The following is a 54,102-nucleotide window of genomic DNA, read 5'->3' on the forward strand; positions in this document are numbered from 1 at the left end:
GATGGCACGGGCTTCGCCCGTGTTCGCGGGACAAGCCCGCTCCCACAGGGATCGCGCAGCTTTCTAAGTTTTGTGGAAGACAGTTGCTCCCACACTGTTCACTGCCGACAACAACGGACCAGGCATCGCAGTCCGGTCATGCGGCGCCTTTTGCCTGCTGTTCCAATTGCACCTGCAAGGCTGGATCAAGTTGCAGCGCGCCGGCCAGTTCGTCAAGGTAGGCCCGCTCAGCGTGATGCTGATCATCCACCAGCATCACGCTGGCCAGGTACATTTCCGCAGCCATGGCCGGGTCCCGAGCGGACAGAGCCACTTCTGCAGCATCGAGTGGCTTGCTGACTTCTTCATCCAGCCATTGCTGCAATTGCGGGTCGCTGGTTTGGCGTTTGATTTCGGCGTAGATCAACTGCTCTTCCTGCTCGTCGATGCGACCGTCAGCCTTGGCGGCGGCAATCAGCGCGCGCAGAATGGCATGGCTGTGGTCCTCGGCCTCGGGGCCGGACAATTGATCGACGGTACGCACCGCCTGCTGCGGGGCTGCGGCCTGGCTGCGCTGCCAGCTTTGATAGGCCTGGAAGGCCATCATGCCCAGCGATGCCAGTGCCGCGTAGTTGGTGCCACCCGTGGAGCGCCCTTGGCCGTAGCCGCCCGCGCTGCCACCACCAGCGCCGCCCAACAGGCCGCCCAATAAACCACCCAGCCCTCCAGCGCCAGCCGCTGAACTGCCGCCACCCAGCAGCCCACCAAGCAAGCCACCCAAACCGCCCATGCTGTCTTGCGCTGACAGGCCGCCACGTCCTTGTTGTGCTCGCGAGCCTTGCCCGGCTCGCAGTAACTGTTCGAGCAGATCACTGGTGTTCATTGGCGCCGCCCTCGATTGGTAGTCGTTGCCCAGACAAGCAACGATAGCCCTGTCACGATGATTCGACACGACCGTCTGGCCGACGGAAGCCAGCCGGCGTGTTCACGAAAATTAGCGGCGATTCGTCCTTTTTTCTGCTGCCGAACGCTATATGGCTTATCCTTGCCCACGCGAACAACTTCAAAGCAGTGAAATGAACGATGGGTTTTGAACAACTAGCTGAACTACGCGACCGCCTGCGGGCTGAAAAAGAGCAGACCAAGGCCGAGAGCGCACCGCCCCGCAAGCGCAAGCCCTCTGCGCCTGCGAAGCCTCGCGAGGTCGATCCAGCAGTGGCAGCGATCTGGCCATTGCAGAAGCATTTTCCGTTGGCCTTCCCGGTCAACCCGGCGCCCAAGGTGCCGCTCAAAGAGGGCATTTTCAAGGATGCCGAGCAACACCTCGAACTGCTCGGCATCACTCGCGAACAGCTCAAGCTCGGCATCTCTACCTGGTGTCGCGGAAACCGCTACTGGGCAAGCATGGTGGAAGATGCGCCACGGCTGGACCTGACCGGTCAACCAGCGGGCATGGTGACCGCCGCCCAGGCACTGCACGCCAAGCAGCAGGCTTCGCGGCAACGTAGCCAGGACCGACGCAATCGTGCGAAGTCTAAACCGCCTGTAACGGCCCCCGCCGCCGATACAGCCGTTGAGCAGGCTACGGACTGATTCGAGTCACGCTCTGCAAAGGTTGATACCCGCGAGAAAATCGCGGGTATCCCGATCAGAGCGCAGGCAGACCACCCGACAGCTTGCTGGGGCTGTTGCCACGAACTGTTTCATCTTCGCGCGTGTGGTCTTTTTAGTCCGCCACATGAACCTGAAAAACTCAGGCAGATTGCTCAACAGTTCTGGGCAGTCCTCTGGCAAGTCTGGCCGGGTGCGGCCTCGGTTGAGCAGCGTTCTGAGGAACACACGCCAGAAGCGAAGCGTTGCCGACCGATCGATCCATATCAGCAGGTCAGCGCGGGCAATCCGGTTGTCCCAGGTGGCTGAATGCCCTCCTTCGAAAATCCAGCGATCACCGGCCTCGACCTGGCTACACAAGCGGGTTTTCTCGTCCCAGCTCCGCTCGACCCAACCCGGCTGCCAATGAATCGTATCGATATGAACGACCGGCAAGCCCGTGCACTTGCCAAGCTTGCGCGCCAGGGTGCTCTTGCCAGAACCAGGCTGGCCAACAATCATCACCCGTTGCATTGAGACTCCTTCTCGCTGTGCATGCTGATGTGGGCGCGCGATTCTACGGCAACGCCCAGCTCAGTCAACACCCTTACATCTCCACTTGCGTGCCCAGTTCGATTACCCGGTTGAGCGGAAGTTTGAAGTACTTCAGGTTGCTGTTGGCATTCTTGAGCAAGAATGCGAACAGGTGCTCGCGCCACTTCGCCATGCCGATGCGCGTGGTGGGTACCACGGTTTCCCGGCTGAGGAAATAGGTGGTGCGCATCGGGCTGAAGTCCAGGTCGGTGCGCTGACACAGGGCCAGGGCTAACGGTACGTCCGGCTCTTCGATAAAGCCAAAATGCAGGCTGACGCGGAAGAACCCGTGGCCAAACGCTTCGACCTCGATACGTTGCCCGGCACTGACGCGCGGCGCATCCTCGGATACCACGGTCAGCAGCACCACCTGCTCGTGCAGGACCTGATTGTGCAGCAGGTTGTGCAGCAACGCATGGGGCACGGCATCGCTGCGCGCGGTGAGGAACACTGCCGTGCCTTGCACCCGGTGCGGCGGTTGTGCCTGAACACTGCTGATGAACAAAGGTAACGGCAACGCGGTTTCATCCAGACGCTCGACGATGATTTTCCGCCCGCGCTTCCAGGTGGTCATGGTGATGAACAGCAACACCCCGGCAATTACCGGGAACGCGCCACCGTCGATGATCTTCGGCGCGTTAGCCGCGAAGTACAGGCTGTCCACCAGCAGGAAGCCCAGCAGCATGGGAATGGCCAGCCAGCGCGGGGTTTTCCACGCCAACAGCACCACCGCCGAAGACAGCAAGGTGGTGATCAGCATCGTGCCGGTGACCGCCACGCCATAGGCGGCGGCCAGCGCGCTGGAAGACTCGAAACCGATCACCAGCAACACCACGCCGACCATCAGCGCCCAATTCACCGTCCCGACATAGATCTGCCCCTGCTCCTCGCTGGAGGTGTGCTGGATGAACATGCGCGGCACGTAGCCCAGCTGGATGGCCTGGCGGGTCAAGGAAAAGGCGCCGGAAATCACCGCCTGCGAGGCGATGATGGTGGCCAGGGTCGACAATGCGACCATCGGCAGCAAGGCCCAGCTCGGCGCCAGCAGGTAAAACGGGTTGCGTACCGCCTCGGGGTTGCCGAGGATCAATGCACCTTGGCCGAAGTAGTTCAGCACCAGCCCAGGCAAAACCAGCATGAACCAGGCGCGGGCAATCGGTTTGCGGCCAAAATGGCCCATGTCGGCGTACAGCGCTTCCGCACCGGTCAGGGCCAACACCACAGCCCCGAGGATCGCCACGCCGATGCCTGGGTGGACGATGAAGAACTGCACCGCCCAGGCTGGGTTGAGTGCCTGCAGCACCTCCGGGCGCTGCACGATGCCATGGCCCCCCAGTGCCCCGAGGACCACGAACCACACCACCATCACCGGCCCGAACAAAATGCCGATGCGCGCGGTGCCGTGCTTCTGGATCAGGAACAGCCCGACCAGTACGACCACCGCCACGGGCACTACCCAGTGGTCGATCCCGTTGAACGCCAGTTGCAGGCCTTCTACGGCCGACAGCACCGAAATCGCCGGGGTAATCATGCTGTCGCCGTAAAACAGCGCAGCGCCGAACAGCCCAAGCAGCACCAGCACACGGCTCATGCGCGGAAACGGTGCCGCCGCGCGGCGCGCCAGCGCGGTCAACGCCATGATCCCGCCCTCGCCCTGGTTGTCGGCCCGTAGCACGAACAGCACGTACTTGATGGACACCACCCAGATCAGCGACCAGAAGATCAGCGACAGGATACCCAACACACCATCATGACTGGGCTGCACACCGTAGTGGCCGGAAAACACTTCCTTCAATGTGTAAAGGGGGCTGGTGCCGATGTCCCCGTAGACCACGCCCACGGCGGCGATCAGCAGGCCGATACCTGAGCGGGTGGCGGGGTTGGATTGATTAGCGGCGGTTGCTGTTGCACTCACGGATAATTTCTCTGCACGGTTGACGCTGCCCGGCGGCGGGAAAAAGTGCCGCCAGTATCGTTTCGAGCAACGCAGTGCGCCGTAAAAAGTCCGTAAAAAATCCAATAGAAAAGGCGCCTGAGCGCCTTTCCATTTAGCTATTAAGGCTCAATGAGCAAGCGACGTGCGCACCGCCCGGACCTGCTGGGCAGTTACCGCACCGGCATGGTTCGACCAGCCTTGGCGCAAGAAGGTGGCCAGCTCGGCAACCTCGGCGTCATCCATGCGCTCGGCAAAGCCAGGCATCGGCAACACCGACGGCGCACGCTCGGTCGAAGGCGTCTGCGCGCCGGCCAGGATCACATGGATCAACGCCGTCGCATTGTCCGCATTGACCACCGAGGCACCATCCAGCCGTGGGAACACCTGTGCCGCACCTTCGCCAGAGACGAAGTGGCAGGCTCCGCAGTTGTCCACGTACAGCCGCTCACCCAAGGTAAGGTTTTTCGCTGAGGTCAACTTGGCGGTAGTACCTTCGCTGGGCTGCGGCTGCTGCGAATCGACAGCTGCCTTGGCCCCGTCCAGTGACTTGAGGTAAGCCGCCATGGCCAACAGGTCGGCGTCGCTCATGTGCGACGTGCTGTTGGCAATCACGTCCTTCATCTCGCCGGCCACCGAGGCTACGCTGTTGCGCCCGCTGCCCAGGTAATCGACGATCTGCGCCTCGGTCCAGTGCGGCATGCCACGTAGCGCCGGCACCGCCCAGCCATTGAGGTCGGTGCCGGTCAGGTAACCTGCGGCACGTTCGTCCAGGCCCTGTTCCTGCAAGGTCAGCGCCCGCGGGGTGTGGCACGAGCCACAGTGGCCCAGGCCCTGCACCAGGTAGGCACCGCGCTGTAGCGCAGTTGGCGAGGCTGCAGCCACTGCAGCATCATCTGGCAGCGGCGAGAACAGGGCTCGCCAGTAAGCCAGCGGCATGCGGATCGACAGCGGCCAGGGGATGTCGTTGGCCTTGTTCGCTTGCTCGACCGGCGCCACGCCCTGCATGAAATACGCGTACAGCGCCTGCGTATCTTCATCGCTGACCTTGGCATAGGACGGGAACGGCATCGCCGGGTACAACGCGCTGCCGTCGTGGCCGATGCCACGGCGCACGGCACGTTCGAACTCGCCGTACGTCCAGTTGCCGATACCCGTCTTTTTGTCCGGGGTGATATTGGTCGAATAGATGGTGCCGATCGGCGAGGCGATACCCAAGCCGCCGGCAAACGGCTTACCGCCATCATGGCTGGTGTGGCAGGCCACGCAGTCACCGGCGCGCGCAAGGTAGGCGCCCTTCTCGATCAGCGCCGGGGTCACGGCTTGGGTCAGCTTGGCCTCCGGGTCGCCCGAGCGGTTCAGCATGCCGGCGACGATCCACGCTAAAGCGGCAGCGACTACGGCCACCGCGACCAGGATCAGTGCGACGGAACGGGACTTGGCTTTCATCTTCTCGCTCCTCATGCCTGCACCAGCGGGCCAGGGTTCTTCAGGTACTGATCCTTGATGGCCTGGGCCGAGAACAGGGTCAATGCGCCGATCAACGCTGTCGGGTTGGCCTGGAAATTCTGCGGGAAGGCATTACCGCCCGGGACGAACACGTTGTGCACGTCCCAGCTCTGCAGGTAGCGGTTGAGCGCGCTGGTTTCCGGCGAGTCGCCCATGATTGCGCCGCCAACGTTGTGGGTGGAGACGTACTTGGTGATGTCCCAGTGCGAATCCATGCCCAGGAAGCTTTCGCTGTAGCTGTCCGGGCCGAGCTCCTTGGTGATGTCCAGCACGATCTTGCGCAGGTGCTGCTGCAGGCGCAGTTCGTTCTGCTTCCAGTCGAAGGTGATGCGCAGCAGCGGCTGGCCCCATGGGTCTTTGTAGGTGGGGTCGAGGTCGACGTAGTGGTCGCGATACGACATGCAGCCGGTGGAAATGCTGATCTTCATCGAATGGCCGTACCAGTCCTGCATCCCCTCCTTCCAGCCCTGCCCCCATTCCGGCGTGCCGCCCGGCAGCGCGGTGCCAATCGGCGTACCGGTGGCCTGCGAGCTGTGGATCTTGGCGCCACCGATGAAGCCAAGCGCCGGGCCGTCGACGTTGCCGGGCGACACGTCGTTGAACATCTGCCCGGTTGCGCCGGCGGTAGCGAACGGATTGAAGTGCTTGTCCTTGAAGAACAGCGTGGCGCCGCCGTTGCTGAGGAACGCATAGTTGCGCCCGACGGTACCCTTGCCGCTGACCGGATCATAGGGCTTGCCGATGCCCGACAGCAGCATCAGCCGCACGTTGACGAACTGGAACGCGGCGAGCACGACGATCTTGGCCGGCTGGAACACTTCGTTGCCTTGGGCGTCGGCATAGGTGATGCCCTTGGCGGTCTTGCCGTCGGGGTGCAACTCGACGCGCAGCACGTTGGCATTGACCCGATAATCGAAGTTGTCCATGCGCTTGAGCGCGTCCATCACCGCGGTCTGCGGCGAGGCCTTGGAGTAGTTCAGGCACGGGTATTTGCTGCAGTAGCCGCAGTAGTTGCACGGCGCGATCTGGTTACCGTAGGGGTTCTTCCAGGCCCGCGAGACATTGGCCGACGGGTTGGGGAATGGGTGGTAGCCGAGCTTGCGCGCGGCGTCGGCGAACATCTTGTTGTTCAGCGTGTCTTCCAGCGCCGGCAGCGGGAACGGGTTGGAGCGCGGGCCTTCGAACGGGTCGCCGCCGACCAGGATCTGGCCATTGAGGTTGCCGGTGTTGCCCGACAAGCCGCAAATCTTGTCGAACTTGTCCAGGTACGGCTCGATTTCATTCCAGGTGAACGGGTAATCCTGGATCTGCATGTCGCTTTGTAAAATGCCCGGCGCGTAGGCCTGGTCGGCATAGGTCTTGAGCTTGATGTCGGTGGGCGTCGGGCGAATCAGTACGCCTGTCCAGTGCAAGCCCGAGCCGCCGACACCGGTGCCCGGCACGAACGCGCCCCACTGCCGGGTCGGCAAGGCAGTGCTGTTGAGGTTGTGCCGCACGCTGAGCGCGCCGTCCTTGGGCGTGACCATGATCTTGTTGCGCACCCCGTAGGCGTACTGGTCAGCGGGCTTGGGGTAGGCGAAATCGGCGTTGTTGCGGTCTTCACCGCGCTCGAAGGCGCGCACCTTGAGGCCCGCCTGGGCCAGTTCGATGCTCATCAGCGAGCCGGCCCAACCCAGGCCGACGACGGCGACGTCGACTTCGTCATTGGTAATCTGTGCCATATAAAACCTTGAATGCTGTATCGCGAAGCGAAGGGATCAACCGCGCTGGCCGGTCAGGCTGACCGGGCCGAGGGGGTAAGGGACGTTGTGCTGGGCTACCCATTCCAGGTAACTGGCGCGGGCGCCGGGGAAGCCGATGGCAATCCACGCCTTCATGCCCTTGTTGCCGCCGTAGATGGGGTCGGCCAGCCAGCCCTGGCGTGTGTGGTTGAGCAATTCGCCAAAGAACAGCTTGGCCTTGAGCGCGCTTTCGCCATGGGCGGCGAAGTCCACTTGGCCGGCTTGCAGCTTCTTCAATACGTCGTCGCGCTTGCCCAGTTCGAGCAGCGCGAAGTGCTGGCCGTGGGTGGCCAGGCACCAGCTTTCCAGCGCGGCGATGCTTTTGCGGTAGATCTGCTGCGGGGTATAGGGCAACTGGTAGCCCATGGTCGCCGGTGCTTCGAGGTCGAACGGCCCTTCCAGATAAATCTCGTTGCCCAGGTCACCGGCCAGTTGCTGGTCGATGAAGATCGGCACATTGGTTTCCAACGCGCCAGGGCCACGGCCGTCGGCGGGGATCAGGCGATCGCAGGCGGCCAGGATGAAGGTCCATTCGGCGGGGGTGAAAAAGCTCGGGGTATAGCTTTCAAGGCTGGGCGCCGCCATCTCGGCGGCCATCGCGGCGCTGAGGCCATTGACGGCGATGCCCATGGCGGGCAAGGCGATCAGCGAAGAAAGCAGGAACTTCCTTCGCGACGTTTGCTTGGCTAACAACATTCAGGTCCACCTATGACTAATCACTAAGACCCGTGAGTGGGCGCCTTCCGCACGCATTGCTTGCGCGCGTCGAAGGTGCCGGATCGTTGATTTTCTGGTATCGCGTCAAGCTCGACGGGAATCAACTGATCATTTACATGAATGACATCGTACATCACGGGCGAAAAATGATAGCAGGCTACCTAATGCGTTACAAAATATTATTACGCGGTTTGTCAATGTCACGATTGTCGCAGCGTGTATCTGCCTAGGTGTTTCCTCAAACGTCCGTAATAGACAATGCGCGTGTCGCATTTTGTTACTTCCGGCATGATGATTTTACATAGACATCACCCCCACCTCTCTCTAGCCTACGGCCTCCGCTGAAATGGAGGACCCTTTGTGAGGCAGCAACCCGGTAAACGAAAACTCGCCCTGTCGGGGCTCTTGCTGCTGGCTGCAAGCGCCTTTGTGCACGCCGATACTGCCCCAACGCTGGTGTACTCCTGGCCAGTCAATGCCGGCCCACTCGACCCTCGCGGCTACGCACCTAACCAGATGTACGCCCAGGCGATGGTGTATGAGCCGCTGGTGCGCTACAGCGCATCCGGCACTGTCGAGCCCTGGCTGGCCACGGCCTGGCAGGTGTCCGACGATGGCAAGACTTACACCTTCACCCTGCGCGACGGGGTACGTTTCAGTGACGGCACGCCGTTCGACGCTGCGTCGGCCAAAGCCAACCTGGATGCGGTCCTGGCCAACAGCCAACGCCACCGCTGGATGGAACTGGTCACCACCCTCGACCATGTTGAAGCCCCGGATCGACGGACCCTGCGCCTGGTGCTCAAACATCCCTACTACCCGACCCTGATGGAGCTGGCCCAGGTGCGCCCGCTACGCTTCGCCTCGCCGCAGGCCAAGCCGGGTGAGCCTGCCGGTACCGGGCCGTGGATGCGCGTCGACTCACGCCTGGGCGAATACGACCGCTTTGCCCGCAACCCTTTGTATTGGGGCCCCAAGCCTGCGTATGGCGAAGTGCTGGTCAAGGTCATCCCGGACCCCAACAGCCGCGCCTTGGCCCTGCAGGCCGGTGAACTGGAGCTGATCCAGGGCGCGGCGGGCGAGATTACCGCCGGCACCTTCGTGCGCCTGCGCGACCAAGGCTTCGCCACCGCCCTGTCGGCGCCGCTGGCCACGCGTACCCTGGCCATGAACACCGGGCGCGGCGCCACCCGCGACCTCGCGGTGCGCCAGGCGATCAACCAGGCGGTGAACAAGCAGGCGATCATCGACAAGATCCTCTACGGCCTCGAGCCCCGTGCCGACACGCTGTTCGCCCCCAACATGCCCTATGCCGACCTGGGCTTGAAGCCCTACGCCTATGATCCTGCCCTCGCCGCCCGCGAACTGGACGCCGCCGGCTGGCGCCTGGCACCGGGCGCGACGGTGCGCAGCAAAGGCGACGAGCGACTGGCGATCGAGCTGGTGTTCCTTGGCACCAGTGCGCTGCAGAAGAGCCTGGCCGAAGTCCTCCAAGGCGAGCTGGCCAAAGTCGGCATGCACATCGAACTGCGCGCCGTGGAAGAAGGTGCGCTGGTGCGCCGCCAGCGCGAAGGCGACTTCGGCATGATCTTCGCCGACACCTGGGGCGCACCTTACGACCCGCATTCCTTCGTCAGCTCCATGCGCTACGCCGGGCATGCCGACTACATGGCCCAGCGTGGCCTGGCGATCAAGGATGAACTCGACCAGCGCATCGGCCAGGTGCTGGCCAGCACCGACGCGGGACAACGTGCAGAGCAGTACCGTTTCATCCTCACCACGTTGCATGAGCAGGCGGTCTACTTGCCCATTTCCTACCTCACCGCCATCAGCGTGCGCCGTGATTCGGTGGCCCACGTGCAGTTCGGCAGCACGCTGTTCGACGTGCCATTCGAACGCATGACGCCGAAACAGGAGCGCTGACATGCTGCGCTACATCCTCTTGCGGCTGGTGCTGCTGGTGCCGGTGATGCTCGGCGTGTCGCTGCTGGTATTCGTGCTGCTGCACCTGGGCAGCACCGACCCGGCGCTGGACTACCTGCGCCTGTCGCACATTCCCCCGACCGACGCGGCCATCGCCGAAGTGCGCCATGCCCTGGGCCTTGACCGCCCGCTGTACGCGCAGTACCTGAGCTGGCTGTGGAAGGCGCTGCAACTGGACTTCGGCACGTCTTACCTGACCGGCCGCCCGGTACTCGACGACCTGCTCTACTACCTCCCCGCCACCTTGCAACTGGGCGGGCTGGCCCTGGCTTGCACGCTGCTGCTGTCGATCCCGCTGGGGCTGGTGGCGGCGCGCTGGCAAGGGCGCTGGCCTGATCACGCGGTGCGCGCAGTGACCTTCCTCGGTGTGTCCATGCCCAACTTCTGGCTGGCGTTTCTGCTGATCGCACTGTTCTCGCTGTGGCTCGGCTGGCTGCCACCGCTGGGGCGTGGAGGGGCCGCGCACCTGGTGATGCCGGTGCTGGCGATTGCGCTGATGTCGATGTCGATCAATGCCCGCCTGTTGCGGGCCAGCTTGCTGGAAGCCAGCGGCCAGCGCCATGTCACCTATGCCCGCGCGCGCGGCCTGCCGGAGCGCCGGGTCTGGAGTAGCCATGTGCTGCGCAATGCCTGGCTGCCCTTCGTCACCGCCACCGGCATGCACATCGGCGAACTGATTGGTGGCGCTCTGGTGATCGAAACCATCTTCGCCTGGCCCGGTGTCGGGCGCTTTGCCGTCTCGGCGGTGCTCAACCGCGACTTCCCGGTGATGCAGTGCTTCACCCTGCTGCTGACCGGCTTGCTGATGGTCTGCAACCTGGTGGTGGACGTGTGCTATGCCTGGCTCGACCCGCGCAGCCGGCTTGAGGGGGCCAGCGCATGAGTGTCCTGACCCTGCTGCGCCGCCCTGCCCTGGCCGGCCGCACCAACCTGATGGTCGGCCTGGTGCTGGTGAGCCTGCTGGCCGTGCTGGCCCTGTTCGGCCAATGGCTCGCCCCGCATGACCCAGACCTTGTAGACCTTGGCCAGCGCCTGCTACCACCCGACAGCAGCCACTGGCTGGGCACCGACCACCTCGGCCGCGACCTGCTGTCTCGGTTGATGGTCGGCACAAGGCTGTCGCTGGGTAGCGTGATGCTGACCTTGGCCCTGGTGCTGTGCCTCGGCCTGCTGGTGGGCGGGGTGTCCGGTTTCGTCGGCGGCAAGGTCGATATGCTGCTGATGCGCCTGTGCGACATGTTCATGACCTTCCCCACCCTGGTGCTGGCATTCTTCTTCGTCACCCTGCTGGGCACGGGCCTGAGCAATGTGATCATCGCCATCGCCCTGTCGCACTGGGCCTGGTACGCGCGCATGGTGCGCGGCATGGTCATCGCCCAGCGCGGTCGTGAGTACGTGCTGGCGTCGCGCCTGGCCGGGGCCTCGCGCTGGGCGCGCCTGCGCCAGCACGTGCTGCCGAACATCGCCGGCCCGTTGCTGGTGCTGGCGACCATGGACATCGGGCACATGATGCTGCATGTCTCCGGCCTGTCCTTTCTCGGCCTCGGCGTTACCCCGCCCACCGCCGAATGGGGGGTGATGATCAACGATGCCAAGGAATTCATCTGGACCCACCCGCAACTGCTGCTGTTGCCCGGGTTGATGATCTTTTTCTCGGTGATGGCCTTCAACCTGCTGGGCGATGCGTTGCGCGACCGCCTGGACCCTTCCCAGGAGGTACGCTGAGTGAAGCATTCGACGCTGGAGCTTCAGGGTTTGCGGATCGAAGGGCGGGCTGGAGTACTGGTCGATGAAGTCGATCTGCAACTGCGCCGCGGTGAAGTCTGTGCCCTCGTCGGCAGCAGCGGCTCGGGCAAATCGCTCAGTTGCCTGGGCCTGCTCGACCTGCTGCCAGCAGGGCTGGCCCGCACGCAGGGCCAGTTGCTGCTGGACGGCCAGCCGCTACCCGCCGCCGACGTTCGAGGCCGCGTGGCCAGCCTGGTGCTGCAAAACCCGCGCAGCGCATTCAACCCAGTGCGCGACATGGCCAGCCACGCCCAGGAAACCCTGAAACTGCGCGGCATCGTCGGCGCCGCTGCCCGCGCGCGCATGGCGCAATGCCTGGAGGCCGTGGGCCTGGATGACCGCGAGCGAGTGCTGCAGGCCTTCGCGTTCCAGCTGAGCGGCGGCATGCTACAGCGCATGATGATCGCCTTGGCGCTGATGGCCGAGACCCCATTCCTGCTGGCAGACGAGCCCACCAGCGACCTCGACGCCTTGAGCCAGGCGCGCTTTCTCGACCTGCTGATGGACCTGGTTCAGCAGCATGGGCTCGGCGTGTTGCTGGTCACCCACGATATGGGCGTGGTGGCCCGCTGCGCGGACCACGTGGTGGTGATGGACGCAGGCCGCATCGTCGAGCGGCAGACGGTTCATGGGCTGTTCGCCCGGCCGGCCAGCGTTACCGCCCGCACCTTGCTTGAAGCCCATCAGATCCTCACCGGGAGCCAACCATGAGCCTGCTGCACGTCGATCAACTTGGCCACGGATACCGCACGGGAGGATTGCTGAGCAGACGCGGCTGGTTGCAGGTGCTCGATGGCATCCAACTTGAGCTGCAGGCCGGTGAATCCGTCGGGCTGCTGGGCAGCAGCGGCAGCGGCAAAAGCACGCTTGCTCGATTGCTGCTGGGGCTGGAAAAGCCCACACACGGCCAGGTGACCTTTGCCGGCCAGGATGTCAGCCGCCTGCGCGGCGCCCAGACTCAGGACTTTCAGCGCACCGTGCAGCTGGTGTTTCAGGATGCGCCTGGTGCGTTCAATCCGCAGCGCAGCATTGGCTGGAGCATTGCCGAGCCGCTGCGCCATCTGAGTGACCTCGACAGCACCACCCGTCAGCAACGGGTACTGACACTGCTGCAACAGCTGGGCCTACGTGAAGAGCATGCCCAGCGCCTGCCTCACCAGCTCAGTGGCGGGCAGTTGCAACGCGCCAACATCGCCCGCGCGCTGGCGATTTCGCCCAAGCTTGTTGTGCTCGATGAAGCGTTGTCGAACCTCGACCGGGTGCTGCAGTTGCAGCTGTTGCAGTTGTTGCAAGCGCTTCGCCAGCAACACGGCACCGCCTTCGTACTGATCACCCACGACCTGAGCCTGGTGCGCTATTTCTGCCAGCGAGTGGTGTTGCTGGACGCTGGGCGGATTGTCGAGGATCGCCCGGTGGACGGTAGCCTGTTGTTCGATCAGGGCGTTGGGAGGCAGATGCAATCAGCGGTTCTGCCTCGCACACCTCGGGCCGCTGAAGCGTCTATTTATTAATCGCACACGCTAAGCGTACCGGTTTCCTCAAATAAAAAAGCAGCCCACCGCCCACCACGCTGACACCAATGAATAGCGATGCCAAGACCATTGGCAATCCATTTTCAATCGACGCAATCAACGTGCTGACTATGCCTCCCAAAGTAAAAAGCAGAGTATTGTTGACTGACACCGCTGCACCTGCACGCTCAGCATGATTACTCAATGCACAGGTGGTAGCAGAGGGACGGATTATCGTTACTCCGATTGTACTGAGCTTCACCGGCACCATCAGACTGAAGATAGACAAGTCCTCAATGGAAGACCACAGAAGCATTGTAAGTCCCGCAAGGCCAACCAAAGCCAGCCCGTAGCCAATCTGAGAGCAGGGATGCAGCATGGTGTTCAACTTTCCCGCGATCAGCCCACCGACTACATACGCCACCCCATAGCCGACAAATACAACTGCAAAAAGGTATTCACTCAAGCCCAGCCTGCCGATCAACAGCAGAGGTGATACGACCACAAATGCGAAGTGGCAAGTAAAAGCCAACACTGAAAGTGTGCAACACGCCAGGAGCTCTGATCAACTGCCAGTGCCTTGAAGTTTTTAGCTATGGCGCCCCGCTTATAGTGCCAGCGGCCTGGTCGCGCTTGGACGCCCAAGACCCTACTGGATCACTTGACGCGCTGCCACTCTCCCTCTAGAAACTCGGAAAGCACCAATCTCAGAACTGCGCATGAAAATTCAACCCCGAGAGACTAGCGCACACAAAACACCCAATACAAATAAATATTAAGTCACACTTTCGCTCTCGACCAAACACCCCTCTGCCGCGCATGGTTTTTAGAGAAAACAGACATCCACAACATACGCAAGGCAATGTAGGAACCTTCTTACAGAAATAACGAATCATTCATCAACTGGCGGGAAATATCCTACCAGCTAATAAAGCAAATATTTTCCCCAGGGAAATTTCCTACAAAAAATAAACCATCGAATGTTAGGCCCAACCTTTTTGTTCGAGCACAACACTTCCGAGAGCCTAGATGCATAACCAATTTGACCTGTACACCTTTCAACCCCTGGTCGGTGGGACCGAGTTCGAGGCGGTGTCGTTCACGCTCACGGAAGAGCTCTGTAAAGGATTCGCACCGAATTTGGAACCGCCGATGCATCCCACCATCCTGCGCGACGTGGCAGACGCGGCCGCAGGCAAACAGCGCCTGGCCGCCAGGTTCGCCACCTACAACGACGCTGCATGGCAGCAAATCGTCGCCGCCCTGCCACCCGCAAGGAGCTACTGATGAGCATCAGCCAAACCATCAGCATCGTCACCCAGGAAGAGGTCCCCAACCCCTACGGCACCTGCAATGCCTGCGAGCGCTCCTGCCTGCCCATCCTGTTGTTGCGCGAGGCTTACGCGCCGCATCCGCAGGAAACCAAGTCCTACCGTGTCTCGCACGACAGCGAGATCACCTATGTACAGATGCGCACCAATCAGCTGCGAATTCTGCGACAGGGCTATGTCTATGTGCTGTTAGACAAAGAGATCTGGAACGCCTATCAAGTGACCCCCGAGGGCGCCCTGCGCCGGTTCCCGGTTTCACAGATGCCATTGGCAGCGGGCAGACCATTGGCGGAAGCCTGCCGAACCCAGCATCACGATGTTGTCGCGTCCTTCATCAACATCAATACCCAACTGTTCAGCAAAGCCTGGCTCGCCTTCGCCAACGACCCCTGGTCACGCGATGTGCTTGACCGCTACCAGCAGGGCATCATCAACGGCGAGGCCAACAGCACCGAACGCTTCATCGAGCTCGATCTTGGCACAGCACGCAACGACCCCGGCAGCGTTGGCATTGCCATGACGGAGACCGAGTTGGGGTTGGGCGATGTGCTGGAATATGCAACGGTCCACACCGGCAAATTTACCAGCGCCCACGGTTTCTACCCGCGCATGAGTCGCTTGTTGGCCACCCGCAACCATGTGCGCACCGTCATTCAGCAGGAAGCCTTGGACAACGGGGTACTGGCGCTGACCCTGCCCGACCCCGTCGGCTTGGTCACGGAAGCCAACGCACAGCGCACGGGCTTGGTCCGGGCCATGCAGGAGTGGCGCGCAGAACCGCAGCGCCATTTCGAATACTTCACGTCCAAGGCGTTACTGGGCATTCGCGAACTGAACCAGGCCAGGGCCGCTGCCCAGGCCCTGGAAGATACCGAGCAACATGCCAAGGACATCGAGCGCTGGAACGACAGCCCGATCAGCGCCAAGGTCTACATGCCTCCTGTAGATATAGAAGTGCAAGGCCAACGCGCCATCGAGCGCAAGCGCATCGAAGCGCGGGAACGCCTGGAGGAACGGTACGACGAAGCTGCACGCGCTGCCTTCCAGCACGCCTACGACAGCGAGCTTGACCACTGGCAATCGATGATTGATCAGGTTGGCGCCCACTACACCCATTTCTACGCACAGCGCGCCTTTCAACGCATCGGCTATTTCGACTACAGCGCCACCCATCGGCTGTCGGCTGAATACTTCATCAGCATGATATCTGCCTGCCTCGCCGGCGGCCCTACCGAAGCGCCTCCTGCAGAAGATTCGCCACTCGGTGCCACGCAAGAGCTGTGGCAGCAACTGCTTGAAGACCCAAAGAGTCTCTTGTATCAGGCGTTGGTCGCAAAGCATCAGGATCTATTGTCGCAACTTGGAAAGGCCTTCATTGGCGACGACGCCTCCAAACTGCATGACACGATCAAAGGGATCCTGACCAGTCAGGAAGGTGAAAGGTTGATGATCAAGCCGATGCAGGATGCGATCGGCCAGCTCCTTGCCGCCACCGCCAGCGCGGGTAATGCTTTAGGACTGCATATCTCCGGTGAAACCAAGAAGCTGATTGGGCACGTCCACAGTTCTGCGTTTCTGTTATTCGCCGGCCAATCGGTCACCCAGATCAAGGTCACGTTGACCCTCGGCGAATACCTGAGCGTGCTCAACGAGGCTTTGCAGGAGCGTACCGACGCGTACTTGAGCCAGCTGGATGAACAGTTCCGCAAGCCCGCGGGGCGGAAGATACGGGCGATGGTCCTCAGTGGCGCCATTCATATCGCCTCCGCTGGCAACCGGAAGCAGCTGGTAGAGGTGATGGTCTGGACGCTGGAGAGTGCGGAAAACCTGCAGGTGCGTTTGAAGAATTTGCGCGAAAGTGCTGCAGGTGGTGTGGGCGAGCTGCTGCGTGAAGTTTCGATCGGCGAAGGGGCATTTCGAAACAGCGCAGTGCGCGCGATGGAGAGCGTCAAGCTGACCGCCGATGCGGCTCAGCAGTTGGCAAGTGACGCGTTTCGTGGGTTGCGGGGTGCCGCTTCCAACACAAGTGGGCCCGGTTTGTTATTGGCCCTGGGGAGCATCTGGCTTCACCAGGACAGCTTGCGAACAAATTATGAAACGCTAGCGGACAACCCGCATATCCGTGCGGAACTTCTCGCAGCAATCGGATCATCATCATTGGGAGCGCTGGGGGCAGGTATTGAATCGGCAGGATTTGCAATTGAAATTCTAGCACCCAAGGCGGCCGCATCTGGAGTAGGCACCACCGTCACATTAGCCACAAGGATCGTTAGATATGGCGGGGCAGTTGCAGCGCTTGCCAACATTGCAGACGCCAAACTATTCATCCACGCAGCCATTAGAACGAATAAACAAGGTGATGACTCTTCTGGCCAACTCTATGCGTTCGCAAGCCTCACTGCTGTGGCAGCTGGCTATGTTGGGTTCAAGGCTGCAATAGCAGGCAGCTTTCTTTTGGGACCTCTTGGGTTCGCGATACTCCTTGGATTGGGCGCATACGCTTTCGCCATCGCTGCAAAACGTCAAGAGTCAGACCATCTAGAGATTTGGGCTAGAAAAAGCCGGTGGGGCAAATCGCTTGAGCAGCAATACTGGAATAAAGCGAAGGACTTGGATGCTGCAATAGGCGCCCTAAATGCGGCAACCATTGGAATCCATGCCGAAATTTCGATCCAGATTGAATTTGACCGCTTAACCAATCCGGCTCCCATTCCTATGCAGGAGCCAGTAATGACCGATGGTTTCTCCATACCTGCCACCTCTAAACTGACATATTCATTCCATCTGCCTCGATTCAGCGAAAAGCACTCCTATTATCAATGGCAAATCACCATCTATCAAGGTGGGGAAAACGGATCAATTACCCTATCAGCAGATAGCAATTCAAATCAATTTGAGCCACTTACAAGCACCACAGAAGCCTTCATCAACCTAGAAACATCTGAGCTGGCACGTAAATTCAACACAGAGACTGAATCCCTTAACGTCAGTGGATCTCTTAAACTACCAAACAACCATAAAATTCTGACCACCGAGCTATCAGTAAGTTACTGGCCAGACAAAAGCGACGCATCCGGCTGCGCGAAACTCAAAATAAAAGAAGATAAACTTTTCCAATAAACGAGCCGACTATGACACGACCTTTACTTTGCCCCCCATGCCCCGGATGGAAGGAAGATCTAGCTTCACCACACGAAAAACAATATATTGAAAAAACGCTTGGAAACATAACACCTAACCAACTAGATCAAACCTACCTAGAAATACCGAGGAAGACTATAAGTGCACGAAATTTTTTCTTCGCGATGACCATCGGAATGTCAGCACTTCTACTCATTATTCCTAATATGATTATATCAAGCATCTTGAGACAGGACTACGGAATTGCATTATCAGGATTTCCTGTATTTATCTGCTATATATGGTGCACCAGCTTTGGCTTTAAAATTAGCATTCGACCACCGCGAGATGAACCCATCCGTCTCAACAGGGCCAGACAAAAAATCTACGCCTACAACTTTTCCCATCGTTGGTGGAATCCATTTGAAAAATGGAGAACAGTTCCGGTTGCCTACGACTGGTCCCAAGTAAGAGCCGAGCGTTGGTCACAGGGGGGAGCGCTGCCTAACGGCGGAATGATATTCAAAAGTGGAGTAGTGCTTTCAATTATCCGACCTGGCACTAATGAGGTAATTGATCGCTTCCAACTTACAACCATGGGGGCGAATGAGTATGCCTGGGCTTACATCTGCACGTACATGCAAGAAGGCCCCTCTGCACTCCCACCTCCCGGTGAGCCCAAGGATCACAACGATCTACTTTGGTGCCAGTTCGCCTCACGCTTGGCGCCTAAAGTAGTGTGGCCTACCGAAATGGACATTGAATCAAGGTCTGCCCCCGCATCGAAACAACCTCATTCGTCTTCCGACTGCAGATAAACAATGCCTAACCGCCACATTCACCAGATATAAAGACGCTGCATGGCAGCATGTCGTTGCCGCACTGCCATCAGCAAGAAGCTATTGCCCCCCCCTGCTGATCATGCCCTCACTCGCCCACCTGTGAACACTCATCACACCCGCTATGCCGCCCCAACGGCTAATCCCCCGCCACCACGCCCCGTAAGCTACCCCAGCAAGGCCGCACAACAAGCGGCCCATGACAACAACAAGCGTGCAACCGAGGTGCAAGCCGATGCGTGGCGATCAAGACAAGACAAACAACAAGCTGGGGACTGGCTTGAAAGGCAGGCAGGTCACGATGATCTCGATCGGCGGCGTCATTGGCGCCGGGCTGTTCGTTGGGTCCAGCAATGCCATTGCTGCGGCAGGGCCGGCGGTACTGGTGGCCTATGTGATCGCGGCGGTGATCGTGGTGCTGGTGATGCAGATGCTCGGCGAAATGGCCACGGCGCGGCCGGACACGGGCTCGTTCTCTTCGTACGCCGACCAGGCCATCGGGCGCTGGGCAGGGTTTTCCATCGGCTGGCTGTACTGGTGGTTCTATGTGCTGGTGATAGCCATCGAGGCCATCGTCGCCGGCAACATCCTCGGGGACTGGCTGGGCTTGCCGCATTGGCTCACCGCCTTCGCCATGACGCTAGTGCTGATCGCCTGCAACAGCCTCAGTGTCGGCTCGTTCGGCACGCTGGAGTACTGGCTGTCGTTGTTCAAGGTGGTGTCGATCGTCAGCTTCATCGGGCTCGGGGTGCTGGCGATCTGTGGGCTGATGCCCGGCTCGTCCACCAGCGGAATTGCCAACCTGTACGCCAACGGCGGTTTCGCGCCCAACGGCAACGTGGCCATCGTCGCCGCGCTGCTGACAGCAATGTTCAGCTTCCAGGGCAGCGAGGTGGTGACCATCGCTGCCGCCGAATCGCGTGATCCCAAAGCCAATATCAAGAAGGCCATCCGCGCCGTGGTGTGGCGCCTGGGCCTGTTCTACCTCGGCTCGATGTTCGTGGTGGTGTGCTTGATCCCGTGGAATGCACCGGGGCTGGCGCAGGGCTCCTATCAGGCGGTACTTAGCGCGATGAACATCCCCTGGGCGCCGGGCATCATGAGCATCGTGGTGCTGGTGGCGGTCACCAGCTGCCTGAATTCGGCCATCTACACCGCTTCGCGCATGGCCTATTCACTGGCACGTCGGGGCGATGCGCCCGAAGCGGTGTCACGCACGACTGCTCAAGGTGTGCCGTTGCTGGCCGTCGCCCTCACTTCGGCCGCTGCGCTCGCGGCACTGGCCGCCAACTACCTGCTGCCGGCCCAGGTGTTCCAGTTCCTGCTGGCCACCAGCGGCGCGCTGGCCCTGCTGATGTACCTGGTGATCGCCATTACCCAGCTGTGCATGCGCCGCAAGCTGGTGGCGCTGGGCAAGCAGCTGGAAGTGCGCATGTGGCTGTTCCCGTGGCTGACGCTGTTCACCATCGCCCTGATCGTCAGCGTGTTCGCGATCATGGCGGCGTTCCCCGGGCAACGGGCCGAGCTGCTCAGCACCCTGGGGCTGACAGCGGTGCTGGTAGCCATCGGTACTTACCTGCAGAAGAGCCAACCCGCGCTGTCGGCCCAGCGCAGCGCGCTGCAGTTCGAAGCTAGCACACCGTGACCAGCCGTCACAGCGACTGTGCCGAGCACCCCCTTTTTCACCCTGCTGCTCAGCCCTAACCTGGCTGCAACCCCGGCCTAGAGCAGGCCGGGCACTCCAAGAAAACAACTGTGGAAGCCCTCATGAGCATTGCCCCCAAACCTGACGAACTGGCCATCCCCTACCAACTGCCGCAAGTGCCGTTCATGTCCCCCGACATGGTCCACCCCGGCGTCCTCGGCAAGTGGCTCGAAGACGACCAGCTGTGGGTGCCGGTCACCGCTTCGGTGTCGTTCAAACCGCTGCTGCTGAGCGTGTCCGGTGGTTACTACATCAACCTGCTGCGGGTGCGCCAGAGCGGTGTGCTGTCGCGCCATCGCCATACCGGCGGCGTGCATGCGCTGGTGCTCAAGGGCCGCTGGTATTACCTGGAACATGACTGGATCGCCGAGGAAGGATCGTTCGCCTTCGAGCCGCCAGGCGAAACCCACACCCTGTTCGTACCCGAAGACGTCGAAGAGATGATCACCTGGTTTCACGTGCAGGGCGGCTATACCTATGTCGATCCGCAAGGAGTGGCCGTGGGTTACGAGGATGTGTTCACCAAACTGGAGACCGCCCGCGCCCACTACAAATCGCTGGGTTTGCCCGACGACTACATCGAGCAGTTCATTCGCTGATCTACCGATCTAAACCCATCCCGGGTTGCCACCCCCACGCGGCGCTGCCAGCATTCTGCTGATTACCGGAGGCAGAACATGGACAACTACTCACAACTGCTGGCCTTCCTGGGCGCCGCCGAACACGGCAACTTTTCCGCGGCGGCGCGTGCCTGCGGCATGACCCCGTCGGCCATCAGCAAGCTGATTTCGCGCCTGGAGGACCGCCTGCAGGTGCGTCTGTTTCAGCGCGGCACACGCAGCCTGACGCTGACCGAGGAAGGCGCCGCTTACCTGGTCAGCGCCCGCGCGGTGAGCAACGCCATGGCCGAAGCCGACTCGCTGGCCGAGGCCTTCCCCACCCGCGTCAGCGGCACCCTGCGGGTGCACACCATGACCACCTTCGCCAAGCACCAGATTATCCCCTGGCTGCCGGAATTCCTCAGCGCCTACCCGGCCCTAACCGTGGATATCCAGGTCGGCGCGCAATTCAGCGACCAGTTCGACCAGGGCCTGGATGTGGCCATCCACAGCGGCGTGCTGCCCGACTCCTCGCGCATAGCCCGCAAGATCGGACAGAGCCGCTGGGTCATCTGCGCGTCGCCCGCCTATCTGGCCGCGCACGGCACGCCTGAACACCCTGGGCAGCTATTGCAGCACAGCTGCTTTTCCTTCGGCTTCAGCAGCGCGTGGAACACCTGGGCCTTCGTGGTCGATGGCCAGGTGGTGACCGTGCCGGTGATGCCCAAGGCCACCTTCGCCCAGGGCGACTTGCTGCGCGACCTGGCGCTGGGCGGCGCCGGCATCGTTCGCCTGGCCGAGTTCCATATCGGCCAGGACATCCAGGAAGGCCGCCTGGTGCCCCTGCTGCAAACCTATGCGCAGGACAGCGTCGAACCGATCTACATGATCTACACCAACCGCAAACACCTCAGCCCACGCATCCGTGTGTTCCGCGACTTCCTCGAACAGAAGCTCGCCAGCAGCCCATGGAACACCCGCTGAGGCCTGCACCGCATAACAAGACAGAGGTACACATGCGCAATCTAATAGGCGATGTTTCCAGCGCCGCCCGCATCCTCCCGGCACTCGACGGCCAGGCCCTGTTCATCCGCAACGGCAAGGGCCCCTACCTGTGGGACGACCAAGGCCGCTGCTACATCGACACCGCGCTAGGCTTCGGCGCTGTACTGCTCGGCCATGCCAATGCCGACGTCAATGCCCAGGTGGCTGAGGCCCTGGCCGACTCCGCCTCGCCGTCCTGGGCCCACGTGCGCGAGCACGCCGCCGCCAGTGCGCTGGCGGCGCATACCGGCGCGCTCAGCCGGGTGATCTTCACCAACTCCGGCAGCGAGGCCGTGCACCTGGCCTGCCGCGCCGCGCGCGCGTATACCGGACGCGGGCGCATCGCCAAGATGGCGGCCGGTTTCGATGGCTGGTTCGACGATGTCAGCTTCGGCAACGTGGGCTCGCCCGAAGCCGCGTTCGCCAATGGCGAGCGCCCCACCACCGCGCGCACCACGTTGCTGCGCTTCAACGACTTTGACGACGTCGAGCGCCTGTTCGGTGAAGACCCAGACATCGCCGCCGTGATCCTCGAACCGATGCTCGCCAATGCCGGCTGCATCATGCCCGCGCCGGGCTACCTGCAGCACGTGCAGGCCGTGGCCCATCGTCATGGCGCCTTGGTCATAAGCGACGAGGTGCTGATGGGCTTTCGCCTGCATGCCGGGCTGGCCAGCCTAGAGGCCGGCCTTGACCCGGACATCGCCAGCGTCGGCAAGGCTATCGGCAACGGCGTACCGGTGTCGGCCATCGTCGGCAAGCCGCACATCCTGGAAGGTTTCGAGCAAGGCAAGGTATTGCGCGGTGGCACCTTCAGTGGCAACCCACTGGCCTGCGCAGCGGTGCTCGGTACGCTGGAGCAACTGGACCAGGCCGATTACCGCCAATTGATCGAACGCGGCGAGCACCTGCGCCAGGCCGTGCAGGAAATTTTCCAGGCGCAAGGCATCACCGTCAGTACCAGCGGCTACGGCAACGTATTCGCTATCTGGCCCTCCGAGCGTGCGCCGTCCACTTATGAAGAAGCCGCGGCCTTCGGCGATGCCGCCTTCAGCCAGGCGCTGCATCTGGCACTGCGTGCCGAAGGGCTGCTGGTGATGCCGTCGCCGTACGGGCGGATCTATCTGTCGTTGGAGCACAGCGATGATATCGTCGAACAGATGAAGCAGGCGTTCGAAGCGGCGGCGGTTCGGCTGGCTGCGCGTTTTGCCTTACCCGGGTATCAGCCCCAAAAAAGCATATAGATCTTGCCCATGACAAGAAGCGCGGCCAGTACCAGCATCGACGTGCTGACCAGGCTTTTTTGGGCGGGGGGCCGTCTGGGAATTCGTCCATACGCGTCGGCGGGAGTAGGCCGGCGCGTTGCAAGCGCAGCTCGATCAGGCGCTGCCGCATGGCGCGGTGACGTTTGCTGTTCAGCACCAGCAAGCCCAGCAAGGACAGGGTGAGGATCGCCATCTGCATTGCGCCGGCATGGCGGGTGCCGAACAAGCTGATCGCCGTGAGTGCGGGGAGTACCAGACTCGGTAACAGTAGCCATAGCCCCCAGCGAAAGCCTCGAATCATCGCAAGCTGGCCAGCGGAGAACAGCAATATCAATGCGACTGCGCCAGCTGCCATGTAAGCCAAACCATCCGGCACAGTACGCAGGTACGTACCGCCCCACAAAGCGACCCCGCTCCCCGCTGCCACCATGCACAGCAAGGTACTCGCAGCGAATGCGGGGCCATAACGGGTCATGAATGCTTCATGCTGATCGGGTGAAAGTCGTCCGGGGTGTTGCATTTCAACGTTCCTTGTCAGTTGTTCATTTACAAAGGCGCAAGTCATTCCGGCAGGTGACGATCGGAGTGGTACCACAATCGCCAACCCAGGAACAGGCAAACCCAGGCCCAGGGGTTGAGGATCGACACAACGCCGACCCACCAGCACAAGATCCCCAGCCAATGGCGCAAGCGTTCAGGCCTGACGGCCCAGTCGAGTAGCAGAAATACGGCAAGGCTGGTCCCGAATTCAGCCCAGAAGGGTAATTCTTCCATGAGTTATCCTGTGGTGAGCGTGTCCAAGCGCAAGGCAGGAGTCAAAGCAATGCGGATGACGACTGGTAGGTGCTAATCGCCTCCAGTTTTGACATTCTGTGTCCTTCGGCTGCCGCGACGGTTCATGATTGTGCCAGGCAATCAATACCAACGTCATCCGCAAAGGGCTGCCGCTCTGTCGGTTGCCAAATCGAAGAGCGCTAAACCAGGCGCGTCTTGCGCGAATTTAAGCGCCCCCAAAAATGGCTTTTGTGCGCCTCATTCGGCATTCCTCGCGTGCTGGCCGAGGTACTCGGCGGTGGAGATGACCGGCGCATACCCAAACTTCAGCGCCGCCATAAAGGCTGCATGCACATGGGCCGCCGGCACCTTCACGCCCTCGAATTCCAGGTCGAGGGTGGCGCAGGCATCATGCAGCACGGTGGTCTGGTAGCCGAAATCGACCGAGGCGCGGGTGATGCCGTCCACGCACATGTGGCTCATGTTGCCGACCACCACCACCTCGCTCACGCCGGCATTGTCGAGGATTGGCTTCAACTCGGTCTCGCGGAAGGAGTTGATGTAGTGCTTGAGTACCACCGGCTCGCCCGGTTGGTTGATCACGCTCTGGTGCAGTTGCGCGCCCCCGCTGTTGGGCCGAAAGAACGGGGCGTCCTGGCTGGGGAACTCGTGGCGGATATGCACCACCAGGTCGCCGCTGTTGCGAAACGCCGCGATCACTTGGGCCGCCTTGGCCGCCGCCGCCTCGACCTTGCTCAAGGTCCACAGGCCGCCGGGAAAGTAGTCATTCTGGATATCTACCACAATCAATGCTTTCTTGCCGCTCATCTCGTCTCTCCTTTCGCTAGGGCCCGCAGGAAATCCAGGTACCTCCCCGTCACGCCATCCAGCGCCTTTTCGAATTCGCCGAAATCAGGGCACATGAGTCCGCTCATAGAGACGCCAAGAGGGCTGATCAGGTAAAACGCTACTGGTAAAGAATTTGAGTGTAGAAAGCCTTTGCCCGCTCGCCATACGACTTTGGTAGTCCACGCCCCTTAGCCGCGCTCACCGCTATAAGTAGCTGCACTTACCTTGCAGACGCGGTCCCCACTCTTCAACCTCATCCTTCTCCAGGCGCCGCACCAGTGTACGTTGCCACGAGGGCGTCAACGGCAACGTCAGGCACTCGCGCAGCAACCCCCGCTCCACCTGCTTGTCGAACAATACGCTGGCCAAGCGTGCCAATGACCAATCGGCGTGGTGCCGCTCGACCAGCTGCAGGTTGTCGCCAGCGCAGATCACCCCCTCCTCCAACACCCGGTAGTACCAGCCGGTACGCCCGGACTGCTGCACGCGCAGGGCAAGATCCTTGATGCCGAAGCGGTCGCTGAGTTTCCAGCAGGGCATGCGCCCCTGGGAAATCTCAAGCAGTGCCGTGCCGGCACGGACCCTGCTCGCCCCCGAGGTCAAGGTCGAGGTCGTGCACCTCGGCGATCAGGCCCAGCGCGTCGCCGAGGCCGAGCAGGCCGGCGTCAAGTCGGTGCCTGCGCTGGTGGTCGAAGGTCAGGTCCTGCACCTGAACTTCGGCGCCTCCATCGACGATCTGAAATAAGGAGCCCGCGGTGAACGTCCAGGTCTTCGATACCCTCGTACGCACGTCCGAAGGTGGCTACCTGCACTTCGACGTGCTCATCGAAGGCAACGACCAGGCGCTCGCCGCCCGTCATGCCCGCGACTGGCTCGCCAGCCGCGGCGTGACGCAAGCGCAGGTGGCGCAGAGCCGTTGCCAGTTCTGCCACAGCGAGCCGGCCCAACCTGAGGTGGCAGCCACCATCGCCAGGCAGGGCTACTTCATCATTCCACTGCAAGGTTTCCAGGAGAGATCCCGATGAAACCGTATCAGCCCCTGAACTGCGATCTGCATGATTTCCTCGAGATCGCGTGCATGCACGGCTACCGCCTAAAGGTCGAGTTGCTCGATGGTCCGAGTTTCGCGGCCAGGGCGCTGGATCTGTACACGGCACCGAGCAAGGAGGAGTTTCTTCTGCTGGAAACTGAAAGCGGTAGGCAGGAGGAACGCCTCGACCGCCTCCTAGCCATTACCCCTTTGGACGCTGGCGCGAGCTTTGGCCGCATCGAACTGGCCGGCAGCTACTGCTCGGCCAGTGGCTGATATCGACCCATAGCCGTCGTTCGAGATCATTCGCGCCATAGTTCGAGGAGAGGCTTGCTCTAGACCTGATGAGATGCTTTTCATTGAAGTGTTTGGCTTTGGGCGCCCTGCGAATGCTCAATTGATGCGCGCGTCAAAATGCTCCATCCACTGCTGCTCCCGCGCCTGGTCCACCAACATGTCGACAAACACACGCGTCTTGGCCGGCAGCAGTTTCTGCCCGCCGAAGTAGAGCGATATGGGGCCCGCATCCACATACCAGTCCGGCAACAAGCGCTCCAACGCACCACTGCGCAGATGCTGCAACACATCCGGCACCGCCAGAAGCGCAACCCCCATGCCCAGTACAGCTGACTGGCAGAGCGCCTGAGGATCGTTGAACAGCATCCGTGCCTTGAGGTCCAGCCGGTGCTGCTGCCCTTTGCGCCCCTGCAGCACCCAACTGCGTACCTTGCCCGTGCGCGGCGAGCGCATCGCCAGGCAGTCCACCGTGTTCAGTTGTTCCGGTTTACGGAGCGCACGCCCGGCGGTCACGAAACCAGGCGCGGCCACCAGCACCAGGTGCGCAGGCGCCAACTCCCGCGCCACCACGCCGGGCGAAAGCTCGATCCCCCCACCAATCGCCGCGTCGAAACCTTCGGCCACCAGGTCGACCTGGCGGTTGTCGAGCTGCCATTCGGGGGTGATTGCCGGGTACTGCTGCAAGAACGCCCGCATCATCGGTAGGAGATAGCTCAGGCCAAACGACGGCGCAGCTGACACCCGCAACACACCCGCCGGCGCGCCCGCATTGCTGGTGAGGTCGGCAATCGCCGCCTGCACCTCCTGCAGGCTGGTACCCAAGCTGGCGAGAAAACGCTCGCCAGCTTCGGTCAACGCCAGTTGCCGGGTGCTCCGCTGGAACAGGCGCACCCCAAGGTTGGCTTCGAGTTGCGCAACGTTGCGGCTGACGGCCGCCGGGGTCAGCCCGAGCTGGCGCGCCGCCGCAGAGAAGGTTCCGGCCTCCGCGCTACGCACGAAGGCATTCAGGTTGGCCAGAGTTTCCATGGTTCAATTCAAGCATTCGTTGAAAATGATTCCACTCAATACCTACTAATCGATTTAAGCGCAAGGGTGTTTCATAGCCTCACCAACCACATACTTGAGGCACTCACCATGAACACCACTCAATCCCTTCTCGGCCAAGTGGCCATCGTTACCGGCGGCTCGCGCAGCATCGGCGCGGCCATCGCCCAACGCCTGGCCGCTGACGGCGCCACGGTCGCCATTACCTACAACGCGTCGCCCGAGCGTGCTGCCACCGTCGTGCAGGACATCAACAGCGCAGGTGGCAAGGCCGTGGCCGTGGCGGCGGATGCCGGCAACCCCGACGCCGTCCGCCAGGCCATCCAGCAAGTGGCCGCGCAGTTCGGCAAGGTCGACATCCTGGTCAACAACGCCGGCATCAGCGTGCTGGGCGCACCGGAGGCGATCGCCTTCGAAGACTTCGAGCGCATCTTGGCGGTCAACGTCACGGGCGTATTCGTCGCCACTCAGGAAGCCCTCAAATACATGGGCAGTGGCGGTCGCATCATCCATATCGGCAGCTCCATGGTGCAATACGCAGGCTTCGGTACCGCCTCGGCCTACACCCTGACCAAAGGCGCGGTCAGCGGTTTCACCCGCGGCCTGGTACGTGACCTCGGCCCGCGCGGCATCACCGTGAACACCGTGCACCCTGGCCCGACGGCGAGCGATATGAACCCGGCCGATGGCCCGGTGGCGGACTTCGTGCGCCCCAACATCGCCGTGGGGCGCTATGGCGAAGGCCAGGACATCGCCGCCGCCGTGGCTTACCTGGCCAGCCCGGCCGCCGCTTTCGTCAGTGGCGCGGAGTTGCTGGTTGACGGCGGCTTTACAGCCTGAGGAGTGCACCCCATGAGCATTGGCATCATTGGTAGTGGGGCGATTGGCAGCGCCATTGCCCGCTTGCTGGTCCAGGCCGGGTTGCAGGTGGCGGTCGCCAACCGCCGTGGCCCGCAGAGTCTGAGCGAACTCGTGTCCGGTTTAGGACCCAATGTCCGCGCCGTGACAGTGGCCGAAGCGGCACAGGCCGAGCTGGTGTTCCTCGCCGTGAACTGGTCGAAGATTCCGGACGCCGTGCGCGACCTGCCGCACTGGGACGGCCGGGTAGTGGTGGACACCAACAACCCCATCGAGGCGCCGCTTTTCCAGCCGGTAGACCTGCAGGGGGTGCCTTCTACGCAGGTGGTCGAGGCGCTGTTGCCGGGCGCCCGGGTGGTAAAGGCCTTCAACCATCTGCGACCGGCCTTGCTGGCCGCCCCTGATACCGAAGGCGGCAAGCGCGTGCTGTTCTACTCCGGCTTGCACCCAGAGGCCAAACAGCAGGTGGCCGGGCTGATCGGCAAGCTGGGCTTTGCCGGCATCGATCTGGGTGACCACGTACAGGGCCTTCTGGCCCAGTTCCCTGGCGGCCCGCTGCCTGGGCTAAACCTGGTCCGACATGGCTGACATCCCGGGGCCGGCCGCAGCCGGCTCCGCCTCAGGAGAATCTTGTGAAAAAAGACACTTCCCCCACCGCGGCCTGGGGCGCCGTGGCGGCGATCGGCCTGGGCGCCTTTGCCCTGGTGACCTCCGAATTCCTGCCGGTCGGCTTGCTGCCGTCTATCGCCAAGGACCTGGCGATCAGCGAAGGCCAGGCCGGCCTGATGGTCTCGCTACCCGGTATCCTAGCGGCCCTCGCCGCACCGATGACCTTGCACTGGGCGCGTCGAGTCGATCGCAAGACGGTGCTCTGCGCCTTGCTCTTGCTGTTGGCGGCTTCCAACCTGCTAGTGGCGCTGGCCGACGGGCTCGGGACGCTGCTGCTGGGGCGCATCTTGCTGGGTATCGCCGTGGGCGGTTTCTGGACCACCGGCGGCACCCTCGGACCGCGACTGAAGCCGCTGCAGGCCGCCAAGGCCACATCACTGATTTTCTCGGGCGTATCGATGGGGACCGTGGCCGGCGTGCCTGCCGGTACCCTGGCCGGCGAATGGCTAGGCTGGCGCGCGGTGTTCGGGATGGCGGCGCTGTTTTCCGTCGCCGTGGCACTGCTGTTGATGCGACTGTTGCCGAAATTGCCGGCACAGAACAGTTTCGGGCTGGGCAGCCTGGGTGGCGTATTGCGCCTGCCTAGGGCGCAATGGGGGCTGTTTGCCGTGCTGCTGATTTTCGTCGGGCAGTTCAGCGCCTACACCTACGTCACGCCTTACCTGATCAATGTGGCCAGCATGAGCACCGAGGCCGTGAGTAGCATTCTGCTGGGCTTTGGCGCCGCCGGTTTTGTCGGAAACCTGGTGGGCAGTTGGGCGCTGTCCCGCAGCGTCGACGGCACCCTGGGTATTACCGCGCTGTTGATGGGCCTGTCGATGCTGGCGCTGGCGGTACTTGCATCCAGTACACCGGTAGTGGTGGGCTTCACCATGCTCTGGGGGGTGGGTTTCGGCCTGCTGCCGGCCGCCATGCAGACATGGTTGTTCAGCATGGCGCCAGGGCGGCTGGAGCAGATGGGGGCACTGTTTGTCAGCAGTGCTCAGGTGGCCATTGGTATCGGCGCCTTGCTCGGCGGCTTGCTGGTCGACCGCTTGGGCGTGGTCAGCGCCATGGCCATGGGCGGAGCATTCGCCGTTACGACGACGCTTGTTGTGGCGGTTACAGGCTTGAACGCCCTGCGGCAAGCGCGCTGCGCATAAGCCATTTGAGCGGACCAGAAGCGTGGGCGTGCTGGTATGTCGCTAGGCGCTGTTGCTTGCCGCTTCAGCCACCACCTGATCCCAAGGGGTGGGTGAGGGAAACAGCTCGCCGAGGAACTGGATAAAGGCCTTCACATTGGGGCTGCCACGCCGGCTTTCCGGCCAGAGCGCGGTAATCGGAAAACGCTCCACGGTGAACTGCGGCAACACCGGCACCAACTCGCCGCGCCTGACGTAGGGCGCGGCCACATAGCAAGGCGAAATACCAATCCCTCCACCGGCGGCCAACACCGCCGCCACGGCATCACTGAGGTCGATGGTGATGCCTGCCTGCGGCGCAACCTCCAGCGTTCGTTCGCCTTCCTGATACGGCCAGCGCAAGGCCTGCCCCGAACTCTGATAGCGGAAGTTCACGCACTCATGCCCCGGCAGCTCTTGCGGGTGCGTTGGCGTACCCCGCTTTGCCAAGTAGCCTGGCGAGGCAAATGCCGCCGTTCGGTGTGGCCCCAGGGTGCGGGAGATCAGGCGCGAATCAGCCAGATTGCCGACCCGAATGGCCACATCGATACCCTGCTCGATGATGTCCGCATGCTGATCGCCCAGGCGCAGGTCCACTGCCAGCTTGGGGTAGCGCTGGCGAAACAGCGGTAATGCCGGGGCGAGGATATTCAGGCCGATGGGCAAGGGTGCCGTCACCTTTAACGTGCCCGCCGGCTCTGCCCGTGACGCCAGCGCCGCCTGGTCGATCCCCTCCACTTCTTCAAGAATGCGCAAGGCACGCTCGTACAGATCGCGCCCTTCTGGGGTCAGCGTCAGCGAGCGCGTGGTGCGGGTGAACAGCTTGAGCGCAAAATGCTCTTCCAGCCGCTGCACACTCTTGCTCACAGCCGACGGCGAAACGGACAACGCCCTGGCCGCCGCCGTGTAGCTGCCCAAGGATGCCGCGCGGGCAAATGCGATCAGACCGGTAAGGCGGTCTAGGCCTATTTGTTCCCTCATGGCATGAGTAAAGCGAATTACGCCCCAATTATCAATCCTTCCTCCACGCCGTAGTCTCTCCTCCACTGAATGCCAACCGGGCATTCCAAAAGGAGACATCGCCATGAATACCGCTCAATTCAACGCTGCATTGCCCAATAACCTGCGTGGTCAGACCGTCGTGATTTTCGGCGGTACCTCTGGCATCGGCCTGGCGGCGGCTATCCAGACCAAAGCCGCCGGGGCCGAGGTGATCGTGATCGGCTCCAATGCCGAACGCGCTCAACACGCCGCAGCCACCCACGGCCTGGCCGGGTGGCGTGCCGCCGACGTAACCCGCAGCGAAACCATCTATGCCGCCCTGGCGGATATCCCCCACGTCGATCACCTAGTGTTGCTGGCTGGCAGTTTTGTTGCCGGCCGCGTGCTGGACGCCCAGGTGGACTACCTGCGCCGTGCCTTTGAAGAGCGCATGTGGGCCTCGATACACGCCATCCGTGCTCTCGGTGACAAGCTGTCGAAAAGCGGCTCCATCACCTTCATCTCCGGCAACCTGGCCGATCGTCCCAACGCCTATGGCACCGCTGTACTCGCCGCCGCCTCGGCCGCAATGGAAGCCCTGGCCCGCGGCCTGACACTGGAGCTGGCACCGGTACGGGTCAACACCCTGTCGCCCGGCCCGATCGATACGCCGATTCTCGGCAAAGCCCTGGATGAAGGCCGTGACGCCTTTGTCGCCTCCTTGGAACAAGCCCTGCCCCTGCATCGCCTCGGCTCCGCCGAAGAGGCCGGCAACGCTGTGGTGTTCCTGATGAACAACACCTACATGAACGGCGCCGTGCTCAACATCGATGGCGGTGCACGGCTGGCCTGAATCCCTTCACCCCTTTAGCCCGGAGAGACTTAATGACTACGCTCTTTTCACCCCTGCGCCTTGGCGCACTGGAACTGCCGAACCGAATTCTGATGGCACCGATGACCCGTGGCCGCGGCACCCGCGAACACGTACCGACCGCGATCATGGCCGACTACTACGCCCAGCGCGCTGGCGCCGGCCTGATCATTTCCGAGGCTATCGGCATCAGCCAGCAGGGCTTGGGCTGGGCCTACGCCACCGGCATCTGGTCGCAGGCTCAGGTTCGCGGCTGGCGCCGGGTTACCAATGCGGTACACGCTGCTGGTGGGCGGATCATTGCCCAGTTGTGGCATATGGGCCGCTCGGTGCACCCGAGTTTTCTCGAAAGCGGCCAACCGGTCTCGGCGTCGGTAACCACCGCCCCCGGCCTGGCTCATACCTACGCCGGCAAACAGCCGTATGCGCCGGCACGGGCGTTGACCGTCGAGGACATTGCAGAGCTGCTCGAAACTTTCCGCGCCGCGACCCGCAATGCCATCGCCGCCGGTTTCGATGGCGTGCAGATACATGCGGCCAACGGCTACCTGATCGACCAGTTTCTGCGTGACGGCAGCAACTTCCGCCAGGACGCTTACGGCGGCCCGATTGCCAACCGGATTCGTCTTTTGCGCGAGGTCACCGAGGCTGTGGTCGAGGTCATTGGCCCACAACGCACCGGCGTACGTCTGTCGCCCAGCAGTTATGATCTGGGCGTGCGCGACAGCCATCCCGAAGCGCTGTTTGTCCATGCTGCGCAGGTGTTATCAGAGATTGGCGTGGCCCATCTGGAATTGCGGGAGCCACCGCAGGACGGCACCTTCGGCAAATCGGAAACCGCACCCGTCGCTGCGGCTATCCGGCAGGCGTTCAACGGCGTACTGATCCTGAATTCCGACTACGACAGCCGACGGGCCCAAGCCACGCTCGACACCGGGGCAGCGGATGCAGTTGCCTTCGGACGTCCCTTTATCGCCAACCCGGATTACCCGGCCCGCCTGCAAAACCGCTGGCCGTTGGCGCAGGACGATACCGCCACCTGGTTTACTCAAGGAGCGGATGGATACACCAGCTATTTGCCGGCCAACGACGTGAAGTAACGCAGGTAAAATTGAAAGGGCTGCTATGGGTCGAAAGCAGCCGGTCGTGAGTGACTGCTTTCAACCCACTGCGGCGCGTCGAGAGGCATTCAGTTGCCCATCACCTCGTCCAGTGCGTGCTCCAGGGTGCTGACCGTACGCTCAATATTCTGCAGCTTCTCCAGTCCGAACAGGCCGATGCGGAAGGTCTGGAAGTCTGCCGGTTCGTCGCACTGCAACGGCACGCCAGCGGCGATCTGCAGGCCGTGGTTGGCAAACTTCCTACCGCTCTTGATATCGGCATCATCGGTGTAGCTCACCACTACGCCAGGCGCCTGATAGCCGGCCGCGGCCACGCTTTTGATGCCTTTGCCTGTCAACATTGCGCGTACCCGATCGCCCAGCGCCTGCTGCTCGTCACGCACCTTGTCGAAACCGTAGGCTTGCGTCTCTTTCATCACTTCGTTGAATCGCGCCAGGGCATCGCTTGGCATGGTCGCGTGGTAGGCATGGCCGCCCTGTTCGTAGGCCTGCATGATCTGCAGCCACTTTTTCAAGTCGCAGGCGAAACTGCTGCTGTGCGTCTGCTCGATGCGCTCAAGGGCCAAAGCACTGAACATCACCAAGGCGCAGCAAGGGGACGCGCTCCAGCCTTTCTGCGGTGCACTGATCAGCAAGTCGACTGCGCATTTGTGCATATCAACCCAAAGCGTGCCTGAGGCAATGCAGTCCAGCACGAACAGGCCACCCACCGCATGCACGGCGTCACCGACAGCACGCAGGTAGTCGTCGGGCAGGATAATCCCTGACGAAGTTTCAACATGGGGGGCGAAGACAATCTGCGGCTTCTGCACCTCAATGGCTGCCAGCACTTCGTTCAGAGGAGGTGGGGCGTAGGCAGCCTGGCGCCCGGTGTCGACCGGTCGCGCCTTCAGCACCGTGGTGGCCGCTGGAATATTGCCCATCTCAAGGATCTGGCTCCAGCGATAACTGAACCAGCCGTTGCGTATCACCAGGCATCGCTGGTCGGTGGCGAACTGTCGCGCTACCGCCTCCATGCCGAATGTGCCGCTGCCTGGGACCACCGCAACAGCCTGGGCGCTATAGACCTGTTTCAGGGTGCTGGAAATGTTCTTCATCACGCCCTGAAACGCCTGCGACATATGGTTGAGCGAGCGGTCGGTGTAGACCACCGAGTACTCGACCAGCCCCTCGGGGTCGATGCTGGGATAGAGCTTTGACATGGGGTGACTCCTTTCGCAGAGATCTCAGTATGATTGACCTTGTGCAAAGCCTTGGCAAATGACAGATGGCGCGCGATGCCGGCAACCTTTGATCATTGAGCAAGGCCTAGAACTTGGACAAGATCCAATCCCGCAGGCGGCAACAGGCATCGTCGTCTTTTTTCTGCTCATTGAATGTCAAAAAGTGCTGGCTATCCTTATGCACCAGTTCGTGCGCCACTGGACGTACGAGCCTGCCCTCCTCTATCAACGGGTTCACCAGGTAATGCCAGCCCAAGGCAACGCCCTGCCCCTGGACCGCCAACTGCACCAGCGAGCCATAATCGTTGGAATGCAACAGCTGAGCGCCGGCAGCCACCCGCGTGCCCAGGTCGACATTGTGGTATTCGAACCAGACGTGCCAATCCACGTGTTCGGCGATCTGTGAGCGGCCGTAAGGGCTGAGGTTCAGCAACGCGCTTTGGCTGATGCCATCGAGCGTGGCGACGTGCGGATACTGCTCCAGATAGCCCGGGCTGCAAACCGGGTAGATCACGTCATACGCCAGCGGATGGCTGCTGTACCCTTCGCGGATTTTCGACAGCTTGTTGATGAAGATGTCCGGTTGCACGCCGGGTTCCAGGGTTACGAAATTCTGCGTGACCACCAGGTTCAGGTCGATGTCAGGATTGCCGGCCAGAAACTCCGACAAGCGTGGCGTCAGCCAAAGCCCGGAAAATGCAGGTGTGCAGCACAGCGTCACGACCCGTTTGCCCTTGTTTTGCCTGCGGATGCGCGCCGACACCTGGGAAATGTTGCTGAGGGACAGCTGCACGGCATCGAAGAAGATCGCACCGTCGGGCGTCAGTTGCACGGTACGCCCGTTGCGGATGAACAGTTCGGCGCCCATAAAGCCTTCCAGCTCGCGAATCTGCTTGCTGATCGCCGCCTGGGTCACGCACAACGCTTCCGCCGCGCGGGTGAAATTGAGGTACTTCGCGGCCGCGACGAACGCCTTGACCGCACGCAGCGAAGGCATCTGGATCAGCGACTGATCGGGCTCTGTGTGCTTCACCATCGGCCTTCGACTCAAGTTCACGATTGGCAGGCCATCATACAAAAAAAGGGCCTCGATGGAGGCCCATTTCCATTTCAAGCGCCAGCTAAGCTTCTTCGTTCAGTGGTGCCAGTGCTTCGCGCAAGGCCGCCAGTTTTCCATCCGCCAGGCGCGCCAGTGGCCGGCGTGGGTTACCCGCTCCATAACCCATGAGTTCGGCGCCAGCATACACCGACTGCACATAGTCGCCTTGCCAGATCAGCGACATGACCGGCGCCAGGGATTTCCAGATCTGCTGCACGTCCTCCCACTTGCCTCGCTGGGCGGCATTGACCAGCGCCACGCAGGTTTTCGGTGCCAGGTTCGCGCCGCCCCAAATCAGCCCTGCAGCACCCGCAAACAATGCGTACGGCACGAGTGGATCGGCGCCATTGAGGGTCGGCAAACCGGTGCGAACCAGGGAGGCCTGGGCGGCCAGGTCACCGCTGCTGTCCTTGACCGAGACGAAGTTGGGGATCTCGCTCAGTCGCCTGAACAGCGCCGGCGTCACTTCAACGCCCACCGCCTGGGGCACGTTGTAGCCAATGATCGGCAGGCCTGCTTCAGACACCGCCGAATAGAAATCGATGATGCCCTGATCGTCGGTGGGGCCTTCGAAAAAAGGCGGCAACACCATCACCCCGTCGGCGCCGCAGTCCTTGGCGTGGCGGGTGCGTTCAAGGACGTCCTCGACAAGCAATGCGGACGTCTGGGCGATGACTCGGGCTCGGCCGTTGATCACCCTGGCGCCGAACGCCACGAGTTCCTTCGATTCGTCTTTGCTCAGGTACACGTGCATCCCGGTTCCAGAGCTGAGCACAAAGCCGTGCACACCTGCAGCCAGATAGCGCTCGATCAGACCTTCGAAGCGCGAGAAATCGATGTTGCCCTGCGCGTCGAACGGGGTGGTAATGGCCAGGTTCACCCCGGAAAAAGTGAATGCAGACATTGAACGGTTCCTTGTTGTTCTTGGCGGGAAACCAAAAGGTTAAAGTGCCGTTCAGCCTGTATACAGCGACATTTCCAATGACGATCTGATGAATAAAAGTTATGGCGCTCAAGCGGCAGCAGGCAAAAGCTATACAAAATAAGTGCTCTGTATAGCTTTCTACCCAGAGCTGAACTATACCTGTACAAGAAAACATCTTTGTACAGGATCGCGCATGTCCAGCTACCTGCAAACCTTCGCCGAACGCTTTGCCCAGCTCGATGTGCACACCCTCGACCAGCTAGGTGACCTGTACAGCGACGACATCACGTTCCGCGATCCGCTGCACCACATCACCGGCATAACTGCTTTGCGCGCTTATTTTGCCGAGCTGTACGGCAATATCCAGGAAGTGCGCTACGCCTTCGAGGGCACCGACGAAGTGCAACCGGGCCACGGCTACATCCGCTGGACCTTGCATTTTCGCCATCCGCGTCTCAATAGCGGGCAGCGGGTCAGCCTGCAAGGCTGCAGTCACCTGCGCTGGCAGGAGCGGGTGTACTTTCATCAGGACTACTTCGACGCCGGGGCATTGCTTTATGAACATGTGCCGGTGCTGGGCGGCGCCGTCCGTTGGCTCAAGGGCAGGCTGGCATGAGCCGCTGCTGGCTGACCGGTGCCAGCAGCGGCATTGGCGCAGCGCTGGCGGCACGGCTGCTGGAACAGGGTCATCAGCTTGCGCTGGGCGCGCGGCGGGCCGAAAGCCTGGCACCGTTGGCCGGACAATTTGGCCAGCAGGCTTTGCTGGCCATCGGGGACATCGATGACCCTCGGCAAGTCGCAGCAATCGCCGAACAGATCGAGCAACACTGGGGTGCACTGGACCTGGTGATTCTCAACGCCGGCACCTGCGAATACCTGGAACCGGGCCAGTTCGACCCCCACCTGGTCGAGCGCGTGCTACGCACCAACCTGCTCGGCCTCAGCCACTGCCTGCACGCTGCCCTACCCTTGCTGCGCCGCGGCCAGCGCCCGCACCTGGTAGTGATGGGCAGCTCGGTGTCCTGGTTGGCACTGCCGCGCGCCGGAGCCTACGGTGCGTCCAAAGCGGCCGTGCGCTACCTGATCGAGTCGCTGCGCATCGACCTGATCAACGAGGGTATCGACGTCACCCTGATTAGTCCGGGCTTCGTCGACACCCCCTTGACCCGTCGCAATGACTTCCCCATGCCCCAGATGTGGACCGCCGAGCGCGCCGCCCAGCACATCGCCGCGCGGCTGCCGCGACGCCCACTGGAAATCAACTTCCCCGGTGTTTTCACCCAGGTGCTGCGCCTGCTCGGCGCACTGCCGGTGCGCTGGCGACTGAAGCTAGGCCAACGCCTGGCACGCAAGCAACAGGATTAGGCCAGCATGCGTATCGCAATCATCGGCAGCGGCATCGCCGGCCTCACCTGTGCCTACTTGCTGTCGCGCCGGCACGAAGTCACCGTGTTCGAGGCCGCTGCCTGGATCGGTGGCCACACGCACACCGTCGACGTGCACTGGGGGGGCCGGCAGTATGCGGTAGACACGGGTTTCATCGTCTTCAACGACTGGACCTACCCGCATTTCATCCGCTTGCTCGATCAGCTGAAGGTTGCCTCCAGGCCCACGGAGATGAGCTTCTCGGTGCACGACCCACGCAGTGGTTTCGAGTACAACGGCCATGACCTGAACACGCTGTTCGCCCAGCGCAGCAACCTGTTATCCGTTGGTTTTTGGGGCATGCTGCGCGACATTCTGCGCTTCAATCGCAACGCGATCGCCGACCTTGACAGCAAACGTATCGACGAAGCCACCACCTTGGGTGGTTATCTGCAGATGCAGGGCTACGGACAGCGCTTCATCGACCATTACATCGTGCCGATGGGCTCGGCGATCTGGTCGATGTCGCGCGCCGACATGCTCGGTTTCCCCTTGCAGTTCTTCGTGCGCTTCTGCCGCAACCACGGCCTGCTGTCGGTGAGTAATCGCCCGCAATGGCGGGTGATCGAGGGCGGCTCGCGCAGCTACCTGGCGCCGTTGTGTCAACCCTTCGCCGAGCGCATCCGGCGCAATTGCCCGGTCAGTCGGGTCAGCCGTGACGAGGGTGGCGTAACCGTGCTTAGCGCAGCGGGCAGCGAACGTTTCGACAGCGTGGTGTTCGCCTGCCACAGCGACCAGGCCCTGGCCCTGCTGGAAGCCCCCAGCGCAGACGAACGCGCCGTACTGGGGGCAATCACCTACGCCAGTAACGACGTGGTGCTGCACACCGACACCCGGCTACTGCCGCGCCGACGCAAAGCCTGGGCCAGCTGGAACTATCGCCTCGGCGGCCCTCAGCAGAGCCCCGCCGCGCTGACCTATGCAATGAACATTCTGCAGGGCATCGAAGCGCCCGTGACCTTCTGCGTGAGCCTGAACCAGACAGCGCTGATTGACCCGACGCAGATCCTCGCGCGCTTCAATTATGCCCACCCGCAATACAGCCTGGTGGCCCTGGCCGCCCAGGCCCGCCAGGACGAACTTCAAGGCAGGCAACACAGCTATTACTGCGGCGCCTACTGGGCCAATGGCTTTCATGAAGACGGCGTCGTCAGTGCGCTGAAAGTGGCGGATTTTTTTGGGGAAGGCTTGTGAACAGCAGTTTGTGTCATGGCTGGGTCAGCCACCGACGACTGACCCCGCGAACACACAGGTTTCGCTACCGGATCGGCATGTTTTACCTGGACCTGGACGAACAATCGCGCCTGCTCGGCCTCAGCCGCTGGCTTGGCCGCTCGCGCCTGGCGCCGTTGTGCTGGCGTGAAAGCGATTACCTGCCGGCGCTCACCCAGCATGGCCAACCACTGGCCCAGGCCGCGCGGCAGCTGGTCGGCCGGGCCACCGGGCAAACGCCCGAGGGCGCGGTACACCTGCTCACCCAACCGCGTTGCTGGGGATTGTCGTTCAACCCGGTCAGCGTCTATTTCTGCCACGACCGCGACGGCCAGCTGGCGGCGATTCTGCTGGAGGTGCGCAACACGCCCTGGCGGGAGCGCTTTCACTATGTACTGCCGGTGCAGGATGGCCTGGAAAAGGGATTTGCCGTGGCCAAGGCATTCCATGTCTCGCCGTTCCTGCCACTGGACATGGAATACCGCCTGCGATTTATACGCGATGCCCGGCGCGTGCACGTGCACATGGAGAACTGGCGCCAGGGGCACAAGGTGTTCGAAGCCGACCTGGCGCTGCAACGCGGGCCGCTGGACCGCGCCGCGTTGCACCGCCACATCCTCACCTTCCCCTGGATGAGCCTGCGCACCGTGTCGGCGATCTACTGGCAGGCCCTGCAGTTGCTGTTCAAGCGCACACCGATCCACGACCACCGTGCCAGCCAGGGCAACCTGGGCCTTGGCCACGCCATCTGTAAGGAGCACGATCATGACCGATCCCAGCCTGAGCGTTAGCAAGTCGGCAGGCCGCACGCCGATGTGCGCCAGCCTGGCCAGGATGGCCGTGCTGGCCCAACTGCGGCGCCTGGCCCGCGGCAGCCTGCGGGTGATCTGCCAGGACCGGCAGTGGAGCTTCGGCGAAGCCGGCAGTGCCTTGTACGCCGAAGTCGAAATCATCGATGAGGCCGCCTGGAGCCTGGTGGCCAGCAATGGCTCGATCGGTGCCGGGGAAGGCTATATCCACGGTTACTGGCACACCCCCGACCTGGCGGCAGTCACCCGCGTCTTCGTCGCCAACCTGGACGTGCTCGACGCCATGGAAGGCGGCCTGGCGCGCCTGGCGCGCCCTGCATTGCGCCTGCTGCACCGGCTCAACCGCAACAATCGGCGTGGCGCGCGGCGCAATATCCTCGCCCACTACGACCTGGGCGATGACCTGTTCGAGCGCCTGCTCGACCCTACCATGATGTACTCGGCGGCGCAGTTCGACAACGCCGAGCAAAGCCTGGAACAGGCGCAGTTGAACAAGCTCGAACGCATCTGCCAGAAACTCGAACTCACGCCCGACGACCACCTGCTGGAAATCGGCAGCGGCTGGGGCAGCCTGGCCATCCATGCTGCCACCCGGCATGGCTGCCGCGTCACCACCACGACACTGTCCGATGCGCAGTACGCCCATACCTTGCAGCGTGTGCAAACGCTGGGGTTGACCCAACGCATCAGTGTGCTGCGCGAAGATTACCGTGACCTGCGTGGGCGCTTCGACAAGCTGGTGTCTATCGAGATGATCGAGGCGGTCGGCCATCGCTACCTGCCCACGTATTTTCGCCAGTGCGCCACGCTGCTCAAAGACGATGGCCTGATGCTGCTGCAGGCCATCACCATTCGCGACCAGCGCTACGCCCAAGCGCGGCGCTCGGTGGACTTCATCCAGCGCTACATCTTCCCCGGCGGCGCGCTGCCCTCGCTGAGCGTGCTGCTCGACACCGCCAGCCGCCAGACCACACTGAACCTGGTGCACCTGGAAGACTTCGGCCAGGACTACGCACGCACCTTGCGCCATTGGCGCGACAACCTGCGCCAGGCGCGTGCTGCACTCAAGGCGTTGGGTTACGACGAAACCTTCCAGCGACTGTGGGAGTTTTACCTGTGTTACTGCCAGGGCGGTTTCGAGGAACGCGCCATCGGTGTGGCGCAATTGCTGTGGGCTGCGCCGCAGGCGCGCCGAGCGCCGTTGCCGGGCGCCTAAAACGTGACCCGTCGGTGGTTGATCGGCAACGCCTTGTGGTTGCAGGCGGGTTGGTGGGTGTGCGTGCTTGGAGCTCACGAGCCATGGCTGCTGGTGATCGTGCCGATTGGCTTGGCGCTGCACCTGGGCTATTGCCAGGATCGCAAGGGTGAAGTGTGTGCGTTGGTGTTCGTGTCGATTATGGGTTGCCTACTGGATAGCGCCCTGGGTTTGCTAGGTGTCTTCACGTTTGCGCAATGGCCACTGCCGCTTTGGCTGGCCCTGATGTGGCTGGTGCTCGCCAGCGGGCTACGCCATAGCCTGGCGTGGGCGGCGCGTCCGATCTGGCTCGGGGGGCTGCTGGGTATGGTCGGTGGGCCGTTGGCTTACTTGGCAGGGGCGCGTTTGGCGGATGTCGAGTTGCCAATGGGGTCGTTACCGACTGCGCTGATATTGATGCCAATCTGGGGGCTTGTTTTTCCATGCGCCCTGCGTGTCGCCCTGAGGCGCTAACTCTGTGGGAGCGGGCTTGCCCCGCGAACCAGGGCGACGCCCTGGCCATACACCTCGATCGTCCGGCATGGCCCTTTCGCGGGGCAAGCCCGCTCCCACAATTTCACGGCAGCCGGCGGAAGAACAGGGTCACCTGCCCCACTTCCACACCCAGCTTGCGCATGCTCGAACGGTTGATCAGGGTGTCGTCATCCATCAGGTACATCCAGTCGTCGATGTCCAACTCCCAGTGCCTGCCATCGACCGGCACATCCAGCCGGTAACGCCAGCGCAGTGCATTCCCCGCCACCTCGCCCCGCGCCTCGCCGATCACATCGCCGGCCCGGCCAATCCAGCGCCCAGGCCCATCCGGGATAATCGTCCAGGTGCGCTGCTGGCGGGTGCCATCGCTGTACACAAAATGCTCGTCTAGTAACAGCTTCCCACCTTCGCGGCGGCTGTCGATACGCACATGGAATCGCTTGGTCACTTCGCCCGAGCGCGTCTGCACCATGCCCCAGGCCTGCACCGGCACAGAGAAGAACGCGACCAGGTCGAATCTCGGCTTCTCGCCAGCATAGTGGTCGACTTCAACATTGCCGCAACTGCCCAGCAGCAGGCAGCCGACCAACAGCAGAACTCTACCCATTTTCAATCTCCTCCCAGGCCGAGCAGGCGCTGGCGCAATTGTGGGTCGCGGGCTCGCGGGTCGAGCCAGATAGCGAAGAACGCGCGGGCGAAGGCCGGGTCGGGGACCTCGTGGCGCAAGTGCCCATCGACATAGAACCGGCAGCCCTGCCCTGGCAGATACAGGCCGGTGATGCGCGTACCTGGCTGCACGTCCACGAATGCCTCTTGCATGGATCGGGTCCAATGCTCCAGGGTGGCCTGGGGCAATGGGCGGTCACTCAGGCGGCGCATTTCATCGACGCTCGCCTGCACCAGCGTGTCGCGGGACAACGCCCGGTGGTAGATCAGCTCCAAGGCAAATGGCGCTTGCCAGCCCTGCGGCGAATCCGCCCCCCACAACCGCGCGGTGTAGACACTGAAGCCAAACCAGGTGAACTCACCGCTGCCCAACTGGCGTGACGCCGGCAGCGCGGAGCGCCAGTCTGCCGAGGCTGCTGGTATCACCACCAACAGGGCGCTCAGGACCAACATTGCCGGGATGCCGCTTCTACTGGCCATGGGCTGGAATCACTCGAAATATTGTACAAGTGTAGTTTCCTGTACAGCTTTCAGTAGAGATACCCGCCACCTCTTATAAGTTCATGCGGTCGGCATTCGTTCGGTTATCGAACGCAAGCGCCATACTTGGCATTGACGCTCCCGCGTTGACTGCGCACCATGCCCCGGCTTCGCGAGTGCCCTCTGCCTTGGGCAAAAGCCGCAAGCTAGAAGCATCCAGCAGCTCATTACAATTTCAAGAAACAGGTACATCCGCCATGCCTCCGATTCCCCATGCTTCCATGGGCAGCAAGATTCGCGGCGCCTTTGCCGTCGGCAAGACGCGTTGGGGCATGCTCGCCCTGGTGTTCTTCGCCACCACCCTGAACTACATCGACCGTGCCGCCCTCGGCATCATGCAGCCCATGCTGGCCAAGGACATGAGCTGGACGGCGATGGACTATGCCAACATCAACTTCTGGTTCCAGGTGGGCTATGCCATCGGCTTTCTGCTGCAAGGCCGGCTGATCGACAAGGTCGGCGTCAAGCGCGCCTTCTTCGTCGCGGTGCTGCTCTGGAGCCTGGCCACCGGCGCCCACGGCCTGGCCACTTCGGCCGCAGGCTTCATGGTCTGCCGCTTCATCCTCGGCCTGACCGAAGCTGCCAACTACCCCGCCTGCGTGAAAACCACGCGCCTGTGGTTCCCTGCCGGCGAACGGGCTATCGCCACAGGGCTGTTCAACGCCGGCACCAACGTCGGCGCCATGATCACCCCGGCGCTGCTGCCGCTGATCCTTGCCGCCTGGGGTTGGCAGGCCGCGTTCATCGCCATGGGCTGCCTGGGCCTGGTCTGGGTAATTTTCTGGGGCCTCAAGTACTTCAACCCCGAAGACCACCCCAGCGTGCGCCAGAGCGAGCTGGACTACATCCAGCAAGAAGACGAGCCTGACGCAGTGCGCGTGCCCTTCAGCCGCATCCTGCGCATGCGCGGCACCTGGGCCTTCGCCGTGGCATTCGCGATCACCGCACCGGTGTTTTGGTTCTACCTCTACTGGCTGCCCCCGTTTCTCAACCAGCAGTACAACCTGGGCATCAGCGTCACCCAGATGGGCATCCCACTGATCCTGATCTGGCTCACGGCCGACTTCGGCAGCATCGGCGGCGGCATCCTCTCGTCGTGGCTGATCGGCCGCGGCGTGCGCGCCACGCGGGCACGCCTGATCTCGATGCTGATCTTCGCCTGCACCATCGTCAGCGTGACCTTCGCCGCGCACGCCAGCGACCTGTGGATCGCGGTGCTGGCCATCGCTGTGGCGGTCGGCGCGCACCAGGCCTGGACGGCGAACATCTGGAGCCTGCTGATGGACTACACGCCCAAGCACCTGGTGAGCACGGTGTTCGGCTTCGGCAGCATGTGCGCGGCCATTGGCGGGATGTTCATGACACAGATCGTCGGCAGCGTGCTGACCGTCACTCATAACAACTATGCCGTGCTGTTCACCATGATCCCGACGATGTATTTCATCGCCCTGGTGTGGCTGTATTTCATGGCGCCGCGCAAGGTTGAAGGGGTGTAAGCGAGCCTCCTATTTTTCCTCGAAGGGGCCTGCGGGCCTCTTTTTTTGCCTGTTTGCTCGTGGAGATACGGCCTGAATTTTTCGTATACAAAAACAAACATTCCTGGTTACATTACCTGACGCCTACGACACCGGTCATCGCCGCTGCGTATTGCGACAGGCTAAAGCCATGCAACTCCCATCGCTGCACACCCTCTCCCGCCTCTGCGCGAATGTCGTCCACTCGGCCGGCAAGCCCTCTTCGTTTCAGTCTTCTACACCCGGCGCCTGAACCCAGGCTGCCTGCGAAAGAACCTCGAATACAACGCCCCAAGCGGGAGTGGAATACCTATGCCCAAGACTTTGCTGATAAAAAACGCCGAACTGCTGGTCACGATGGACGGCGAACGCCGCGAGATCCGCCGCGGTGGCCTGTACATCGAAGACAACCTGATCAAGCAGGTCGGCCCCAGCGACGAACTGCCCCAGCACGCTGACGAAATCCTCGACATGACCGGCAAGGTGGTCATCCCGGGGCTGGTCAACACCCACCACCACATGTACCAGAGCCTCACCCGCGTGGTGCCGGCCGCTCAGGACGGCGAGCTGTTCAACTGGCTGACCAACCTGTACCCGATCTGGGCGCGGCTGACGCCGGAGATGATCGCGGTGTCGACCCAGACCGCAATGGCCGAGCTGATCCTCTCCGGCTGCACCACCTCCAGCGACCACCTGTACATCTACCCCAACGGCTGCAAGCTCGACGACAGCATCCACGCTGCCGGCGAGATCGGCATGCGCTTCCACGCCGCGCGCGGCAGCATGAGCGTGGGCCGAAGCCAGGGCGGGCTGCCGCCGGATTCGGTAGTGGAAAAGGAAAGCGACATCCTCAAGGAGTCGCAGCGCCTGATCGAGGACTACCACGATGCCAGCCACGGCTCGATGCTGCGCGTGGTGGTAGCGCCCTGCTCGCCGTTCTCGGTCAGCCGCGACCTGATGCGCGAAGCCGCAGTGCTGGCGCGCAACTACGGGGTGTCGCTGCACACCCACCTGGCCGAAAACGTCAACGACATCGCCTACAGCCGCGAAAAGTTCGGCATGACGCCGGCCGAATACGCCGAAGACCTGGGCTGGGTCGGCCACGATGTCTGGCACGCCCACTGCGTACAACTCGACCAGCACGGCATCGAGCTGTTCGCCCGCACCGGCACCGGCGTGGCCCACTGCCCATGCTCGAACATGCGCCTGGCCTCGGGTATCGCGCCGATCCGCAAGATGCGCGACCACGGCGTGCCGGTGGGCCTGGGCGTCGACGGTTCGGCGTCCAACGACGGTGCCAGCATGATCGGCGAAGTGCGCCAGGCACTGCTGCTGCAGCGGGTCGGCTTCGGCCCCGACGCGATGACCGCACGCGAGGCGCTGGAAATCGCCACCCTCGGCGGCGCCAAGGTGCTCAACCGCAATGACATCGGTGCCCTGGCGCCGGGCATGGTCGCCGACTTGGTCGCCTTCGACCTCGGCCACGTGTCCTATGCCGGTGCGCACCACGACCCGCTGGCGGCGCTGGTGTTCTGCACGCCGACCCAGGTTCACACCAGCGTGATCAACGGCCGTGTGGTGGTCAAGGATGGCCGCATCACCACCGTCGACCTGCCGCGGGTACTGGAGCGCCACAACCAGCTGGCCCGCCAACTGGTTATCGGCGAGTAATGCAACCGGGCCGTTGCGCACGCCATAGCGCAACGGCCAGCCCTCCATGAATGTTCACCCACCGCGACTGAAACCGTGCTGTTAGACGCATTACAAAAACAAAAGCGAGCTACTCACCATGACTTCACCCGCTACACCTCGTCCCGAAGACGAGAACCTCGGCGTCGGCGCCAACCTGGCCTATGGCCTGCAGCACGTGCTGACGATGTATGGGGGTATCGTTGCCGTACCGTTGATCATTGGCCAGGCGGCCGGCCTGGCCCCGGCAGACGTGGGCCTGCTGATCGCAGCCTCGCTGTTCGCCGGCGGTCTGGCGACCTTGCTGCAAACCCTGGGTATCCCCTTCTTCGGCTGCCAGTTGCCGTTGGTGCAAGGCGTGTCCTTCGCCGGCGTGGCGACCATGATCGCGATCATCGGTAGCGACGGCCGTGTTGGCCTTTCGGTGGTGTTCGGCGCGGTGATCGCGGCGTCATTGATCGGGCTGCTGATCACGCCCTTGTTCTCGCGCATCACCAAGTACTTTCCGCCACTGGTGACGGGCATCGTCATCACCACCATTGGCCTGACCCTGATGCCGGTCACCGCGCGCTGGGCCATGGGCGGCAACAGCCAAGCGGCGGATTTCGGCAGTACCGCCAACATCGCTCTGGCAGCGTTCACTCTGGCTACCGTGCTGCTGCTGAGCAAGCTAGGCAGCGCCAGCATTTCGCGCCTGTCGATCCTGCTGGCGATGGTGATCGGTACGCTGGTGGCAGTGGCGTTTGGCATGGCCGATTTCTCGCAGGTGATGAACGGCACGCTGGTCGCGCTGCCGCAGGCCTTGCCGCTTGGCGCGCCTGAGTTCCAGGTTGCGGCGATTCTCTCGATGCTGATCGTGATCGTGGTGACCATGGTCGAGACCTCGGCGGACATCCTGGCCGTCGGCGAAATCATCGGCACCAAGGTCGATTCGAAGCGGCTCGGCAACGGCCTGCGCGCCGACATGATCTCCAGCGCCCTAGCGCCGCTGTTCGGTTCCTTCACCCAAAGTGCCTTCGCGCAGAACGTCGGCCTGGTTGCCGTGACCGGCGTTAAGAGCCGCTACGTGGTCGCCACCACAGGCCTGATTCTGGTGACGCTCGGCCTGCTGCCGGTAATGGGCCGGTTGATTGCCGCCGTGCCCACCGCCGTACTCGGCGGCGCCGGGGTGGTGCTGTTCGGCACCGTCGCAGCCAGCGGCATCCGCACACTGGCACAGGTGGACTATCGCAACAACATGAACTTGATCATCGTCGCCACCTCAATCGGCTTCGGCATGATCCCAATCGCTGCGCCAGGCTTCTATCACCACTTCCCGACCTGGTTCGAGACGATTTTCCACTCTGGCATCAGCTCGGCGGCGATCATGGCGATTCTGCTTAATTTGCTGTTCAACCACCTGCGTGCCGGCAACTCCGACCAGCAGTCGGTGTTCGTCGCCGCCAGCGAGCGTACCTTGCGTTACCGCGACATTGCCGGGCTCAACGATGGCGATTCCTTCCGCGATGGCAAGTTGTTCGACTGTGACGGCAATGAGGTGCCAATCGTGGAGGTCGAGCCTCATGAAGGTGCGCCAGCGCCGCGAAAGCAGCCCTTGGAGCACGTGCATTGATCAATAGCGGCGCGCAAGCGCCGCTTACCTTTCAGGCGGGTGTCAAAGGACTTTGACCGCCCGACCAATGAATTGCACTGGCCCCGTAGGCCGACCGGTCGGCGAGCCGCCCGCCTTTTCCAGGGTCAACTCGAACAGCTGGTTGGCTTCCAGCGGCGGCAGATCGTGCAAGGGCACGCGGTACTGCTCGCCCGGCTTGACCAGGCCCAGCGAAACCGGCGCCTGCCACTGTTCACCTTTGGTCCAGAACTGCAGCACCTTGTCGCTCGGGACTGGAAATTGCCCCAATGGAATCAGCTGAATGTTGCGCCTATCGCTCGCCTGCACCACCCAACCTGCGGCACTGTCAGCCGGCGCCACCAGTACCACCAGATACGAAGGGTCCGGCGCTTTGGCCGTCAGCAACGTGAACGCCAACAGCAGGCTGGCAAGCGCACCGGCACCGGCCATGCCTTGCCACAGCGCCAAGCGTTGCCACCAGCGCAATGGCTGTGCACGTTGTTGCACATCAAGGCTGCGGTTGATCCGGCTCCATAACCGCGCACTGGGTGCCACCGGTTCGGCCAGTGCATTCAGTGCCAGCAGCCGCTGCTCCCAGGCATCCACTGCGCCGCGTAACGCCCCATCCTCGCCCAGGCGCTGACGCACGGCTTCGTGTTCGTCAGCCGACAGTGTTCCCAGCACGTACTCCCCGGCAAGCTGGTCGAGCGCTTCGGCGGTTTCGCCAGGCGGCTTCTTCATCCCATGCACTCCCGCAACGCCTTCAGGCTGCGTTTGATCCAGGCCTTGATCGTGCCCAGCGGCGTGTTCAGCAAGCCGGCAATCTCGGCATGGCTGCAACCGTCGACATAGGCATGCAGGATGCACAGCTTGCGCGAAGGCTCAAGCTGCTCGAGGCAGCGGTGAACCTTGGCCGAATCCGCCTGAAAATCGATGTCTTGCACGAACGGCGCACTGGAAAAAGCCGCTTCATCCAGTTCGACTTCGCGCCGCGTATCGCGAATGAAATTCAGCGCCAGGTGCCGGGTGACGCTATAGACCCAGCCACGCGCCGAGCCACGTGCGGGGTCGAAGCTGGCCGCGCGGGTCCAGATACGCAGGAAAGCGTCGTGCAGGATATCTTCGGCCGTGGCGTCATCGCGGGCGATACGCCGGGCCACCCCGAGCAAGCGCGCGCCTTCCTCTTCATAGAGCGCGTGCAAGGCACGCCGGTCACCCTGTGCGCAGGCCTCAAGGCAACGTTGGAAATCAAACGGTGGCAAAGGTGAATTCAATGCTCTGTCCTTGGACGGCACCCCAGCCAGATGGCTGGGGTTGTCGATGAGCGTAGTCGCCAGTGGCTCACCTGCCCGCTGGGAGCAGCATCATTTTGCTGCCCAGAAGATGTAGTCGGCCTGGTACTCGACGATTTTCTTCTCACCCTTGTTCTGCACCGAGCAGGCGCTTGCCGGTGCCACGCCGCCGCGAGTGGCCAGGCGCTGGATGTAGCTCACACCCGTCATGGCCCCTTTACCCTCGGCCGGGTTGGCCTGCACCAACTGGTAAGGCAGGTCGCCCTTGGCGGCGGGTGCAATGGCCAGCTGGGTGCCGGTGACCTTGGAGCCGTCTTTTGCCTGCCAGGTGGCGGGTGGTCCGAAGTAGTCGCCGACCTGCTTGCCAGCCCTGTCGTTGAGCACGGCCTTTGGCCCGACGAAGGTCCATTCGGTCTGGCCGGGCGCGTTGGCTTTGTCGCGGCATTCGTAGGTGATCTGGCCGACGCCGACGGTCTCGAGCATGACGCTATGGCCATCGGGGACTTTGACTGGGTCGGGAACAGCAGTTTGAGCGTGAGCGGCCTGGCTAGCCAGAATCAGGACAATGCCGCCGGTGATCATCAGCGTGGCAACTGGGCTATTCATGGTGCAAATCTCCTGGCGAGTAATCGACAGCGCGAATTCGCGCTGCCTGTAATACCCGCCAGGGAGGCGATTGGATGCACGCGTGGAAATATATTTCCTCATCCGTGCACCCGGCCGTTACGTCAACCCGCTTCTGCCGGCACCGCAGGGGTCGCTTTGCGCAGGCCGAGAACACCCCAGGTCACGCCAATCACCGCAGCGATAACGGAGCCAGACAGCACGCCAAGCTTGGCCGCACCCAGGGCACCTGGGTCTGCGAAGGCCAGGTTGGCAATGAAGATCGACATGGTGAAACCGATACCCGCCAATAGCCCGATCAGGGTGATGCCGCGCCAGGTCACACCCGCTGGCAATGCACACCAGCCCAAGCGCACCATCAGCCAGCTGACGCTGACGACGCCCAAGGGCTTGCCGGCGACCAGAGCCACGGCCACGGCCACCATCACCCAGAATGGCCCGTCGGCAGTCAGGTCAACACCCGATAAGCCAACACCGGCGTTGGCCAGGGCGAACAACGGCATGATCGCGTAGGCTACCCACGGGTGCAGGTTGCCTTGCACACGGGTAACCGGTGGTACCAGTTCCCGCTGGGCCAGACGCAGGTTTTTCAGCGGGCTCATGAGCTGGCTGGCATCACGCTCGGGAGACTTGGCGCGTCCCAGCAGGTCGTCGGTGAAACGGCTGACGGCCTCAAGCGGGCGCTCGCCCAGCGGCATGGCCTTGACTGGCGTCATCAGGCCGAGTGCCACACCCGCCAAGGTCGGGTGGGCTCCGGTCATCAGCACGCCCAACCAGGTGATGAAGCCGGGGATGATGTAGGCATAGGCCGAGCCAACACCGATCTTCTGCAGGCCGACCACCAGCAGCAGGCCCACTGCAGCCACACCAAGGCCGCTGTAATCGAGGCCACCGGAGTAGAAGAAGGCGATGATCAGCACGGCTATGATGTCGTCGATGATCGCCAGCGCCAGCAGGAACACCCGCACATTCGAGGGGATCGATTTGCCCAGCAGCGCCAGCACACCCACTGCGAAGGCGATGTCGGTGGCGGTGGGCACCGCCCAGCCCTGATGGTCGGCGGGGCCATGGTTGAAGGCGAGGTAGATCAGCGCGGGCACCGCGACCCCACCGACTGCCGCCGCCATCGGCAGCGTGGCTTGGCGCAGGCTGGACAACGCGCCTTCATGGATCTCGCGGCGAATTTCCATGCCGACTACCAGGAAGAAGATGGTCATCAAGCCATCGTTGATCCAGAAATGCAGGGATTGCGAGTACACCAGCGAGCCGATGCCGAAGGAAATAGGGGTGTGCCAGAGGGCATCGTAGCTGTCGGCAGCAGGGGAATTGGCCCAGATCAGGGCCGCCACGGCGGCGATCAGCAGTACGATGCCGCTGACGGCTTCGATGTGCAGAAAGCGCTCGAAATTGGCAAATGCGCGCTGAGCGATTTGCTGCGCGCGAGGCAATACATGTTTTTGCATGGGTGCGACGACTCCCGCAGGCGGCCCGACCTGCGTAGTTATTTAACCTGCATCACTGCTTCGCGCAGCTTAGCACCCGGCGGGCATTCTAGCGGAAAGCGACCTTTCGTGCACCCAGCGCGCTTACCACCGCAATAAGCGCGGACCCAATGCGGCACCAAACAGCGTCGGCAAGGCCATGCCCAGCACGTACCAGATGCCCCAGAACGGTACCTGCATTTCCGGGCAGTGCAGGCAGTAGGCCAGGGTCGCGGTGGAGCCCGCCAGCAGGCCGCCCGCGCTGCCTGCCTGGCGCAAGCGGGTCGGGGCCAGCCCGCGCAGCGCCCAGGTCACGGCGATGAACACGGGTATGCACAGCAGCGCGATGTTCAACGCACAGGTGCGCCAGGTGCGGCCGAGAATCAACTCGGCACGGGCGTCTACCGGGGCGCCGGAAAGGCTGATCGCCGCGCCCAGCCACACCACCAGCAATGGGAGCCCCAGCAGCCCCCAGGCCACCCCGCCTTTGACGCCCGGCCTGGCCAGGCGTTGCGTCAACCACAGCGCCAGCAGCGCCAGGCTGCCGGGCAAAGCCAGCTTGGCCCAGAACAACGGCGTGCGCGCCACGTCGGCAAGGTCGCTGCGCACACCGTAGATGGCGATTGTCATCAACAACGCGGTCAGCACGCCGGCAAATAGCGCCACGGTCATGCGCCGCGCCAGGGCGTGCCGGTCTATCGGCCCTTCGCCAGCGGCCAGCAGGGAAATCAGTTCATCGGTCTTCATCGCTTTCACTGCCTCGAATCAACCTGGCCAGGGCCTTCAGCCCACGGTGGATACCTATCTTGACCGCCGAACTGGAGAGCCCGGTGATCCTTGCGGCTTCTTCCACTGACAGGCCCTCAAGCTTGACGTGGACGATCGGCAAACGTTGGCGCTCGGGCAACTGCCCCAGCAGTTTACCCAGGTCGCGGCTGGCCTGGGCGGGCACCTCGTCGCTGGCCGCAAACAGCTCGCTGTCGTCTTCCAGCAGGTCGTGCAGCGCCTCGCGGTGAGCGTAGCGGCGCAGATAATCCGCCAGCTTGTACCGGGCAATCGCCTGCACCCACGCGGTCAGCGGCTGTTGCGGCTGATACGTATGCCGGGCGTTGTGCACGGCCAGCAACACCTCCTGCAGCAGGTCTTCGACCTCTGCCGGGCGCTGTTGCAGACGCCGCCTCAGAAAACCGCGCACGTGCAGTGCCAATGCCGCGAGGAATTCGCGGTAAGCCTGCGCATCACCTGCCAGCCCGCGCAGCAGCATGCGCTGCAACTGCGTTTCGCGTGCAGCAAGCAAGTCCTGTGGGTTAGTTCGTTGCATTGGCCGCCAGGGTTACACCGTCGGAAGGTTTCTTTTATCGAACCTTAGATGAGCCCAAGCCACCCACTGGAAAAAAATTTCGCCGGCTTGTAACCGGGACAACTATCGCCGCGAACTACTCAATGAGCCGCCGGTACTTCACCACGGCCACCTAACCCGGAGACACCACCATGAAAACCCTCGCCCTCGCCACTGCCGCTCTGGCCCTCGCTTCCATGGCCAGTGTCGCCATGGCCGCCGATACCACCAGCAGCGGTGCAGCCATGGAGAAATGCTACGGCGTCGCCATGGCCGGCAAGAACGATTGCAAGGCCGGCGCTGGTACCACCTGTGCCGGCAGTGCGAAGAAGGACTACGACGCCATGCACTGGAAGAACGTACCGGCCGGCACCTGCACGTCGATCAAGACCCCCAACGGCATGGGGTCGCTGACCCCGAGCAAGTCCTGAGTGCAAGGAGCCGACCATGAACCGGATCGACACCCTTGGCGCCGGGCTCGGGCTCAAGGCCGAGCACTATGCTCAGGCCCTGGCGTGCAACGTCGAAGGCCTGTGGTACGAAGTGCATCCGGAAAACTACATGGTCGGCGGCCCACGCCTTGCCTGGCTGCAGCGCATGGCCGAGCGCCATTCGCTGTCGCTGCACGGCGTTGCGCTGTCACTGGCAGCGGATGCCGAGCCGGACGCCACCCACCTGCGCCGCCTGCGGGCGCTGATCGACCTGGTCAAGCCGGCGCTGGTGTCCGAGCACCTGGCCTGGTCCACCTGGCGCGGCCAGTACCAACCCGACCTGCTGCCCTTCCCCCGCAGCAACGAAGCCCTGGCACGCATCAGCGACAACATCCTGCGCACCCAGGATGCCCTGGGGCGCTGCATCGCCCTGGAAAATCCCAGCCACTACTTGCAGTTGCAAGGGCATGACTGGGACGAGATCGGGTTTCTTGGTGAACTGGTGCGCCGCACCGAGTGCACGTTGCTGCTGGACGTCAACAACGTGCATGTCAGTGCACACAACCTGGGCTTCAACGCCGAGGACTATCTCGACCGCTTCCCGGCCCAAGCCATCAGCGAGGTACACCTGGCCGGGCACAGCCACGACGCGCAGGGCGCGCTGCTCATCGACTCCCACGATGCCGCCATTGCCAAGCCGGTCTGGGCCTTGTACCGGCGCCTGATCGCCCGTATCGGCCCTAGCCCGACGCTGATCGAGCGCGACGGCAACCTGCCGGCTTTCGATGACCTGCTGGCCGAACGCGCCATCGCCCAAGCGACCCTCGACCACCCGGGAGCCTTGCCATGAACCTGCCCCTTGGCCAGTTTCAGGACGCCTTCATCGACGCCCTCTACCGGCGCCCTGCCCCGCTGCTGCAAGGCCTGACCGGGCAAGCGGCATTCGCGGTGTACCGCAATACCGTGCTGGCCGGCTGCGTCGATGCACTGCGGGCCAACTTCCCCAGCGTCGAGACCCTGGTAGGCCCCGACTGGATGCAGGAAGTCGCAACCGCCTACGCTAACCACTCGCCGCCCGACGATCCCCGGCTGATCCATTACGGGGCCGGCTTCGCGTGTTTTCTGGAGCAATTGCAGGCCCATCACGGGCTGCCCTACCTGGCCGACGTCGCACGCCTGGACTTCTACTGGTGCGAGGTGTTCAGCGCCGATCAGGACCCTTGCCTTGACCTCACCGAGCTGGCCGGCATGACCGCCAACGACCTGATGCACAGCCACCTTACCCCGCGCCAAAGCGTGCGCTGGCAGTGGTTCAACGCACACCCGGCGCTCAGCCTGTGGCGCTGCAGCCGTGAAGGCCAACCGTGGGCGGACGCGCAGCCCTGGGTGGCAGAGGGCGCGCTGCTCAGTGGCGGCAGCGAAGGCGTCAGCCACCAGCCATTGGAAATCGGCGGCTGCACTTTCCTCGATGCCTGCGCGGCAGGCCACTCGCTGGAAACTGCCTCGCAGCTCGCCCAGCAATGCCAACCCGACCTGGACTTCAGCGACCTGCT

General features: G+C 62.5%; 55 protein-coding genes and 1 pseudogene (1 of these 56 only partly in view). 33 read left to right on the forward strand and 23 right to left on the reverse strand.

The window, feature by feature from the left end; all coding sequences use genetic code 11:
• Window positions 1-136: 136 nt before the first annotated feature.
• The gene (locus ACZ6YA_RS19075; protein ID WP_465898647.1) at window positions 137-862 is read right to left on the reverse strand and encodes a tellurite resistance TerB family protein; all 726 of its coding nucleotides are present in this window, start codon (window positions 860-862) and stop codon (window positions 137-139) included.
• 200 nt (window positions 863-1,062) lie between these two features.
• Between ACZ6YA_RS19075 and ACZ6YA_RS19080 the strand changes: the two genes are divergently transcribed.
• The gene (locus tag ACZ6YA_RS19080; protein WP_465898648.1) at window positions 1,063-1,572 is read left to right on the forward strand and encodes a ProQ/FinO family protein; all 510 of its coding nucleotides are present in this window, start codon (window positions 1,063-1,065) and stop codon (window positions 1,570-1,572) included.
• 6 nt (window positions 1,573-1,578) lie between these two features.
• Here the strand turns inward: ACZ6YA_RS19080 and ACZ6YA_RS19085 are convergent, their stop codons facing one another.
• The 5 genes from ACZ6YA_RS19085 to ACZ6YA_RS19105 all read right to left on the reverse strand — a co-directional run bounded on the left by ACZ6YA_RS19085 (window position 1,579) and on the right by ACZ6YA_RS19105 (window position 8,082).
• Window positions 1,579-2,103 (reverse strand): P-loop NTPase family protein, encoded by a 525-nt coding sequence (locus tag ACZ6YA_RS19085; RefSeq protein ID WP_465898649.1) that lies wholly within the window; start codon window positions 2,101-2,103, stop codon window positions 1,579-1,581.
• Window positions 2,104-2,176: 73 nt separating this feature from the next.
• Window positions 2,177-4,078, reverse strand: a complete 1,902-nt coding sequence (locus ACZ6YA_RS19090) for a potassium transporter Kup (protein WP_465898650.1) — start codon at window positions 4,076-4,078, stop codon at window positions 2,177-2,179.
• Between the two features lie 147 nt (window positions 4,079-4,225).
• Window positions 4,226-5,545, reverse strand: coding sequence for a c-type cytochrome (locus tag ACZ6YA_RS19095; RefSeq protein WP_465898651.1), 1,320 nt, complete (start codon window positions 5,543-5,545; stop codon window positions 4,226-4,228).
• A gap of 11 nt (window positions 5,546-5,556) precedes the next feature.
• The gene (locus ACZ6YA_RS19100; protein ID WP_465898652.1) at window positions 5,557-7,326 is read right to left on the reverse strand and encodes a GMC family oxidoreductase; all 1,770 of its coding nucleotides are present in this window, start codon (window positions 7,324-7,326) and stop codon (window positions 5,557-5,559) included.
• 36 nt (window positions 7,327-7,362) lie between these two features.
• Window positions 7,363-8,082, reverse strand: coding sequence for a gluconate 2-dehydrogenase subunit 3 family protein (locus ACZ6YA_RS19105; protein WP_465898653.1), 720 nt, complete (start codon window positions 8,080-8,082; stop codon window positions 7,363-7,365).
• A 381-nt stretch (window positions 8,083-8,463) separates the two neighbouring features.
• On the opposite strand from ACZ6YA_RS19105, the gene nikA reads away from it, so the two are divergent.
• Genes nikA through nikE form a run of 5 tightly spaced genes read left to right on the forward strand, consistent with a single transcriptional unit; the run spans window position 8,464 to window position 13,382 of the window.
• Window positions 8,464-10,026, forward strand: a complete 1,563-nt coding sequence (nikA, locus tag ACZ6YA_RS19110) for a nickel ABC transporter substrate-binding protein (RefSeq protein ID WP_465898654.1) — start codon at window positions 8,464-8,466, stop codon at window positions 10,024-10,026.
• Window position 10,027: 1 nt separating this feature from the next.
• The gene (nikB, locus tag ACZ6YA_RS19115) at window positions 10,028-10,969 is read left to right on the forward strand and encodes a nickel ABC transporter permease subunit NikB (protein WP_465898655.1); all 942 of its coding nucleotides are present in this window, start codon (window positions 10,028-10,030) and stop codon (window positions 10,967-10,969) included.
• A complete protein-coding gene (gene nikC / locus ACZ6YA_RS19120) occupies window positions 10,966-11,811 on the forward strand; it encodes a nickel ABC transporter permease subunit NikC (RefSeq protein ID WP_465898656.1) in 846 nt (281 codons plus the stop codon). Before nikB ends, nikC begins: the two co-directional genes overlap by 4 nt.
• Window positions 11,812-12,582: a nickel import ATP-binding protein NikD gene (nikD, locus tag ACZ6YA_RS19125; RefSeq protein ID WP_465898657.1), complete on the forward strand. Its 771-nt coding sequence runs from the start codon at window positions 11,812-11,814 to the stop codon at window positions 12,580-12,582.
• The gene (nikE, locus tag ACZ6YA_RS19130; RefSeq protein WP_465898658.1) at window positions 12,579-13,382 is read left to right on the forward strand and encodes a nickel import ATP-binding protein NikE; all 804 of its coding nucleotides are present in this window, start codon (window positions 12,579-12,581) and stop codon (window positions 13,380-13,382) included. The genes nikD and nikE overlap by 4 nt, the downstream gene beginning before the upstream one ends.
• Here the strand turns inward: nikE and ACZ6YA_RS19135 are convergent.
• On the reverse strand, window positions 13,372-13,917 hold the full coding sequence (locus ACZ6YA_RS19135) for an MFS transporter (protein WP_465898659.1): 546 nt from the start codon (window positions 13,915-13,917) through the stop codon (window positions 13,372-13,374). The genes nikE and ACZ6YA_RS19135 overlap by 11 nt on opposite strands.
• A gap of 494 nt (window positions 13,918-14,411) precedes the next feature.
• Between ACZ6YA_RS19135 and ACZ6YA_RS19140 the strand changes: the two genes are divergently transcribed.
• The 7 genes from ACZ6YA_RS19140 to ACZ6YA_RS19170 all read left to right on the forward strand — a co-directional run bounded on the left by ACZ6YA_RS19140 (window position 14,412) and on the right by ACZ6YA_RS19170 (window position 23,264).
• Window positions 14,412-14,669, forward strand: coding sequence for a hypothetical protein (locus ACZ6YA_RS19140; RefSeq protein ID WP_465898660.1), 258 nt, complete (start codon window positions 14,412-14,414; stop codon window positions 14,667-14,669).
• Entirely contained in the window at window positions 14,669-17,833 is a 3,165-nt protein-coding gene (locus ACZ6YA_RS19145) for a T6SS effector BTH_I2691 family protein (protein ID WP_465898661.1), read from the forward strand. Before ACZ6YA_RS19140 ends, ACZ6YA_RS19145 begins: the two co-directional genes overlap by 1 nt.
• A gap of 227 nt (window positions 17,834-18,060) precedes the next feature.
• Window positions 18,061-18,651 (forward strand): DUF6708 domain-containing protein, encoded by a 591-nt coding sequence (locus ACZ6YA_RS19150; RefSeq protein WP_465898798.1) that lies wholly within the window; start codon window positions 18,061-18,063, stop codon window positions 18,649-18,651.
• A gap of 256 nt (window positions 18,652-18,907) precedes the next feature.
• Window positions 18,908-20,317, forward strand: coding sequence for an amino acid permease (locus ACZ6YA_RS19155; protein WP_465898662.1), 1,410 nt, complete (start codon window positions 18,908-18,910; stop codon window positions 20,315-20,317).
• A gap of 122 nt (window positions 20,318-20,439) precedes the next feature.
• Entirely contained in the window at window positions 20,440-20,976 is a 537-nt protein-coding gene (locus tag ACZ6YA_RS19160) for a 2,4'-dihydroxyacetophenone dioxygenase family protein (RefSeq protein WP_465898663.1), read from the forward strand.
• A gap of 78 nt (window positions 20,977-21,054) precedes the next feature.
• Window positions 21,055-21,960, forward strand: coding sequence for a LysR family transcriptional regulator (locus tag ACZ6YA_RS19165; protein WP_465898664.1), 906 nt, complete (start codon window positions 21,055-21,057; stop codon window positions 21,958-21,960).
• Between the two features lie 32 nt (window positions 21,961-21,992).
• Window positions 21,993-23,264, forward strand: coding sequence for an aspartate aminotransferase family protein (locus ACZ6YA_RS19170; protein WP_465898665.1), 1,272 nt, complete (start codon window positions 21,993-21,995; stop codon window positions 23,262-23,264).
• 582 nt (window positions 23,265-23,846) lie between these two features.
• Here the strand turns inward: ACZ6YA_RS19170 and ACZ6YA_RS19175 are convergent.
• The 3 genes and pseudogenes from ACZ6YA_RS19175 to ACZ6YA_RS19185 all read right to left on the reverse strand — a co-directional run.
• Window positions 23,847-24,059, reverse strand: a complete 213-nt coding sequence (locus tag ACZ6YA_RS19175) for a hypothetical protein (protein ID WP_465898666.1) — start codon at window positions 24,057-24,059, stop codon at window positions 23,847-23,849.
• Window positions 24,060-24,317: 258 nt separating this feature from the next.
• Window positions 24,318-24,887, reverse strand: coding sequence for a cysteine hydrolase family protein (locus ACZ6YA_RS19180; RefSeq protein WP_465898667.1), 570 nt, complete (start codon window positions 24,885-24,887; stop codon window positions 24,318-24,320).
• Between the two features lie 225 nt (window positions 24,888-25,112).
• Window positions 25,113-25,493: pseudogene (locus ACZ6YA_RS19185) on the reverse strand (MOSC domain-containing protein); the annotation flags it as partial.
• Here ACZ6YA_RS19185 and ACZ6YA_RS19190 point away from each other — a divergent pair.
• From ACZ6YA_RS19190 to ACZ6YA_RS19200, 3 genes are read left to right on the forward strand one after another with little or no spacing between them, the layout of a single operon-like run.
• Window positions 25,447-25,653, forward strand: a complete 207-nt coding sequence (locus ACZ6YA_RS19190; protein ID WP_465898668.1) for a hypothetical protein — start codon at window positions 25,447-25,449, stop codon at window positions 25,651-25,653. The pseudogene ACZ6YA_RS19185 and the gene ACZ6YA_RS19190 overlap by 47 nt on opposite strands.
• A gap of 10 nt (window positions 25,654-25,663) precedes the next feature.
• Complete coding sequence (locus ACZ6YA_RS19195; protein ID WP_465898669.1) at window positions 25,664-25,933, forward strand: DUF2024 family protein; 270 nt, start codon at window positions 25,664-25,666, stop codon at window positions 25,931-25,933.
• Window positions 25,930-26,214, forward strand: a complete 285-nt coding sequence (locus ACZ6YA_RS19200; protein ID WP_465898670.1) for a Rho-binding antiterminator — start codon at window positions 25,930-25,932, stop codon at window positions 26,212-26,214. The genes ACZ6YA_RS19195 and ACZ6YA_RS19200 overlap by 4 nt, the downstream gene beginning before the upstream one ends.
• 117 nt (window positions 26,215-26,331) lie before the next feature.
• Here ACZ6YA_RS19200 and ACZ6YA_RS19205 read toward each other — a convergent pair whose 3' ends face one another.
• Complete coding sequence (locus ACZ6YA_RS19205; RefSeq protein ID WP_465898671.1) at window positions 26,332-27,261, reverse strand: LysR substrate-binding domain-containing protein; 930 nt, start codon at window positions 27,259-27,261, stop codon at window positions 26,332-26,334.
• A gap of 108 nt (window positions 27,262-27,369) precedes the next feature.
• On the opposite strand from ACZ6YA_RS19205, the gene ACZ6YA_RS19210 reads away from it, so the two are divergent.
• The 3 genes from ACZ6YA_RS19210 to ACZ6YA_RS19220 are packed head-to-tail and all read left to right on the forward strand — an operon-like array spanning window position 27,370 to window position 29,948.
• Window positions 27,370-28,119 carry an SDR family oxidoreductase gene (locus ACZ6YA_RS19210; protein ID WP_465898672.1) on the forward strand — a complete coding sequence of 250 codons (750 nt, stop codon included), beginning with the start codon at window positions 27,370-27,372 and terminating at the stop codon, window positions 28,117-28,119.
• Window positions 28,120-28,131: 12 nt separating this feature from the next.
• Entirely contained in the window at window positions 28,132-28,725 is a 594-nt protein-coding gene (locus ACZ6YA_RS19215; protein ID WP_465898673.1) for an NADPH-dependent F420 reductase, read from the forward strand.
• 44 nt (window positions 28,726-28,769) lie between these two features.
• Window positions 28,770-29,948 carry an MFS transporter gene (locus tag ACZ6YA_RS19220; protein ID WP_465898674.1) on the forward strand — a complete coding sequence of 393 codons (1,179 nt, stop codon included), beginning with the start codon at window positions 28,770-28,772 and terminating at the stop codon, window positions 29,946-29,948.
• Window positions 29,949-29,990: 42 nt separating this feature from the next.
• On the opposite strand, the gene ACZ6YA_RS19225 is transcribed toward ACZ6YA_RS19220, so the two are convergent.
• Entirely contained in the window at window positions 29,991-30,947 is a 957-nt protein-coding gene (locus ACZ6YA_RS19225) for a LysR family transcriptional regulator (RefSeq protein ID WP_465898675.1), read from the reverse strand.
• 103 nt (window positions 30,948-31,050) lie between these two features.
• Here ACZ6YA_RS19225 and ACZ6YA_RS19230 point away from each other — a divergent pair, with 103 nt between their 5' ends.
• Window positions 31,051-31,800, forward strand: a complete 750-nt coding sequence (locus ACZ6YA_RS19230) for an SDR family oxidoreductase (RefSeq protein ID WP_465898676.1) — start codon at window positions 31,051-31,053, stop codon at window positions 31,798-31,800.
• Window positions 31,801-31,832: 32 nt separating this feature from the next.
• Window positions 31,833-32,918 (forward strand): alkene reductase, encoded by a 1,086-nt coding sequence (locus tag ACZ6YA_RS19235; protein WP_465898677.1) that lies wholly within the window; start codon window positions 31,833-31,835, stop codon window positions 32,916-32,918.
• Window positions 32,919-33,007: 89 nt separating this feature from the next.
• Here the strand turns inward: ACZ6YA_RS19235 and ACZ6YA_RS19240 are convergent, their stop codons facing one another.
• From ACZ6YA_RS19240 to ACZ6YA_RS19250, 3 genes are all read right to left on the reverse strand, one after another.
• The gene (locus tag ACZ6YA_RS19240; RefSeq protein ID WP_465898678.1) at window positions 33,008-34,141 is read right to left on the reverse strand and encodes a pyridoxal-phosphate-dependent aminotransferase family protein; all 1,134 of its coding nucleotides are present in this window, start codon (window positions 34,139-34,141) and stop codon (window positions 33,008-33,010) included.
• A 106-nt stretch (window positions 34,142-34,247) separates the two neighbouring features.
• On the reverse strand, window positions 34,248-35,198 hold the full coding sequence (locus tag ACZ6YA_RS19245; RefSeq protein WP_465898679.1) for a LysR family transcriptional regulator: 951 nt from the start codon (window positions 35,196-35,198) through the stop codon (window positions 34,248-34,250).
• A gap of 85 nt (window positions 35,199-35,283) precedes the next feature.
• The gene (locus ACZ6YA_RS19250; RefSeq protein WP_465898680.1) at window positions 35,284-36,165 is read right to left on the reverse strand and encodes a dihydrodipicolinate synthase family protein; all 882 of its coding nucleotides are present in this window, start codon (window positions 36,163-36,165) and stop codon (window positions 35,284-35,286) included.
• A gap of 214 nt (window positions 36,166-36,379) precedes the next feature.
• Between ACZ6YA_RS19250 and ACZ6YA_RS19255 the strand changes: the two genes are divergently transcribed.
• The 6 genes from ACZ6YA_RS19255 to ACZ6YA_RS19280 are packed head-to-tail and all read left to right on the forward strand — an operon-like array spanning window position 36,380 to window position 41,340.
• Window positions 36,380-36,802 (forward strand): nuclear transport factor 2 family protein, encoded by a 423-nt coding sequence (locus tag ACZ6YA_RS19255; protein WP_465898681.1) that lies wholly within the window; start codon window positions 36,380-36,382, stop codon window positions 36,800-36,802.
• The gene (locus ACZ6YA_RS19260) at window positions 36,799-37,551 is read left to right on the forward strand and encodes an SDR family NAD(P)-dependent oxidoreductase (RefSeq protein WP_465898682.1); all 753 of its coding nucleotides are present in this window, start codon (window positions 36,799-36,801) and stop codon (window positions 37,549-37,551) included. Before ACZ6YA_RS19255 ends, ACZ6YA_RS19260 begins: the two co-directional genes overlap by 4 nt.
• Window positions 37,552-37,557: 6 nt before the next feature.
• Window positions 37,558-38,805 (forward strand): NAD(P)/FAD-dependent oxidoreductase, encoded by a 1,248-nt coding sequence (locus tag ACZ6YA_RS19265; RefSeq protein ID WP_465898683.1) that lies wholly within the window; start codon window positions 37,558-37,560, stop codon window positions 38,803-38,805.
• Window positions 38,802-39,614 (forward strand): DUF1365 domain-containing protein, encoded by an 813-nt coding sequence (locus ACZ6YA_RS19270; RefSeq protein ID WP_465898684.1) that lies wholly within the window; start codon window positions 38,802-38,804, stop codon window positions 39,612-39,614. The genes ACZ6YA_RS19265 and ACZ6YA_RS19270 overlap by 4 nt, the downstream gene beginning before the upstream one ends.
• Complete coding sequence (locus ACZ6YA_RS19275) at window positions 39,589-40,848, forward strand: class I SAM-dependent methyltransferase (RefSeq protein ID WP_465898685.1); 1,260 nt, start codon at window positions 39,589-39,591, stop codon at window positions 40,846-40,848. The genes ACZ6YA_RS19270 and ACZ6YA_RS19275 overlap by 26 nt, the downstream gene beginning before the upstream one ends.
• Before the next feature lie 3 nt (window positions 40,849-40,851).
• On the forward strand, window positions 40,852-41,340 hold the full coding sequence (locus ACZ6YA_RS19280) for a DUF2878 domain-containing protein (RefSeq protein ID WP_465898686.1): 489 nt from the start codon (window positions 40,852-40,854) through the stop codon (window positions 41,338-41,340).
• Window positions 41,341-41,443: 103 nt separating this feature from the next.
• Here the strand turns inward: ACZ6YA_RS19280 and ACZ6YA_RS19285 are convergent, their stop codons facing one another.
• On the reverse strand, window positions 41,444-41,968 hold the full coding sequence (locus ACZ6YA_RS19285) for a DUF3833 domain-containing protein (RefSeq protein ID WP_465898687.1): 525 nt from the start codon (window positions 41,966-41,968) through the stop codon (window positions 41,444-41,446).
• A gap of 2 nt (window positions 41,969-41,970) precedes the next feature.
• Complete coding sequence (locus ACZ6YA_RS19290; protein ID WP_465898688.1) at window positions 41,971-42,507, reverse strand: chalcone isomerase family protein; 537 nt, start codon at window positions 42,505-42,507, stop codon at window positions 41,971-41,973.
• A 257-nt stretch (window positions 42,508-42,764) separates the two neighbouring features.
• Between ACZ6YA_RS19290 and ACZ6YA_RS19295 the strand changes: the two genes are divergently transcribed.
• From ACZ6YA_RS19295 to ACZ6YA_RS19305, 3 genes are all read left to right on the forward strand, one after another.
• Window positions 42,765-44,063, forward strand: a complete 1,299-nt coding sequence (locus ACZ6YA_RS19295; protein ID WP_465898689.1) for an MFS transporter — start codon at window positions 42,765-42,767, stop codon at window positions 44,061-44,063.
• A gap of 330 nt (window positions 44,064-44,393) precedes the next feature.
• Window positions 44,394-45,752 carry an 8-oxoguanine deaminase gene (locus ACZ6YA_RS19300; RefSeq protein WP_465898690.1) on the forward strand — a complete coding sequence of 453 codons (1,359 nt, stop codon included), beginning with the start codon at window positions 44,394-44,396 and terminating at the stop codon, window positions 45,750-45,752.
• A gap of 118 nt (window positions 45,753-45,870) precedes the next feature.
• The gene (locus ACZ6YA_RS19305; RefSeq protein WP_465898691.1) at window positions 45,871-47,382 is read left to right on the forward strand and encodes a nucleobase:cation symporter-2 family protein; all 1,512 of its coding nucleotides are present in this window, start codon (window positions 45,871-45,873) and stop codon (window positions 47,380-47,382) included.
• 42 nt (window positions 47,383-47,424) lie between these two features.
• On the opposite strand, the gene ACZ6YA_RS19310 is transcribed toward ACZ6YA_RS19305, so the two are convergent.
• From ACZ6YA_RS19310 to ACZ6YA_RS19335, 6 genes are all read right to left on the reverse strand, one after another.
• Window positions 47,425-48,123 (reverse strand): anti-sigma factor, encoded by a 699-nt coding sequence (locus ACZ6YA_RS19310; protein WP_465898692.1) that lies wholly within the window; start codon window positions 48,121-48,123, stop codon window positions 47,425-47,427.
• Window positions 48,120-48,656 (reverse strand): sigma-70 family RNA polymerase sigma factor, encoded by a 537-nt coding sequence (locus tag ACZ6YA_RS19315; RefSeq protein WP_465898693.1) that lies wholly within the window; start codon window positions 48,654-48,656, stop codon window positions 48,120-48,122. The genes ACZ6YA_RS19310 and ACZ6YA_RS19315 overlap by 4 nt, the downstream gene beginning before the upstream one ends.
• A gap of 90 nt (window positions 48,657-48,746) precedes the next feature.
• Window positions 48,747-49,256: a DUF3455 domain-containing protein gene (locus ACZ6YA_RS19320; protein WP_465898799.1), complete on the reverse strand. Its 510-nt coding sequence runs from the start codon at window positions 49,254-49,256 to the stop codon at window positions 48,747-48,749.
• A 146-nt stretch (window positions 49,257-49,402) separates the two neighbouring features.
• The gene (nhaA, locus tag ACZ6YA_RS19325; protein WP_465898694.1) at window positions 49,403-50,761 is read right to left on the reverse strand and encodes a Na+/H+ antiporter NhaA; all 1,359 of its coding nucleotides are present in this window, start codon (window positions 50,759-50,761) and stop codon (window positions 49,403-49,405) included.
• Between the two features lie 123 nt (window positions 50,762-50,884).
• Window positions 50,885-51,526: a DUF1109 domain-containing protein gene (locus ACZ6YA_RS19330; RefSeq protein ID WP_465898695.1), complete on the reverse strand. Its 642-nt coding sequence runs from the start codon at window positions 51,524-51,526 to the stop codon at window positions 50,885-50,887.
• Entirely contained in the window at window positions 51,513-52,100 is a 588-nt protein-coding gene (locus ACZ6YA_RS19335) for a sigma-70 family RNA polymerase sigma factor (RefSeq protein ID WP_465898696.1), read from the reverse strand. The genes ACZ6YA_RS19330 and ACZ6YA_RS19335 overlap by 14 nt, the downstream gene beginning before the upstream one ends.
• Window positions 52,101-52,270: 170 nt before the next feature.
• Here ACZ6YA_RS19335 and ACZ6YA_RS19340 point away from each other — a divergent pair, with 170 nt between their 5' ends.
• The 3 genes in view from ACZ6YA_RS19340 to ACZ6YA_RS19350 are tightly spaced (at most 16 nt apart) and all read left to right on the forward strand, a layout consistent with a single transcriptional unit that may run on beyond the window.
• Window positions 52,271-52,549, forward strand: a complete 279-nt coding sequence (locus ACZ6YA_RS19340; protein WP_465898697.1) for a BufA1 family periplasmic bufferin-type metallophore — start codon at window positions 52,271-52,273, stop codon at window positions 52,547-52,549.
• Window positions 52,550-52,565: 16 nt separating this feature from the next.
• Window positions 52,566-53,399, forward strand: a complete 834-nt coding sequence (gene bufB, locus ACZ6YA_RS19345) for an MNIO family bufferin maturase (protein ID WP_465898698.1) — start codon at window positions 52,566-52,568, stop codon at window positions 53,397-53,399.
• On the forward strand, window positions 53,396-54,102 hold the 5' portion of the coding sequence (locus ACZ6YA_RS19350; RefSeq protein WP_465898699.1) for an HvfC/BufC N-terminal domain-containing protein. Its footprint extends 49 nt past the window's final position; the window shows 707 of its 756 coding nt (coding positions 1-707); the start codon lies at window positions 53,396-53,398; its stop codon lies beyond the right edge, outside the window. The genes bufB and ACZ6YA_RS19350 overlap by 4 nt, the downstream gene beginning before the upstream one ends.

The organism is Pseudomonas sp. NPDC090752, assembly GCF_055584805.1.

What these genes read in the sequence shown, in the direction of transcription:
- ACZ6YA_RS19245 (WP_465898679.1), bottom strand. Translation starts at nt 35,198, where the DNA reads ATGGTGAAGCACACAGAGCCCGATCAGTCGCTGATCCAGATGCCTTCG.
- nhaA (WP_465898694.1), bottom strand. Translation starts at nt 50,761, where the DNA reads ATGCAAAAACATGTATTGCCTCGCGCGCAGCAAATCGCTCAGCGCGCA.
- ACZ6YA_RS19140 (WP_465898660.1), top strand. Translation starts at nt 14,412, where the DNA reads ATGCATAACCAATTTGACCTGTACACCTTTCAACCCCTGGTCGGTGGG.
- ACZ6YA_RS19075 (WP_465898647.1), bottom strand. Translation starts at nt 862, where the DNA reads ATGAACACCAGTGATCTGCTCGAACAGTTACTGCGAGCCGGGCAAGGC.
- ACZ6YA_RS19155 (WP_465898662.1), top strand. Translation starts at nt 18,908, where the DNA reads ATGCGTGGCGATCAAGACAAGACAAACAACAAGCTGGGGACTGGCTTG.
- nikE (WP_465898658.1), top strand. Translation starts at nt 12,579, where the DNA reads ATGAGCCTGCTGCACGTCGATCAACTTGGCCACGGATACCGCACGGGA.
- ACZ6YA_RS19105 (WP_465898653.1), bottom strand. Translation starts at nt 8,082, where the DNA reads ATGTTGTTAGCCAAGCAAACGTCGCGAAGGAAGTTCCTGCTTTCTTCG.
- ACZ6YA_RS19250 (WP_465898680.1), bottom strand. Translation starts at nt 36,165, where the DNA reads ATGTCTGCATTCACTTTTTCCGGGGTGAACCTGGCCATTACCACCCCG.
- ACZ6YA_RS19160 (WP_465898663.1), top strand. Translation starts at nt 20,440, where the DNA reads ATGAGCATTGCCCCCAAACCTGACGAACTGGCCATCCCCTACCAACTG.
- ACZ6YA_RS19170 (WP_465898665.1), top strand. Translation starts at nt 21,993, where the DNA reads ATGCGCAATCTAATAGGCGATGTTTCCAGCGCCGCCCGCATCCTCCCG.
- nikB (WP_465898655.1), top strand. Translation starts at nt 10,028, where the DNA reads ATGCTGCGCTACATCCTCTTGCGGCTGGTGCTGCTGGTGCCGGTGATG.
- ACZ6YA_RS19295 (WP_465898689.1), top strand. Translation starts at nt 42,765, where the DNA reads ATGCCTCCGATTCCCCATGCTTCCATGGGCAGCAAGATTCGCGGCGCC.
- ACZ6YA_RS19100 (WP_465898652.1), bottom strand. Translation starts at nt 7,326, where the DNA reads ATGGCACAGATTACCAATGACGAAGTCGACGTCGCCGTCGTCGGCCTG.
- ACZ6YA_RS19320 (WP_465898799.1), bottom strand. Translation starts at nt 49,256, where the DNA reads ATGATCACCGGCGGCATTGTCCTGATTCTGGCTAGCCAGGCCGCTCAC.
- ACZ6YA_RS19145 (WP_465898661.1), top strand. Translation starts at nt 14,669, where the DNA reads ATGAGCATCAGCCAAACCATCAGCATCGTCACCCAGGAAGAGGTCCCC.
- ACZ6YA_RS19225 (WP_465898675.1), bottom strand. Translation starts at nt 30,947, where the DNA reads ATGAGGGAACAAATAGGCCTAGACCGCCTTACCGGTCTGATCGCATTT.
- ACZ6YA_RS19300 (WP_465898690.1), top strand. Translation starts at nt 44,394, where the DNA reads ATGCCCAAGACTTTGCTGATAAAAAACGCCGAACTGCTGGTCACGATG.
- ACZ6YA_RS19255 (WP_465898681.1), top strand. Translation starts at nt 36,380, where the DNA reads ATGTCCAGCTACCTGCAAACCTTCGCCGAACGCTTTGCCCAGCTCGAT.
- ACZ6YA_RS19205 (WP_465898671.1), bottom strand. Translation starts at nt 27,261, where the DNA reads ATGGAAACTCTGGCCAACCTGAATGCCTTCGTGCGTAGCGCGGAGGCC.
- ACZ6YA_RS19230 (WP_465898676.1), top strand. Translation starts at nt 31,051, where the DNA reads ATGAATACCGCTCAATTCAACGCTGCATTGCCCAATAACCTGCGTGGT.
- ACZ6YA_RS19085 (WP_465898649.1), bottom strand. Translation starts at nt 2,103, where the DNA reads ATGCAACGGGTGATGATTGTTGGCCAGCCTGGTTCTGGCAAGAGCACC.
- bufB (WP_465898698.1), top strand. Translation starts at nt 52,566, where the DNA reads ATGAACCGGATCGACACCCTTGGCGCCGGGCTCGGGCTCAAGGCCGAG.
- ACZ6YA_RS19335 (WP_465898696.1), bottom strand. Translation starts at nt 52,100, where the DNA reads ATGCAACGAACTAACCCACAGGACTTGCTTGCTGCACGCGAAACGCAG.
- ACZ6YA_RS19210 (WP_465898672.1), top strand. Translation starts at nt 27,370, where the DNA reads ATGAACACCACTCAATCCCTTCTCGGCCAAGTGGCCATCGTTACCGGC.
- ACZ6YA_RS19310 (WP_465898692.1), bottom strand. Translation starts at nt 48,123, where the DNA reads ATGAAGAAGCCGCCTGGCGAAACCGCCGAAGCGCTCGACCAGCTTGCC.
- ACZ6YA_RS19275 (WP_465898685.1), top strand. Translation starts at nt 39,589, where the DNA reads ATGACCGATCCCAGCCTGAGCGTTAGCAAGTCGGCAGGCCGCACGCCG.
- ACZ6YA_RS19240 (WP_465898678.1), bottom strand. Translation starts at nt 34,141, where the DNA reads ATGTCAAAGCTCTATCCCAGCATCGACCCCGAGGGGCTGGTCGAGTAC.
- ACZ6YA_RS19330 (WP_465898695.1), bottom strand. Translation starts at nt 51,526, where the DNA reads ATGAAGACCGATGAACTGATTTCCCTGCTGGCCGCTGGCGAAGGGCCG.
- ACZ6YA_RS19215 (WP_465898673.1), top strand. Translation starts at nt 28,132, where the DNA reads ATGAGCATTGGCATCATTGGTAGTGGGGCGATTGGCAGCGCCATTGCC.
- ACZ6YA_RS19305 (WP_465898691.1), top strand. Translation starts at nt 45,871, where the DNA reads ATGACTTCACCCGCTACACCTCGTCCCGAAGACGAGAACCTCGGCGTC.
- ACZ6YA_RS19235 (WP_465898677.1), top strand. Translation starts at nt 31,833, where the DNA reads ATGACTACGCTCTTTTCACCCCTGCGCCTTGGCGCACTGGAACTGCCG.
- ACZ6YA_RS19260 (WP_465898682.1), top strand. Translation starts at nt 36,799, where the DNA reads ATGAGCCGCTGCTGGCTGACCGGTGCCAGCAGCGGCATTGGCGCAGCG.
- ACZ6YA_RS19290 (WP_465898688.1), bottom strand. Translation starts at nt 42,507, where the DNA reads ATGGCCAGTAGAAGCGGCATCCCGGCAATGTTGGTCCTGAGCGCCCTG.
- ACZ6YA_RS19200 (WP_465898670.1), top strand. Translation starts at nt 25,930, where the DNA reads ATGAAACCGTATCAGCCCCTGAACTGCGATCTGCATGATTTCCTCGAG.
- ACZ6YA_RS19080 (WP_465898648.1), top strand. Translation starts at nt 1,063, where the DNA reads ATGGGTTTTGAACAACTAGCTGAACTACGCGACCGCCTGCGGGCTGAA.
- ACZ6YA_RS19340 (WP_465898697.1), top strand. Translation starts at nt 52,271, where the DNA reads ATGAAAACCCTCGCCCTCGCCACTGCCGCTCTGGCCCTCGCTTCCATG.
- nikC (WP_465898656.1), top strand. Translation starts at nt 10,966, where the DNA reads ATGAGTGTCCTGACCCTGCTGCGCCGCCCTGCCCTGGCCGGCCGCACC.
- ACZ6YA_RS19190 (WP_465898668.1), top strand. Translation starts at nt 25,447, where the DNA reads ATGCGCCCCTGGGAAATCTCAAGCAGTGCCGTGCCGGCACGGACCCTG.
- ACZ6YA_RS19095 (WP_465898651.1), bottom strand. Translation starts at nt 5,545, where the DNA reads ATGAAAGCCAAGTCCCGTTCCGTCGCACTGATCCTGGTCGCGGTGGCC.
- ACZ6YA_RS19180 (WP_465898667.1), bottom strand. Translation starts at nt 24,887, where the DNA reads ATGAGCGGCAAGAAAGCATTGATTGTGGTAGATATCCAGAATGACTAC.
- ACZ6YA_RS19175 (WP_465898666.1), bottom strand. Translation starts at nt 24,059, where the DNA reads ATGGAAGAATTACCCTTCTGGGCTGAATTCGGGACCAGCCTTGCCGTA.
- ACZ6YA_RS19150 (WP_465898798.1), top strand. Translation starts at nt 18,061, where the DNA reads ATGATTATATCAAGCATCTTGAGACAGGACTACGGAATTGCATTATCA.
- ACZ6YA_RS19285 (WP_465898687.1), bottom strand. Translation starts at nt 41,968, where the DNA reads ATGGGTAGAGTTCTGCTGTTGGTCGGCTGCCTGCTGCTGGGCAGTTGC.
- ACZ6YA_RS19265 (WP_465898683.1), top strand. Translation starts at nt 37,558, where the DNA reads ATGCGTATCGCAATCATCGGCAGCGGCATCGCCGGCCTCACCTGTGCC.
- ACZ6YA_RS19165 (WP_465898664.1), top strand. Translation starts at nt 21,055, where the DNA reads ATGGACAACTACTCACAACTGCTGGCCTTCCTGGGCGCCGCCGAACAC.